39 protein-coding genes and 7 pseudogenes (2 of these 46 cut by a window edge) are annotated in these 57,671 nt (G+C 54.3%); 24 read left to right on the forward strand and 22 right to left on the reverse strand.

Translation table 11 applies throughout. The features are described 5' to 3' along the window. Positions 1-4,366: the 5' portion of a GH36-type glycosyl hydrolase domain-containing protein gene (locus tag ACA079_RS15470; RefSeq protein ID WP_497704208.1), read on the reverse strand. It extends 4,283 nt beyond the left edge of the window; 4,366 of the gene's 8,649 nt are visible here — the first part of the coding sequence; the start codon lies at positions 4,364-4,366; its stop codon lies off the left edge, out of view. Between the two features lie 1,125 nt (positions 4,367-5,491). Here ACA079_RS15470 and ACA079_RS15475 point away from each other — a divergent pair. Further along, a complete protein-coding gene (locus tag ACA079_RS15475; protein WP_497704209.1) occupies positions 5,492-7,393 on the forward strand; it encodes a potassium transporter Kup in 1,902 nt (633 codons plus the stop codon). 34 nt (positions 7,394-7,427) lie between these two features. Here the strand turns inward: ACA079_RS15475 and ACA079_RS15480 are convergent, their stop codons facing one another. The 8 genes and pseudogenes from ACA079_RS15480 to ACA079_RS15515 form a co-directional block, all read right to left on the reverse strand. Then, complete coding sequence (locus ACA079_RS15480) at positions 7,428-8,117, reverse strand: response regulator (protein WP_497704210.1); 690 nt, start codon at positions 8,115-8,117, stop codon at positions 7,428-7,430. Next, positions 8,114-10,813 carry a two-component system sensor histidine kinase KdpD gene (gene kdpD, locus ACA079_RS15485; protein ID WP_497704211.1) on the reverse strand — a complete coding sequence of 900 codons (2,700 nt, stop codon included), beginning with the start codon at positions 10,811-10,813 and terminating at the stop codon, positions 8,114-8,116. Before kdpD ends, ACA079_RS15480 begins: the two co-directional genes overlap by 4 nt. Positions 10,814-10,839: 26 nt before the next feature. Continuing rightward, positions 10,840-11,412 (reverse strand): potassium-transporting ATPase subunit KdpC, encoded by a 573-nt coding sequence (kdpC, locus tag ACA079_RS15490; RefSeq protein WP_497704212.1) that lies wholly within the window; start codon positions 11,410-11,412, stop codon positions 10,840-10,842. A gap of 12 nt (positions 11,413-11,424) precedes the next feature. Continuing rightward, positions 11,425-13,503, reverse strand: coding sequence for a potassium-transporting ATPase subunit KdpB (gene kdpB / locus ACA079_RS15495; RefSeq protein ID WP_497704213.1), 2,079 nt, complete (start codon positions 13,501-13,503; stop codon positions 11,425-11,427). Positions 13,504-13,513: 10 nt separating this feature from the next. After that, a complete protein-coding gene (kdpA, locus tag ACA079_RS15500; protein WP_497704214.1) occupies positions 13,514-15,286 on the reverse strand; it encodes a potassium-transporting ATPase subunit KdpA in 1,773 nt (590 codons plus the stop codon). Further along, the gene (gene kdpF, locus ACA079_RS15505; protein ID WP_349294113.1) at positions 15,283-15,375 is read right to left on the reverse strand and encodes a K(+)-transporting ATPase subunit F; all 93 of its coding nucleotides are present in this window, start codon (positions 15,373-15,375) and stop codon (positions 15,283-15,285) included. Before kdpF ends, kdpA begins: the two co-directional genes overlap by 4 nt. A 649-nt stretch (positions 15,376-16,024) precedes the next feature. Further along, positions 16,025-16,410 (reverse strand): annotated as a pseudogene (locus ACA079_RS15510) (transposase); the annotation flags it as partial. Positions 16,411-16,808: 398 nt separating this feature from the next. Next, on the reverse strand, positions 16,809-17,075 hold the full coding sequence (locus tag ACA079_RS15515) for a hypothetical protein (RefSeq protein ID WP_497704215.1): 267 nt from the start codon (positions 17,073-17,075) through the stop codon (positions 16,809-16,811). Positions 17,076-17,595: 520 nt separating this feature from the next. Here ACA079_RS15515 and ACA079_RS15520 point away from each other — a divergent pair. Together ACA079_RS15520 and map are read left to right on the forward strand one after the other, a co-directional pair. Continuing rightward, complete coding sequence (locus tag ACA079_RS15520) at positions 17,596-17,826, forward strand: hypothetical protein (RefSeq protein WP_045060682.1); 231 nt, start codon at positions 17,596-17,598, stop codon at positions 17,824-17,826. A gap of 385 nt (positions 17,827-18,211) precedes the next feature. Next, a pseudogene (gene map, locus ACA079_RS15525) lies at positions 18,212-18,983 on the forward strand (type I methionyl aminopeptidase). Positions 18,984-19,134: 151 nt separating this feature from the next. Here map and ACA079_RS15530 read toward each other — a convergent pair. The 5 genes and pseudogenes from ACA079_RS15530 to ACA079_RS15550 form a co-directional block, all read right to left on the reverse strand. Beyond that, a complete protein-coding gene (locus ACA079_RS15530; RefSeq protein ID WP_497704216.1) occupies positions 19,135-20,148 on the reverse strand; it encodes an isocitrate dehydrogenase in 1,014 nt (337 codons plus the stop codon). Then, positions 20,145-20,372, reverse strand: a pseudogene (locus ACA079_RS15535) (ribbon-helix-helix protein); the annotation flags it as partial. The pseudogene ACA079_RS15535 and the gene ACA079_RS15530, both read right to left, overlap by 4 nt. A 294-nt stretch (positions 20,373-20,666) precedes the next feature. Further along, positions 20,667-21,401, reverse strand: a pseudogene (locus ACA079_RS15540) (YoaK family protein); the annotation flags it as partial. Between the two features lie 306 nt (positions 21,402-21,707). Next, complete coding sequence (locus ACA079_RS15545; protein WP_497704217.1) at positions 21,708-22,952, reverse strand: malic enzyme-like NAD(P)-binding protein; 1,245 nt, start codon at positions 22,950-22,952, stop codon at positions 21,708-21,710. 837 nt (positions 22,953-23,789) lie between these two features. After that, on the reverse strand, positions 23,790-24,020 hold the full coding sequence (locus tag ACA079_RS15550) for a hypothetical protein (RefSeq protein WP_497704218.1): 231 nt from the start codon (positions 24,018-24,020) through the stop codon (positions 23,790-23,792). A 140-nt stretch (positions 24,021-24,160) separates the two neighbouring features. Between ACA079_RS15550 and ACA079_RS15555 the strand changes: the two genes are divergently transcribed. Further along, on the forward strand, positions 24,161-25,816 hold the full coding sequence (locus ACA079_RS15555; protein ID WP_497704219.1) for a SulP family inorganic anion transporter: 1,656 nt from the start codon (positions 24,161-24,163) through the stop codon (positions 25,814-25,816). 69 nt (positions 25,817-25,885) lie between these two features. On the opposite strand, the gene ACA079_RS15560 is transcribed toward ACA079_RS15555, so the two are convergent. Together ACA079_RS15560 and ACA079_RS15565 are read right to left on the reverse strand one after the other, a co-directional pair. After that, positions 25,886-26,071, reverse strand: a complete 186-nt coding sequence (locus tag ACA079_RS15560; RefSeq protein ID WP_201188883.1) for a ribbon-helix-helix protein — start codon at positions 26,069-26,071, stop codon at positions 25,886-25,888. Between the two features lie 85 nt (positions 26,072-26,156). After that, a complete protein-coding gene (locus ACA079_RS15565) occupies positions 26,157-27,449 on the reverse strand; it encodes an NAD(P)-dependent malic enzyme (RefSeq protein ID WP_497704220.1) in 1,293 nt (430 codons plus the stop codon). 122 nt (positions 27,450-27,571) lie between these two features. Here ACA079_RS15565 and ACA079_RS15570 point away from each other — a divergent pair, with 122 nt between their 5' ends. The 9 genes and pseudogenes from ACA079_RS15570 to ACA079_RS15610 all read left to right on the forward strand — a co-directional run bounded on the left by ACA079_RS15570 (position 27,572) and on the right by ACA079_RS15610 (position 39,946). Next, positions 27,572-28,204: a trimeric intracellular cation channel family protein gene (locus ACA079_RS15570; RefSeq protein WP_497704221.1), complete on the forward strand. Its 633-nt coding sequence runs from the start codon at positions 27,572-27,574 to the stop codon at positions 28,202-28,204. Positions 28,205-29,100: 896 nt separating this feature from the next. Further along, positions 29,101-29,175: pseudogene (locus ACA079_RS15575) on the forward strand (KUP/HAK/KT family potassium transporter); the annotation flags it as partial. Between the two features lie 330 nt (positions 29,176-29,505). Then, a complete protein-coding gene (locus tag ACA079_RS15580; RefSeq protein ID WP_497704222.1) occupies positions 29,506-30,633 on the forward strand; it encodes an HDOD domain-containing protein in 1,128 nt (375 codons plus the stop codon). 95 nt (positions 30,634-30,728) lie between these two features. Continuing rightward, positions 30,729-32,438 (forward strand): putative bifunctional diguanylate cyclase/phosphodiesterase, encoded by a 1,710-nt coding sequence (locus ACA079_RS15585; protein WP_497704223.1) that lies wholly within the window; start codon positions 30,729-30,731, stop codon positions 32,436-32,438. Positions 32,439-32,512: 74 nt separating this feature from the next. After that, positions 32,513-37,057, forward strand: a complete 4,545-nt coding sequence (locus ACA079_RS15590; RefSeq protein ID WP_497704224.1) for a PAS domain-containing hybrid sensor histidine kinase/response regulator — start codon at positions 32,513-32,515, stop codon at positions 37,055-37,057. Then, positions 37,057-38,001: a diguanylate cyclase gene (locus ACA079_RS15595; protein WP_497704225.1), complete on the forward strand. Its 945-nt coding sequence runs from the start codon at positions 37,057-37,059 to the stop codon at positions 37,999-38,001. Before ACA079_RS15590 ends, ACA079_RS15595 begins: the two co-directional genes overlap by 1 nt. Positions 38,002-38,183: 182 nt before the next feature. Next, positions 38,184-39,311: a GGDEF domain-containing protein gene (locus ACA079_RS15600; protein WP_497704226.1), complete on the forward strand. Its 1,128-nt coding sequence runs from the start codon at positions 38,184-38,186 to the stop codon at positions 39,309-39,311. A 262-nt stretch (positions 39,312-39,573) separates the two neighbouring features. Beyond that, positions 39,574-39,827 (forward strand): annotated as a pseudogene (locus tag ACA079_RS15605) (DUF4113 domain-containing protein); the annotation flags it as partial. Next, positions 39,824-39,946, forward strand: coding sequence for a hypothetical protein (locus ACA079_RS15610; protein ID WP_497704227.1), 123 nt, complete (start codon positions 39,824-39,826; stop codon positions 39,944-39,946). The pseudogene ACA079_RS15605 and the gene ACA079_RS15610, both read left to right, overlap by 4 nt. A 93-nt stretch (positions 39,947-40,039) precedes the next feature. Here ACA079_RS15610 and ACA079_RS15615 read toward each other — a convergent pair whose 3' ends face one another. Both ACA079_RS15615 and ACA079_RS15620 read right to left on the reverse strand, forming a co-directional pair. Further along, on the reverse strand, positions 40,040-41,596 hold the full coding sequence (locus ACA079_RS15615; protein ID WP_497704332.1) for a sensor domain-containing diguanylate cyclase: 1,557 nt from the start codon (positions 41,594-41,596) through the stop codon (positions 40,040-40,042). Between the two features lie 63 nt (positions 41,597-41,659). Beyond that, a pseudogene (locus tag ACA079_RS15620) lies at positions 41,660-41,973 on the reverse strand (hypothetical protein). 237 nt (positions 41,974-42,210) lie between these two features. Here ACA079_RS15620 and ACA079_RS15625 point away from each other — a divergent pair. From ACA079_RS15625 to ACA079_RS15670, 10 genes are all read left to right on the forward strand, one after another. Further along, positions 42,211-43,479 (forward strand): cystathionine gamma-synthase family protein, encoded by a 1,269-nt coding sequence (locus tag ACA079_RS15625; protein WP_497266538.1) that lies wholly within the window; start codon positions 42,211-42,213, stop codon positions 43,477-43,479. Positions 43,480-43,615: 136 nt separating this feature from the next. After that, positions 43,616-45,052 (forward strand): amino acid permease, encoded by a 1,437-nt coding sequence (locus ACA079_RS15630; RefSeq protein ID WP_497704228.1) that lies wholly within the window; start codon positions 43,616-43,618, stop codon positions 45,050-45,052. Between the two features lie 51 nt (positions 45,053-45,103). Beyond that, complete coding sequence (locus ACA079_RS15635; RefSeq protein ID WP_497266534.1) at positions 45,104-45,994, forward strand: LysR substrate-binding domain-containing protein; 891 nt, start codon at positions 45,104-45,106, stop codon at positions 45,992-45,994. A gap of 18 nt (positions 45,995-46,012) precedes the next feature. Beyond that, on the forward strand, positions 46,013-47,401 hold the full coding sequence (gene thrC, locus ACA079_RS15640; protein ID WP_497266532.1) for a threonine synthase: 1,389 nt from the start codon (positions 46,013-46,015) through the stop codon (positions 47,399-47,401). After that, positions 47,398-47,835 carry an Lrp/AsnC family transcriptional regulator gene (locus ACA079_RS15645; RefSeq protein ID WP_030130664.1) on the forward strand — a complete coding sequence of 146 codons (438 nt, stop codon included), beginning with the start codon at positions 47,398-47,400 and terminating at the stop codon, positions 47,833-47,835. Before thrC ends, ACA079_RS15645 begins: the two co-directional genes overlap by 4 nt. A gap of 113 nt (positions 47,836-47,948) precedes the next feature. Next, positions 47,949-48,989, forward strand: a complete 1,041-nt coding sequence (locus ACA079_RS15650) for a homoserine dehydrogenase (protein WP_497266530.1) — start codon at positions 47,949-47,951, stop codon at positions 48,987-48,989. Positions 48,990-49,001: 12 nt separating this feature from the next. Then, positions 49,002-50,420 (forward strand): aldehyde dehydrogenase family protein, encoded by a 1,419-nt coding sequence (locus ACA079_RS15655; RefSeq protein WP_497266528.1) that lies wholly within the window; start codon positions 49,002-49,004, stop codon positions 50,418-50,420. Between the two features lie 222 nt (positions 50,421-50,642). After that, positions 50,643-51,008, forward strand: coding sequence for a histone-like nucleoid-structuring protein, MvaT/MvaU family (locus tag ACA079_RS15660; RefSeq protein WP_497704229.1), 366 nt, complete (start codon positions 50,643-50,645; stop codon positions 51,006-51,008). 199 nt (positions 51,009-51,207) lie between these two features. Beyond that, positions 51,208-52,203, forward strand: coding sequence for a hypothetical protein (locus tag ACA079_RS15665; protein WP_497704230.1), 996 nt, complete (start codon positions 51,208-51,210; stop codon positions 52,201-52,203). 5 nt (positions 52,204-52,208) lie between these two features. Continuing rightward, positions 52,209-53,249, forward strand: coding sequence for a hypothetical protein (locus tag ACA079_RS15670; protein ID WP_497704231.1), 1,041 nt, complete (start codon positions 52,209-52,211; stop codon positions 53,247-53,249). Positions 53,250-53,571: 322 nt separating this feature from the next. Here ACA079_RS15670 and ACA079_RS15675 read toward each other — a convergent pair whose 3' ends face one another. Together ACA079_RS15675 and ACA079_RS15680 are read right to left on the reverse strand one after the other, a co-directional pair. Then, positions 53,572-54,462 carry a DMT family transporter gene (locus ACA079_RS15675; RefSeq protein WP_497704232.1) on the reverse strand — a complete coding sequence of 297 codons (891 nt, stop codon included), beginning with the start codon at positions 54,460-54,462 and terminating at the stop codon, positions 53,572-53,574. A 14-nt stretch (positions 54,463-54,476) separates the two neighbouring features. After that, positions 54,477-55,349 (reverse strand): aspartyl/asparaginyl beta-hydroxylase domain-containing protein, encoded by an 873-nt coding sequence (locus ACA079_RS15680; RefSeq protein WP_497704233.1) that lies wholly within the window; start codon positions 55,347-55,349, stop codon positions 54,477-54,479. Between the two features lie 121 nt (positions 55,350-55,470). Here ACA079_RS15680 and ACA079_RS15685 point away from each other — a divergent pair, with 121 nt between their 5' ends. Further along, positions 55,471-56,355, forward strand: coding sequence for a LysR substrate-binding domain-containing protein (locus ACA079_RS15685; protein ID WP_247286856.1), 885 nt, complete (start codon positions 55,471-55,473; stop codon positions 56,353-56,355). A gap of 199 nt (positions 56,356-56,554) precedes the next feature. On the opposite strand, the gene ACA079_RS15690 is transcribed toward ACA079_RS15685, so the two are convergent. Beyond that, positions 56,555-56,782, reverse strand: coding sequence for a hypothetical protein (locus ACA079_RS15690; RefSeq protein WP_497704234.1), 228 nt, complete (start codon positions 56,780-56,782; stop codon positions 56,555-56,557). Positions 56,783-57,037: 255 nt separating this feature from the next. Next, positions 57,038-57,671 carry the 3' portion of a glycogen debranching protein GlgX gene (gene glgX / locus ACA079_RS15695; RefSeq protein ID WP_497704235.1) on the reverse strand. The gene runs 1,568 nt beyond the window's last position, so 634 of the gene's 2,202 nt are visible here — the last part of the coding sequence; the start codon falls outside the window, past its right edge; it ends in the stop codon at positions 57,038-57,040.

Below are 57,671 nucleotides of genomic sequence, written 5' to 3' on the forward strand. Positions count from 1 at the left end.
CGACGTCATTGCTCAGCCCGCGCTGGAGCCCCAGGGCCTGAACGCCGAAGGCGCGGTATTGATAATTGAAGTGCGCGTCGACGGTGGAGTAACCCGACTCCGAAACGCCCCACGGAATGCCCAGCCTGTTGCCCTGTTCGATCTGCACTGACACGGCGGCGCGGCAAGTCTGATCCAGCAGGCTGCCCTCGAAGTTGGGCATCACCAGCATGGGCATCAGGTATTCGAACATCGAGCCCGACCAGGACAGCAACGTCGGTACGCCCGCGTTTTCACTCAGCAGCCTTCCCAGGGTGAACCAGGCGCGTTGGGGGATTTGTCCCTGAGCGATGGCCACGTAATTGGTCAGCCGCACCTCGGACGCCAGCAGGTCGTAGTAACCCGTGTCGAGCCTGCGCTCCTCGGCGTTGTAACCGATGACAAACAGGTCACGCTGGTGGTCGTAAAGTAACGAGAAATCCATCTGCGCCAGCGACGTGGCCAATAACGCCAGACGCTTCAGGGTTTCCAGACGCTGCGCGGCGTCACTGCGGACCCGCTCGATTTCAGGGTGATGCTCGGCGGCCCAGTCGGCGGGGTTCAGGCTGGCCAGTTGACGCAAGGTGCGAGGCGATTCAATCGTGACCGAGGGGGCAGGGAGGTGATAACGCTGGAGTTCTTCTGTCCAGTCGATGCATTGACGGGTAAACGCTTCTCGCCAGTAGAGGCTTTCCTCGTCGGTGTCCGCTGGTTGGCTGGTGACCATGATGTGAGCCGTGTGCAGCAGGTCTGCCAGCCCCTCAGGGGTCGCAATTTGCGAGATCGGTTCAAGGCCTTTTCTCAGTGGCAGGGCGTATTCATCCGCCCCCGAGGCGCGTTGGGAATCTGCAAGGATGTCCAGGGTATCGCGCAGGCCCTTGATCACGGCAGGGCCGAACATCGGGGCGTCTGCCAGCTGCGTAATGCCGGTGCTCAAGGTCAACAGCAGACCCGCCAGGTTGCCACTGTCGACGGTGGAGACGTAATGCGGACGCAGCGGCTCGAGGGTCTGCGTGTCGTACCAGTTATAGAAATGCTGCCGATAACGCTCCAGACCGTCCATGCTGTCCAGCGACGCCGTAAGCCGGGACAGCAGTCGTTCCGTGCTCAAGTAAGCGAAATCGTGAGCGGCCAGGTGGGCGAGCAGCGACATGCCCATATTGGTCGGCGAGGTGCGATGGGCAATGGCAGGCCTGGGGTCTTCCTGCACGTTGTCCGGTGGCAGCCAGTGATCCTCGGGCCCGACGTATTGATCGAAGAACGCCCAGGTCTTGCGCGCCAGCAACCGCAGGAAGCGCAAATCATCCGTCGACGGTGCGAACACCGACTGCTTGGGTGCCGAACTGAGCCACCAAGCGATCCAGGGGCCTACTAACCACGACAACAGCAGCGGACTGGCGATGGCCAGCGTCTGCGGATCCTTCACCAGCAGGGCCAGTGAGATCAGGGCCGACACCGGCTCGATCCACATCTGGCGATAGAGGCCGGGCAGCCGGTTTTCGGTGGTTCGCTCCACCTCGCGCGAGGGCTGCCATTGCAACAGCCGGCGTCTGCTGAAGCCGATTCGCCAGAGCGAGCGCAGGATGGCGTCAGCGCTGTAGAACATCTCGAAGGGCAGCCAGGCGAGCGTCAGACCAGCCCGGGCGAGGTCTTGTGCCAGATCACCCAGCAGCGCCCTGAGGTACTGCCCATAGGGCACATTAGCGGGGGGCTGCATCAGATCGGTCACCGCTCGCAGCAACGGTTGAATCACCATCAACCCGATGACAGTCAGGGTCCAGTTCATTGGCTGACTGCTGGCAAACCAGCCCCATGCGAACATTAGCAACAGCGCCAGCGGTTCCAGGCTGCGTCGCAGATTGTCCAGAATCTTCCAGCGTGCCATGACGCTCAGCCTGTTGCGCACCCACTTGCCATCGGCATTGCGCGCCCATGGCAATGTCCACGGCAGCAGTTGCCAGTCGCCGCGAACCCAGCGATGCCGTCGTTTGACATCGGCACCGTAGTGCGAAGGGTATTGCTCGTAGACTTGCACGTCGCTGAGCAGGCCGGATCGTGCATAACACCCTTCGATCAGGTCGTGGCTGAGAATCTGGTTATCCGGCAAGCAGCCTTCCAGGGCGCAGGTGAACGCGTCCACGTCGTAGATGCCCTTGCCGATGAAGGAACCTTGCTGGAACAGGTCCTGGTAAACGTCCGATACCGTGCGAGTGTAGGGATCGACGCCGGCATCACTGCCAAACAGCCGGGCGTAGATCGAGCGCGTGGCGCTGGTCAAGCTGATGCCCACTCGCGGTTGCAACACCGCGTAGCCGGAAATGATCTGCTCACCATCACTGTCGAACAACGGACGATTCAACGGGTGCATCATGGCCGCCACGCATTGGCGAGCGACATCCCGCGGCAGCAGGGTGTCGGTGTCCAGCGTGATCACGTATCGCACCCCGCGCAATGGCGTGATGTCGCCGACGATGGCGTTGAAGCGCTCCTCTCCATGGCCACGCAACAGGGCGTTGAGTTCAATCAGCTTGCCGCGTTTGCGCTCGTGGCCCATCCACACACGTTCGCTCGCATTCCAGCGACGCGGCCGATGCAGCAGAAAGAATCGGTCGCTGAGTCCGTCCGCGTATTTTCGGTTGAGCAGGGTGATTGCACGGGAGGCTTGTGTGAGCAGCTCGGCATCTTGTGGCTGAGACTCTTCAGGCGCATCCAGAAAATCACTGAGCAATGCGAAATACAGGTTGCTGTCGCGGTTGGCGAGAAACCGCACTTCAAGACCTTCCACCAGTTCGTCCACGTCTGCCAGGCTGGCGATCAGCGTCGGGATCACCACCAGGCTTCGCGCGCCATCGGGAATACCGCTGGCAAAATCCATTTTCGGCAGCGTCGTCGGCAACAGACTGAACGTCACCAACCAGTTGATCAGGCTGATCGCCAGTCGGCTGGTCATGATCAGGCAGGGAATCGCCATCATTAGAAGCGCCGCATCGGGCATCCCGTCGCGCTGCGCGGAGGCCAGTAAAGGCCAGGCGAAGATGAGCGTCAGAACAGCCACCGGCGCCAGATAAAACATCAGCGGCGACTGCTGCAACAACCGTTTCCAGCGCTCATGAAGCGGCACCCTGGCATTGAGTCGTCGCTCCAGCGTCGGCAGCCCTGCGCTGATCAGGTAATACCCGACATGGCGCGCCAGCAGTTCGCAGGGGACTGAGGCGGTTCCGGCCGCGGCGAGATTGATCGCGGCGCGGGCGACCTGGATTTCCGAGTGCTGGGGGCTTCTTCGGGCAAGGCGTTCTATGACATGCCGGTAGCTGTCGCGGGTACTGAAATCCATCGCCCGGTAAATTTCTGCCGGGTCTTCATTGAGAATCTGCTCAACATGACTCATCGACTCGACAAACTCGCGCCAGTCCGTGGCGGACAGGAGGCGCAAACTGCCGATGCTGTTGCCAATAGACACCTGATCCGCTGCCTGTTGTTGCGCATCGAGCTGCACCTGGCGTTCGATGCTGGAGCCTGTCTCACTCAGCGTCTGCTCCATCCAGTTCAGCGCCAGGGCCAGTGCCGCGCTCTGGCCCTGCAGGCGGCGGGTGAATTCGGCGACAAAGGCGGCGGTCATCGGCGGTGCGGAGCGGGCCATGTCGGCAACGGCCAGCACCACGCTTTTGATGTCTCGTTCCGAGGTTTCGATCAGGTGTTCGGCCCAGTCATCGGCCAGATTGCGCTCGTCGGCGTTGGCCATGACCCTGGAGGCCACTCGCCGCAGGTTTTCGATCAACGCCAGACGCAGCATGATCGGTATCGCCCACAGTTCACCCAGCGCAAGCGGCATCACTGTCTGATAGGAAAAAATGAAGCGGCTCAGGCTTTCCTCATCGACTCGACCGTCGCCATGGGAGATGGTCTCCAGCGCGATGTCATAGACGCGAGGCAGCCCCGCCGACGGGCCGTTGATCAGGCGTGGCAACTCACGGCTATAGCCTTTGGGCAGGTGCGTTCTGGCGGTGCGAATGTTTTCATCGATCAGATAGTAATTGTCCAGCAGCCATTCCGCTGCCGGCGTCACTCGTCGGCTGGACACTTGCGCGTTGGCCAGCGCCGTGCTGCTGCGTTTGAGCAACTCTTCGTTGTCATCGAGCCTGTGCAGCATCGAGTCCCGTGCGGACAGCGTGGTCAGGCGATGCTGCCCGGCCAGGGCGATGCCGTGACAGGCCATCTGATCGGCGCTGAAAAGCTCCGAGCGCAATATGGGCTCGTATTTGAATCGGGGTGGAGGAAACAGACGGGTTCGCCAAAAACCGGACGAGCGAGAAAATACCTTCTGTAGGCGTGTCCATATGCTGTTCATAAGGTCCTGAGCCTGAAACGCATCATACAATTGCGTGCATTTTTATAGGTGCGCCAACGCATTGCGCCAGCACCGAGCAGCGCTTGGTGGACGTAGCTTTTCAACTTGAGTGTGGAGACTTGGAGGGCTGTTCGTCTGTTCGCTGGCGAACATAACCAGCGCTCCTTGGATGCGGTCCACATCGCAGGCGGCATTGCTCGGACGCGGGGCGGGATTTATCCAGTCTCTCCGCGTTTTGTCGACCCCGCATTGGCGGCTAGTGAACCGCAGGGCTCATTTTTGGCTTTGCCGGCCTGATACGGCTATCAGCGCAGGCGGAGTAATTCATCCGTAACGGTGTTCGTGGCGGCGAACTGCTTGGTCTTTCGTTCGAGCAAAGCCGTTCGTTTTCAGCCGTGACTGTAATCCGAAGGACTGCACAGCCGATTGCTGCCGCTCACGAACGGTCGCTTTCGGTCCAGGCTGTGTAAAAACGCATGCATCGTTTTAAAGTCTGCGTTGCTACGTAAAATCTGCCAGCGCTCGGTTAATCAGCAGGCCAGAAAATTGCGTAGGAGCGCGATTTTCGTTCCGATTCCGACTGTCAGTCTTGTCTTAAAACGTTTTTACACAGCCTGGGCCGATAGCTGCCTGTCGCGAAGGGCTGGAGTCGACCCTATATAGGTGGTCCATCGAGATAGGGAGTAGCGAGGCGAAAGTGCTCCCACCTACGAAGCTACTAAGTAGAGAAAATTCCTGGCATTTACAGGTGCTTAAAATGGCGGGGAATCTCAGACTACAGAGAGGACAAGTCTTGCTCCGGCGCTAATCCAGATCGAAGAATGGCGTCACGTATCAGTACGTAAAGAATACAGCTGAGCAAAATGGGTGTGACGTTGATTTTCCTCGAGATGAGCAACGAGATCCTCTGCGCCAGACCCAGTCTTGTGCCTAACTGTTCGAATGGGTAAGGGGCGTATCTGCCGTAAAATTTTTACGCTTTCTTTACGGTAGGTGCTTCTACTCGCAACGATACTGGCCGCGATTTTAGATCGTCCATGTGCCTGGCATGATCAATGGCCCTGGAAAACGTATTGCCCAAGGATGGTATGCATATCCTCCCCCGCAATTTGAGAGAAGCGACCCTTGAGTGAAACAGCGACCGGTGCACACGAAGACTCCCACTCCAAATCGTCAGGAGTGGGCTTGCTCGTCGCCGCTGTCGGCGTGGTATACGGGGACATCGGCACCAGCCCCCTCTATACGCTAAAAGAAGTTTTTTCCGGCCACTACGGCGTGCAGGTAAATCACGACGGCGTGCTCGGCATTCTGTCGTTGATTTTTTGGTCACTGATCTGGGTGGTCTCGATCAAATACGTATTGTTCATCCTGCGCGCCAACAACCAGGGCGAAGGCGGCATCATGGCGCTGACGGCATTGGCCCGCCGGGCGGCCGCGCCTTATCCGTACATGAGTAAAGTACTGGTACTGCTTGGTTTGTTCGGTGCGGCACTTTTTTACGGGGACAGCATGATCACCCCGGCTATTTCGGTACTCTCTGCGGTTGAAGGACTACAGCTGGCGTTTGACGGAATAGAGCACTGGGTTGTGCCCTTGTCAGTGATCGTGCTGGTGGCGCTGTTCTTGATCCAAAAGCACGGCACGGCTCGCATCGGCATCCTGTTCGGCCCAGTGATGGTGCTGTGGTTTGTGGTGTTAGGTGCGCTGGGAATCTATGGCATTTTGCAGCGCCCGGAAGTACTGCAAGCGCTCAACCCATACTGGGGAGCGCATTTTTTTATAGCTCATCCAGGAATCGGTGTGGCCATCCTGGGTGCTGTCGTATTGGCTTTGACCGGTGCCGAAGCACTGTATGCCGACATGGGCCACTTCGGCCGCAAGCCCATTGCCCGCGCCTGGTTCATTTTGGTGTTGCCGGGGCTGGTACTCAATTATTTTGGCCAAGGCGCCTTGATCCTGGGAAACCCGGAGACCGTGCGCAACCCGTTCTATCTGCTCGCGCCTGAATGGGCACTGTTACCGATGGTTGCGCTCTCCACGCTGGCCACCATTATCGCTTCTCAAGCCGTGATCTCTGGTGCTTTCTCCCTGACGCACCAGGCCATTCAGCTGGGTTACGTCCCTCGCATGTTTATCCAGCACACCTCCAGTCAGGAGCAGGGACAGATCTATATCGGTACGGTTAACTGGGCGTTGATGGTTGGCGTCGTGTTGCTGGTGATTGGTTTCGAATCGTCCAGTGCGTTGGCCGCCGCCTATGGAGTCGCCGTGACGGGGACCATGTTGATCACCACAATCCTGTCCTCGGCTGTCGTCCTGCTGCTATGGAAAACGCCGCGCTGGTTGGCCATCCCGATGCTGCTCGGATTTTTGCTGGTAGACGGTCTGTATTTCGCCGCTAATGCGCCGAAGATTTTTCAGGGCGGTGCGTTCCCGGTGATTGCCGGCATCGGCCTGTTCATTTTGATGACGACCTGGAAGCGGGGCAGGAAGATTGTTGTTGAGCGGCTGGATGAAACCGCGCTTCCTCTACCGCTATTCATCGGCAGCATCCGTACTCAACCTCCCCATCGCGTACAAGGCACGGCGGTGTTTCTTACGGCCAGGGCCGATGCTGTTCCTCATGCGCTGCTGCACAACCTGCTGCATAACCAGGTCTTGCATGAGCAAGTGGTATTGCTCACAGTGGTGTCTGAAGACAGCCCTCGTGTGAGTGCTGAACGGCGGTTCGAGGTTGAAGCCTATGGTGAAGGCTTCTTCCGGGTCAGTCTGCATTTTGGTTTTATCGAAGAACCCGATGTCCCCCTGGCGTTGAGTCTCTGTCACTTGTCTGAGCTGGATTTCAGTCCGATGCGCACGACCTATTTCCTCAGCCGAGAGACGGTGATCCCGACGAAACGCATAGGTATGGCTCGTTGGCGAGAAAGCCTGTTCGCGTTTTTGCTCAAGAACGCCAATAGCAACTTGAAATACTTCAAGTTGCCGCTGAATCGGGTGATTGAGCTGGGCACACAGGTCGAGATGTAGCGGTAACAGGCCGCTTACTCCGGTAACCCTACGCTCAAGGAATAAAACGATACCCAACACCCGTTTCGGTGATGAGGTGTCGCGGCTGGGAAGGGTCTGCTTCGACTTTTTTACGCAGGCCTCCCATGAATACTCGAAGGTAAGGCGTATCGGTGGTGTGCGATGGGCCCCACACAGCCTTGAGCAGTTGCTGATGCGTCAGGACGCGGTTCGGGTGTGAGCAAAGATGGACCAGCAGGCGGTACTCCAGCGGTGTCAAATGCAGAGGGGCGCCGGAGCGTTCCACGACACGCCGCTCCATATCAATCCGGACCTCGCCAAAGGCCAGGACCGCATGGTTCTCGGTATCTTTTACGTGTCTACGTAACATTGCGCGGACGCGAGCCAGCAGTTCTCCGGTGCCAAAAGGTTTCACCAAGTAGTCGTCAGCGCCAGTGTCCAGGGCCAGGATCTTGTCCGACTCAGCGCCACGGGCAGACAACACAATGATTGGCACCTCTGACCAACTCCGTACGTCCCGGATAAGGTCAACACCGTCACCGTCGGGCAGTCCGAGGTCGAGCACGATCAGGTCCGGATGGCGTGTCCCTGCATCGATAAGGCCTCGATGAAAGGTATCGGCTTCGTGAACTTCCAAGCCTTCAGCTTGCAAGGCCATTCGCACGAAACGTCGTATTTCCTTCTCATCTTCAATGATCAGGACGTGCAGCGCCGATTCGGTCATGGTTGCTCCTCGCCTGTTTGATCAGCAAAGGGTTCAATGACTGGCGGCTCCTCACGGGGTAGACGCAACGTGAAGCGCGCACCGCCCTCTGGGCGTGTAACACCCAAAATGGTTCCTCCATGAGCCTGTGCGATGGCTCGACAGATGGCCAGGCCCAGCCCAACGCCGGGTATCGAGCTTTCCTTCTTGCCGCGCATGAATTTGCTGAAGATTGCCTCTTCGTGACCGTGCGGTAACCCTGGTCCTTCGTCGGCGACCCACAATTCTATGTTGTCAGGCGTGGCCCTGGCGCCCAGGCCGATGGTGGTGCCTTGCGGTGTGTACTTGACGGCGTTCTCGATCAGGTTGATGAGGACGCGTTCGATCAGTACCGCGTCGATTTGTACGGGAGGTAAATCATCGTCCAAAGCGACCTGCACCGAACGCCCGCCCAGAATCGGTTGGATGGCTCGCAGGGCGCTGCCCACCACGTCTTCGATGGGTTGCCACTGCCGATTCAACACCACTTTGCCGGATTCGAGGCGCGCCATGTCCAGCAGGTTGTTGACCAGCGTATTCATGCGCAGCGCGGACTCACCCACCGCTGTGGCGATCTCGACGGCTTCGCCGGTCAGGGGGGGCTTGGCCAGTTTAAGCGCTTCGGCAAGCCCTACCAAAACGGACAATGGCGTTCGCAAGTCGTGGGAAATGGCCGAGAGTAGCGAGTTACGTAAGCGCTCGGACTCCATCTGCACTGTCGTGTCTTGGGCAATGTGGATGTAGTGAATCCGTTCGAGCGAGATGGCCAGCAATGACGCACAAGTGTCGAGCAGGCGTCGCTGTTCCGGCACCACCAGCCGGCTCGTGTCTCGCGGTTGCACGGCCAGTACACCGCGCACCCGCATGGGGGCTGACAACGGCAGATAAAGCGTTGAACTTGAGGGCAGGGTATCGGTGCCATAGCCGGCCGGCTCGGTTTTATCGAAGGACCACTGGGCAATGGCAACATCCACTTGCGGTGCATCCCCAGTGATCAGCGGAGCTTGCAGTTTATTGTTGTCGTCAGCGACCAGCAGCGCTGACCTTGCACCAAACTCGGCGGAGAGAAAGTGTGCACTGATGTCGGCGACTTGCTCGGTCATCAGTGCGGCGGACAACAGGCGCGACATGTCGTACAGCGCCCGCATGCGGTCTTCGCGCCGTTGCGCCACACGTGCCTGGTAGGTCAGGCCGGCGGTCATTTGTCCTATCACCAATGCGACAACAAGCATGACGCTGAAGGTCACCAGGTACTGGATGTCGGCGAAGGCGAACGAAAAACGCGGTGCCACAAAAAAGAAGTCGAATGCGCCCACTGAAACGAACGCAGCCAGAACGGCTGGGCCACGACCGAAGCGAACGGCGACGGCAACGACTACTAGCAGGAAGATCATGACGATGTTCGCCTGCTCCAGCAGTCCCACAAGCGGCAGGGCGATAAGAGTTGTTACCGTACAGAGTGCCACGCTCCAGATATAAGGTTGCCACACCAGCGGCCTCTCGGACTTCGTGGTACTCGGCTCGGTTTGTGTACGCTGGTCGGTTGGAAGAGAGACTTGAATGACGTCCAGGTCAGCGCCCTGAGCACCAATTTGATCCGCGAGTACCCGCCGCCAGAAACGACGACGAGGGTGTTCGTCGCGCCCCAGCACGACTTTGGAGAGATTGTGCTGCCGTGCGTACTTGACCAGCGTTTCGGCGATATTCTGACCGGCCAGGGCCGAGATCTGCGCCCCCATGTCCTGGGCCAGCTTCAGGGTCGCCAGAACGTGACGGCGCTTCGTCTCGGGCAGACGCTGCAAGGCGGGGGTCTCGACATACACGGCATGCCAGGGCACGTTGAGCTGAGCGGCCAGGCGAGCTGTCGAGCGTACGGTTTTTTCCCCTTTTTCATGCGGGCCGATGCAGGCGAGCAGCGAGTCGCGGGTGCCCCAGACTGGTTTGACTGCACTGCTGATGCGGTATTGCAGCATCTCGCTGTCGACACGGTCGGCGGTACGACGCAGTGCCAGTTCGCGCAAGGCGATCAGGTTGCCCTTGCGGAAGAAGTTCTGCACCGCACGTTCGGCCTGATGGGCCAGATAGACTTTGCCTTCTTTGAGTCGTTGCAGCAGGTCGTCAGGCGGCAAGTCAACAATCACCACTTCATTGGCCGTGTCGAACACATGATCGGGCACGGTCTCCCAGACCCGGATGCCGGTAATGCCGCCGACGATGTCATTCAGGCTCTCGAGATGCTGAACGTTCATGGTGGACCAGACGTCGATACCGGCGCTGAGCAGCTCTTCTACGTCCTGCCAGCGTTTTGGATGGCGGGAACCGATGATGTTGGAGTGGGCCAGCTCGTCGATCAGGATCAGCTCGGGTTTGCGCAACAGCGCGGCGTCCAGATCGAGTTCGGTCAGCGTACGGTTCTTGTCGATGACCTGTTTGAGCGGCAATTGTTCGAGCCCCGAGGTCAGCGCCTGGGTCTCGGCGCGACCATGGGTTTCGATCACCCCGATCAGTACATTGATGTTCTGTTGTTTCGCCGTTTGCGCGGCGACCAGCATCGCGTAAGTCTTGCCGACACCGGCGCTGGCCCCGAAAAAAATCTTTAACCGACCGCGATTGGCTTGCGCTTCTTCTTCACGAATCTGCGCCAGTAGCTGGTCCGGATCAGGACGTTGTTCGGCCATCAAGCCCACCGTGTGTGAGTTGGCGCTCAATGCGTGGCGTCGAGTGCCAGGTTCAGTTCCAGGACGTTGACCCGAGGCTCGCCAAGGAACCCAAACAGCATGCCTTCAGAGTGTTCGGCGATCAGTTGATGAACGCGCTCGATGGGCAGGCTGCGCACCCGCGAAATTCGACCCGCCTGATACAGGGCTGCGGCGATGCTGATATGTGGATCAAGACCGCTAGCCGAACTGTAGACCAGGTCGGCGGGCACCGTGGCGGTGTTCCCGGGATCGGCCACACGCAAGGCATCGATGCGGCCCTTGATGGCGTCCGCCAGTGCAGGGTTCAAAGGCCCCAGGTTTGACCCCGATGATGCTGCCGCGTTGTAGGGCATAGGGCTGGTTGCACACGGGCGACTCCAGAAATGCCTGGGATCGCTGAAGCCCTGACCGATCAACGACGAACCCACAGTTTTACCATCCTTTTCGATCAGACTGCCCGCGGCCTGAGAGGGGAACACCAGCCTGGCGATCCCGGTCGTGACCAGTGGATAGGCCAGGCCCGTGATCAACGACAGTGCAATCAGCAGGGTCAACGCCGGACGCAGCAGAGAAGCCATGACAGTGCTCCTTTAAGTCAGACCGACAGCAAACAGCGCCATGTCGATCACTTTGATGCCAATGAATGGAACGATCACGCCACCCAGCCCATAGATCAGCAGGTTGCGGCGCAAGAGCAGGGCCGCGCCGACCGGGCGATACTTGACGCCTTTGAGCGCCAGGGGGATCAGGAAGATGATGATCAACGCGTTGAAGATCACCGCTGACAGCACCGCCGAGTTCGGGCTGGTGAGGCCCATGATGTTGAGTGCCGCGAGCTGCGGGTAAGTGGTGACAAAGGCAGCCGGCACGATGGCGAAATATTTGGCGATGTCGTTGGCAATCGAGAAGGTGGTCAGCGAGCCTCGGGTCATCAGCATCTGTTTGCCGGTTTCCACCACCTCGATCAACTTCGTCGGGTTGCTGTCCAGGTCCACCATGTTGCCGGCTTCCTTGGCGGCCTGAGTCCCCGAGTTCATGGCCACGGCGACATCCGCTTGGGCCAATGCTGGGGCATCGTTGGTGCCGTCGCCAGTCATGGCCACCAGCCGACCTTCGGCCTGATAGCTGCGAATCAATTCGAGCTTTTGTTCGGGAGTCGCCTCGGCCAGAAAATCATCGACACCCGCTTCGGCGGCGATGGCCGCAGCGGTGACCCGGTTATCGCCGGTCACCATCACCGTCTTGATCCCCATGCGGCGCAGTTCGACGAAGCGCTCCTTGATTCCGCCCTTGACGATGTCCTTGAGTTCGATGACGCCCAGTACATTGGCCCCGTCGGCAACCACCAGTGGGGTGCTGCCCCGGCGCGCTACCTCTTCAATGCTGGTTTGCACCGTCTCGGGAAAGCTGCCGCCCAGACCTTGAACGTGCTTGAGGATCGCCTCGCCAGCGCCCTTGCGTATTTGCCGGTCGCCCAGGTTGACACCGCTCATGCGCGTTTGCGCCGAAAAGTGCACGAAGTGGGCGTCGAGTGCGCCAATGTCGCGTTCCCGCAGATTGAAACGCTGCTTGGCCAATACGACGATACTGCGTCCCTCGGGGGTTTCGTCGGCCAGGGAGGCCAGTTGCGCCACATCCGCCAGTTCGGCCTCCTTGTGCCCCGGCGCCGGTATAAATGCCGAGGCGTGACGGTTGCCCAGCGTGATCGTCCCGGTTTTGTCGAGCAACAGAACATCGACATCTCCGGCAGCTTCCACGGCTCGGCCGGAAGTGGCGATGACGTTGGCCTCCATCATGCGGCTCATGCCCGCCACACCGACTGCCGACAGCAATCCGGCGATGGTGGTGGGAATCAGGCACACCAGCAGTGAGATCAGGACGGTGATCGAAACCGGCATGCCGGCCTTCGTCACGGCAACACCAAACAACGAGAAGGGCAGCAGGGTCACTGTCACGCCGAGGAACACGATTGTCAGTGCGACCAATAAAATCGACAGGGCGATTTCATTCGGGGTCTTTTGCCGCTTGGCGTTCTCGACCATGGCAATCATGCGGTCGACAAAGGTTTCGCCGGGATTGGTGGTTACGCGGATGACGATCCAGTCCGACAGGACCCGAGTCCCGCCCGTCACCGCCGAGAAATCGCCACCACATTCTCGTATCACCGGGGCAGACTCGCCGGTAATGGCTGACTCATCCACCGAGGCGGCACCCTCAATCACCTCGCCGTCGGCGGGGATCACCGAGTCCGCCAAGTCGCCGGCTTCAACCACCACGACGTCGCCCTTGCACAGGTCGCTCGACTGAGCCAATTGCCACTCGGCGCCGTAGTGCGGCTCGCGCAGTTTCTTGGCCCAGGTTTCCTTTTTCAGGTCGCGCAGAGACGCCGCCTGTGCCTTGCTGCGGCCTTCGGCCAGGGCCTCGGCAAAATTGGCGAACAGCACGGTGAACCAGAGCCACAGGGCAATCGCGAGAATGAACCCGGTGCTGGCCTCGCCCTTGCCGCTGAGGGCCTGAACCCACAGCGCGGTTGTGATGATTGCGCCGATATAGACGACGAACATCACCGGGTTACGCCACTGGGTCCTGGGACTGAGTTTGCACATGGATTCAACCATGGCGGGTCGAATGAGCTTGGGGTCGAACAAGGAGAACGCTTTGCGTGTCATGTTCGTGATCTCACTTGATCATCATGAAGTGTTCAACGATGGGACCCAGCGCGAGCGCCGGTACGTAATTCAACAAGCCGACCAGCAACACGGTGCCGATCAGTAGCACCACGAACAGCATGCCGTGGGTGGGCATCGTGCCTGCGGTGACCGCCAGGCGTTTCTTCGCGGCCAGGCTGCCGGCGACTGCAAGCACTGGCACGATGACGCCGAACCGGCCAAACCAGGTCATGATGGCCAGCATCGTGTTGTAGAACGGGGTGTTGGCCGACAGGCCGGCGAACGCACTGCCGTTGTTGTTGGCCGCCGAGGTGAAGGCATAGAGAATTTCCGAAAAGCCATGGACACCGGGATTGGCGATCCCTAGCCTGCCGGCCTCGGCCATGACGGCGATGGCTGTCCCAAACAGCACCAGCAATGGCGTTACCAGAATCGCGATGGCGACCATCTTCATCTCGTAGGCTTCGATTTTCTTGCCCAGATACTCAGGAGTACGGCCGATCATCAGGCCGGCGATAAAAACCGCGAGGATGGCGAACACCAACATGCCGTAAAGGCCTGAGCCGGTGCCGCCGAACACCACCTCGCCCAGTTGCATCAGCACCAACGGCACTGCGCCGCCCAGTGGCGTGAACGAGTCATGCATCCCATTGACTGCACCGCAGGAAGCCGCCGTCGTCACGGCCGCGAACAGGCTGGATGCACTGATGCCGAAGCGCACCTCCTTACCTTCCATGTTGCCCGCCGCCGTATCGATTCCCAGCGCTGAAAATTGCGGGTTACCGATTTGTTCGTAATGGGTGACGGCCACCACCGCGATCAAGAAGATGATCGTCATCGTCGCCAGCAGCGCCCAGCCTTGGCGTATGTCGCCGACGACATGGCCAAACACGAAACACAGCGCCGTTGGAATCAGGAAAATCGCGATCAACTGCAAGAAGTTGGTAATGGCGGTGGGGTTCTCGTAGGGGTGGGCCGAGTTGGCGTTGAAGAAACCGCCACCGTTAGTACCCAGCATCTTGATGGCCTCTTGTGACGCCACCGGCCCCATGGCAATGGTCTGCTTGTCACTGCTGATGCTTTTCAATACGGGATTGCCTTGCGCATCAAGGGTCGGCTGGCCGGCGTCATTGAGCGCCGGAACCTGGTACTGCATGACCTCCATCGTCGTGACTTCCTTATAGGGGTCAAGATTCTGGATCACGCCTTGGCTGACGAAGAACAACGCGAAAATCAGCGACAGCGGTAACAGCACCCACAAGGTGATGCGCGTGAGATCGGTCCAGGCATTGCCGATGCTGTCCGCGCTGTGGCGCGCGAACCCTCGAATCAGGGCAATTGCCACCACGATACCGGTGGCGGCGGACAGGAAGTTCTGCACTGTCAGCGCGAGCATCTGGGTCAGGTAGCTCATCGTTGCTTCGCCGCTGTAGGCTTGCCAGTTGGTATTGGTGACGAAACTGGCAGCAGTATTGAACGATGAATCCGGACTCACGGCGCCCATGCCTTGCGGGTTAAATGGCAGAACGCCTTGCAACCGTTGTAGTGCATAAACGACCAACAAACCCAGCGCATTAAATACGATCAAGGCGAGTGCGTATTGAAGCCAACTCATCTGCATTTCAGGTTTGATCCCGGCAAGGCGATACAGCGGCGACTCAATGCGCGACCCGAAGGTAAACCGGCCTTCCATCACGGTGGTCAGCCAAAGGCCAAGAGGCCAGGCCAGAATGCCGAGCGTCAGAAGAAAAGCCCCAAGCAGGACCCAGGCTTGAATAGTCACAGGAAGTCCTCCGGAAACAGCAACGCGCAGACGAGATAAACCAGCAACCCGGCCGCTATCAGGCTGCCGAATAGATAGAAGCCCGTCATGACCGCCTCCTGTTAAGCGCCGCACAGCCGCGCGCCAGTCCCACCAGGCTGAAAAAAAGCAGCGCTCCGAGTACTAAAAAGATGAAGTCCATGGCATTTCCTCCAGCAATGAAGGAAGCCTAGTTTGACGGCTAATAAATTGTTAAAAGGATTAGGGGCGAAAGAATAAAGATCTTATAAAGATCTAAGATAGTACGGTTAGATTAGGGTGGTTGTTTAATGAAGGGCGTTTTTCTTTGGCAGGTCTTCTCGTTGTCGCTTTTCTATGGGACGTCTCTGCTTATTGATTTTGGTTGAGTGGTTGCTGCTCAAATACTCAAAAACAAAAGATGCAAATCCGAACAGTCCAATTATTGAAATGATCATAATGCCCAAGTCCGAGCTGCTCATAATATTCTCCCGTCGAAATTTGTTCCGGAGGATAAAATATCTTTTGCAGAACTCAAGACGATCTACGATTTCTTTACGATTCTTTTGGTTAATTATACGAAGCTATACGGCTGTGGAAGCGCGACGCTAGACTTGGGAACAGCGGTTGCATAGGCAGACCACCATTTTGATGCCCGACGGGAGCGCTATGGATAGGGATGCACTTGAGCAAAAACAGATACCGGTCTACTCCGTTGCGGTGATAGCCGGCGCAATAGGTACACAGCACAACGAACTGGCGGCAGATGCCTCGGATGGCCTTGCTGTTGTCTTTTCGGAAGTTGGCGATGGTCTTGAAATCGGCATCAAACGCCCGGTCAACCACATCAGATCAACGTTGCGTTGAGCTTCTCGTTCCAGCCGCCGGCTCGACTGAATGCGGTTGAGATAGCCGTAGATGTAGATCTTCAGCAGGATCGCAGGGTGGTAAGCAGGCCGGCCTGTGTCAGCAGAAATAGCACCGTCAAAACCCAGATTGACCAGGTCGAGTTCATCGACGAAGACGTCGACTATGCGCACCGGATTGGTATCGCTGACGTAGTCGTCGAGGCTTTCAGGCAGTAAGGTGCTTTGGCCTCGATGTTCACCTTGGATAAAGCGCTTCATGGGCGGACCTTGCGATGAAATCCTCAGAAATCATAACAAGGGTTCGAGAAAGCGTTTTTTCACACTCTGTCCCGCTTGCGGACTGACTGGCCTCCATCGATACCAAGTCATGGGGATTCACAACCAGCGCGGGCGGGCGGGCTCTAAGTGGCCGCGATAAAAACCCGGAGTCTCTTGCAAGAGGCGCGGGGCGGTAATGAAAGTCGAAAAGTAGAGTTCGTATTGTTCGCGCAAATTATGGGTGCTCCATGGGAGTTCCACTGTTGGTGATCAATGGCCTTGGGCTTGATTGGAGAGAGTATTTAAAATACGACCCGTGCAAGTAGTCGGCGTTAAGCAGCTTGAAGCAGTTAATGCCCTACGCTAAAAGTTTTTTTTAGAATTATGTAAGAAGCCCTCTATTGAGTTTTAAGTGTCGATACAAATGTAGCCAGCGAAGGATCTTTTTCAGCATTTTGCTTGTGCCTACCGATGAAAATCCACTCGTCTTCCGTCCAAAGAATTCGTGTTGTTTTAGGTGCTTTGCAGTCAAACACAACCTGATAGATTTTCGTTTCCCGCTGCTGGACGACGACGCATTGCTCAAGGCAAACCAACAATCGCTGCCCCGGCTCCAGGGTCGGAGCATTGCGTGGCGCACACATCTTAATTCCTGTTTTTCGCATGATGACTTTCGTCCTTAAAATTCAGAAACCGTAGGCGTTAAATCAAAAGCAAAGGTGATCCACTGCTGCGAGGGACTCATTTCATGACCTTGAGCATGACGCCAATGTGCTCTTCAAAGTGCAATCATTAGGTCAAGTAAGTCGTTTGGACCCGTACAGACAATCACCTTCAAGGAGTGGAATTGATAGCTCATTGCTGATCGTGAGCGCTTTTTTGGTTTGGTTTTATTCTCAACCTGGCCGTCAGAGTCTTCTATCACTTGAAACTCATTCGCAAGGCCATGTGCCTTCAAAGACAAAACATTGGGCGGGTCCGCTCAGACCAGCGTACCTCAGGAGGTTTGGTGGTTCTGCTGATGACTAGCCTCCGAGAGTCCATATGTGCATACTATTATCATGCGGTGATAATATAAAGGCAATCTACTCAACCTTGCCTCAGGCAGGGCGAGGTTTTTTGCTCAATTGCCGGGAGGCAAAATCACGCATGAGAACAGAAATATGTGAGCGCTCGGAGAGCTGTATGAAACGTGAGGACGTAAAAATCAAACACGCTGAAGGCATTCAGTTTGATACCCATTTGATTGCCAATCCGGCCAACACCCAGGAGTGGATCGCCTTCTTTAAAAAGGAAGCAGGAAGAAGCTTTTTCCTGGTCAATGACAACGAAGAAATTGAACCCTTCCGACACCTTGATGATTTGATTCATGAACTGCGTGAAATCGGTATCAAGGTTGCTGAAATTCATTTTTGAATTCTTTTTCCTTGGAGTGTCGTCATGTCTGTCAGGGTCGAAAATCTATCTAGTCAGAGTGAAGATCTATGGTCCGTGTGTGTAGGTACCCGGCAAATTCAGTTCCGCAATGAGCAGGGTGCAAAGGACTACGCGGCAAAGCTGAAAGAGCGTATTGAAGCTCCGCATATATACCCGTATGCAGTGCCGGCAAGCGGTGACAGAAAATGTAATGAGTAATTAAGCGTGTTGCCCTTGTTTTATTATAAAGATTGGAACATGACAAGAATAATAAGGTTCCAGCTTGAGGGTGATGCATCTGCGAATTATAAGTAAAAATCTTTGAGCTTATATCGAATATATTCGACAAGTGAATGCCCGTTCATTCAGTATCTGGAGTCGCATAATGAGGGTGAAAGTGCCAACTAAAAAGCCAGCGGAAATTGCCCTGTCACGGGCTGCTGGTAAACTGGCTGCGGAGGTTTTGAGCATGATCGCGCCTCATGTCAAACCAGGCGTTTCTACCGACGAGCTTGATGCGCTGTGCCATGACTACGTAGTCAACGTGCAGAAGGCCATTCCAGCCAATGTCGGTTATCACGGCTTCCCTAAAACTTTGTGTACCTCTGTGTGCCACGGAATTCCGTCGGAAAAAAAGCTTCGAGATGGCGATATCGATCAATATCGACATCGCAGTTCTCAAGGATGGTTGGTTCGGTGACACAAGTCGCGTGTACTTTGTGGGTGAGCCAAACGCTGAGGCTCGCCGGATAGTGGACACCACTTACGAGGCAATGTGTGCCGGCATTTATGCAGTAGGTCCTGGTGCCACGCTCGGCGATGTCGGGCATGCCATTCAAACTGTGGCGCACCGTGAGGGCTACAGTGTTGTGCGCGAATACTGCGGACATGGCATCGGTATGGTTTACCACGATGAGCCGCAGGTCCTTCATTATGGGAACCCTGGTGAAGGTCTGAATCTGAAACCGGGAATGATTTTCACCATTGAGCCAATGCTCAATGCTGGAAAGCACGATGTAAGAACGCTTGGTGATGGCTGGACGGTGATCACCAAGGATCTTTCGCTCTCGGCCCAGTGGGAACATATGGTCCTGGTCACTAATGATGGCTCCGAGGTCTTGACTCCTTGGCCAGACCAATCAGAGGAGTACCAGTAATTCTTGGGCGTTTTTGTCTAGAGTCGGTGCTGATGGGTAGAGATCTACCCCTCCTGCGCATTTTTAGTTCTCTTCAGTCAAATAAGGTCAGTATGCGTGGCGGGGGGGATATAAAAACGCCAGCTCTGACTGAGCTGGCGTTTACGTCTATCTAGTTACGCAAGTAGGCCACCAAGGCGTCAGCGAAGGACTCAGTTGTACCGGTTCCCCCCATATCCGGTGTCACTTGATCGCAGGAGGTTTTCAAAACAACACGGATAGCGGTACGAATGCGGGTCCCCTTGTCCACCATGCCCAGATAATCAAGCATGTCTGCGGCAGCCAACAACAATGCACATGGGTTCGCGATGTTCTTGCCGGCGATGTCTGGTGCCGAGCCGTGGACCGCTTCGAAGATGGCCGCATCGGCGCCGATGTTCGACCCGGGCGCTAAGCCCAATCCACCTACCAGGCCTGCGCACAAGTCTGAAAGGATGTCACCAAACAGGTTGGTGGTGACAATGACATCGAATTGATGGGGATTCATCACCAGCTGCATACAGACGTTATCGACGATCATCTCGTGGAATTCGATTTCCGGATAATCCGCAGCGACCTCACGCGCAACCTCAAGAAACAAACCGGAGCAAGACTTGATGATATTGGCCTTGTGCACCGCGGTTACTTTCTTACGGCCTTTGCTACGAGCCAGTTCGAAGGCGTATCGCACGATGCGTTCGGAGGCTGTGCGTGTAACGCGAATGCTCGCCAAAGCGACTTCGCCGTCCTCTGAAATACTTTGTCCTTCGGGTAAGTACGCCCCCTCGGTATTTTCGCGCACCGTGATGATGTCGATATCTTCGAAGCGCGAACGGGTACCAGGGAAACTGATCGCTGGTCGGACATTGGCGTAGAGATCGAAATGGCGGCGAAGGTGAACGTTGATTGATGAGAACCCACGGCCAATCGGTGTCGTCAGAGGGCCTTTTAGTGCGATGCCGTGTTTGGCGATCGTGTCGATGGAGGCGGGTGGCATCAGCTGCCCATGTTGCTGCAACGCCTCCAAGCCAGCCTCAACGAAGTCGTAGCGAAGATTGCAGTCAAGGGCGTCGAGTACGCGTAGCGTCGCTTGCATGATCTCAGGGCCGATGCCGTCGCCCTTGATGATTGCGATTGTTCTGCTCATGGTCTCTTCCTTAACAGTGCTTTGTCAGCCTGCTGTATTGATTGGGTCATTGAGACTGGTGTCACGAGTCTGCTGATAGGCGTTGACTGTCTGACGGCTTTCACCGCGCCAGTGTGCTGTGTTTCATCCTCCGCGCCGTGACTGCGCAGGTCATCGCGGATCAAATGACGGGCGTCCTGAGAGGGTGTCAGATCTCGCGCCGCACAGAACTCCTCGAGGATGCTGCTGCTACGGGGCGAGCTACCGGGTCAAGCGTGCTGTCATTGCTCCAACGAATACGCGCATAACATTAACATATAATGTTAATGTTATGCGGTGACAAAGAGCGTTTCATCGTGATGAATGTAAGGCGTTTGAACGTCTGTGCATGACAGGTTGAGGTGGCTTTCAGGCAGGAACAAAAGAGCACGAGTTGTGGCTCGAATCGTTCTGGAAGTTGTACCGCCAAGCCAAAAAAACCAGCGGACTCGCGCTCATCAAAAGGCATTGGCTCACTTTCGCATGACGCGGCGGACAAAAAGCCTGACGTCATCAAAGGCAGGCACGATTGCCAGCGTCACCAGAACCATCGCGAGCGGTACCGTTGAGATGTAACCGATATGCTTGAACCCAAATGCACCCACCACGCCGCCGAAGAAGAAATTCAGCGCGAGCAATATCAGTATTTTGAGCCGGGTCCGATTGGCGAGAACTTTTGGAAGGGTCGATGTGCTAACGGCATTCCAATAAAACAGTTTTCCAAACTCGATACCGATATCCGTGATGATCCCGGTGATGTGAGTCGTTCGGATTTCGGCTTTGGAAATTTTGGTGATCACCGCATTTTGTAAGCCCATGATGAAACACAGCAGCATCACGGTGACGGACACGAACAAACCATCCACGGTGGAAAGCTGAGCGCCCATAAATCCAAAGCAGATGAGCAGAAAGGCTTCGAACAAGAGGGGCACTGCAAACTCACTGTGCATCCGTCTGCGTCGGGAGTAATTGACCATGACCGCAGAGCACGCAGCCCCAACTAGAAAGGACAACAATGCGCCGGTGCCACTAAGTACCAGGTCTTAGTCTCCCAGCACACTGTTGTCTGCCATCGAAGAAACGATGCCTGTCATGTGTGAGGTGTACTGATGCACCGCCAGGAAACCGCCAGCGTTGATTGCTCCCGCGACGAAGGCCAAGGCAAACCCAAGATGTCGGTTTGCGGCTGTGGTACGCCTTCGCCCGGTGAGGCTCCTGACATATTTGATCGGCATTTATTCACCCTTGTCTCAAGGGTATGAGGAGCAAAAAAGCCAGCCGATTATGCATATCTGATATCACCAGGTACTCGCGATTTAGACGGGGCTGCTCGTTGGGTGTTGAAGCCGTTGGTTGTTGTTTCTTCCGATCGCTGAACAGAGGGTCACCTGCTGGCGCAGCAGATGAGGCTTCAGTGATCAGCCAAAAGCGGATGACTTTGAAAATGGCGGATTGCCAATATTCAGAAGGTGCCGCGACTGGATAATCCCCAGTGTGCCAGCTGCCAACCGTAAAAGGTCGCGCAGCTGCGGCACGTCAGCTTAGAGCGGGTAGTGCGTCGGGTAATGCAGCTTCGCAACGCCGGTGTCGATAGCGGCCTTGGCCACTGCGCCGGCTATGGCTCCGAGCAGGCGAGCATCGAGCGCTTTGGGGAGGATGTAATCGCGCCCAAACTCAAGTTTATCGACGTCGAACGCTTGCAGCACTTCTACAGGCGTCGGCTCTTTGGCCAATTGGCGTAGTGCTTCCACCGCCGCAATTTTCATCGCTTCGTTGATCCGGGTTGCCCGAACATCCAGCGTCCCGCGGAAGATGAACGGAAAGCCCAGAACGTTATTGACCTGGTTCGGATAATCAGAGCGACCGGTCGCCATGATCAGGTCATCACGTGTGGCCATGGCCAGCTCGTAGCTGATTTCAGGGTCCGGGTTCGAGCAGGCAAACACGATCGGATTAGGTGCCATCGCTGCCAGTGCTTCTGCCGGAAGGAGATTGGCTCCAGACAGACCGACAAACACGTCAGCACCGGTCATGGCTTCCATCAGCGTACGCGGACCACCGTCGTTAACGAACTGTGCTTTGTATTGATTGAGGCCTTCCCGAGCGGAGTGGATAACACCGATGCGGTCGACCATGTACAGATTGCTTTTTTGAGCGCCGAGACTAAGCAGTAGGCGCATACAGGCAGTGGCGGCGGCACCCGCACCCAAGCAAACAATTCTCGCATTCCCCAGGGTTTTGCCCTGAATCTCAAGTGCATTGAGCATGCCGGCTGCAGTGACGATGGCAGTGCCGTGTTGATCGTCATGGAAGACTGGGATGCTGCATTGTTCGATCAGTGCCTCTTCGATTTCAAAGCACTCAGGAGCTTTGATGTCTTCCAGGTTGATGCCGCCAAAGGTGTCAGCAATGCGTACGACTGTATCGATAAAGGCCTGGGAGCTTTCAGCATTGACTTCGATATCGATCGAATCGATTCCGGCAAAACGCTTGAACAGCAGCGCTTTGCCTTCCATGACCGGCTTGCTGGCCAAGGGGCCTAGATTGCCCAAACCCAGAATGGCAGTGCCGTTGGTGATCACGGCCACCAGATTTCCTTTGCCGGTGAAGCGGTAAGCGTTCTCAGGATTCTTCGCAATTTCGCGTACGGGCTCGGCTACGCCTGGGCTGTAGGCCAGTGCGAGTTGGGCGGCTGTGTCGGCAGGCTTGGTCAGCGCGATGCTGATTTTCCCTGAGGTTGGGAATTCGTGGTAATCCAGTGCAGCCTTCTTGAAGTCGGTAGTCATGCGATCCCCTAATTAGACATTGATTACAATCGCATGTTAACACTATTATAATGCAAGGTGACGAGGTCCTGACCCACAGACCAGGATCAAATTGCCGGCTGAGCGCTGCTGATGAAGGGGTTTATCAGCCAGCGGACCAACTCTATTAGCCCTAAGACATCAGGGTGGGCCTGTATCGGGTGGTCAATAGAGATCCTCCTATGCTTGAACCCGTCTTAGGCCACCTCGTGTGGCCATTTTTTTTGCGTGCTCGAATGTCCCAAGCGTCAAGACGCTGAAGTTATGGGCGTGAACGGCAGGCTCAGATGAACGAGGTGTAGCGGATCAACATAGCTGGGAGCGAAAGGGGAGGTGGCCATGACAAAGGTGCTAAGAGAGGTACCCGGCAATGCTGTTCGAGAGCCCTGGGTGAGACGTCTTTTGGCTTTGCCATGGACACCTTGGGGCTCCAGTACCGAGGGAAAAAAAACCTGGCCAGCCCACCACCAACCTTAAGGCAATAGTTCACGTGTTGTTCTGAGCTGTCTTTCGATGCCGTCCATCTTCAAGGGGCTTGGTGTTCTGTTCCTATTAACCAAACGTCGAGCCTGTCCAGTGGAGGGAAATGACCAGGATCAGCATTAATCAGCGGTCTTGGCTGTGAGAGGCGTGGTGAGTTCGTGGGAAGGCATGGGGTGCGTCGATTCTTTCTTTGAGTGTGGCGGCATAGTCTTTTGCTCCCTGCTCAGTCCGAAATTGGATGCAGCGGCTACCGAAACAAACAGACCAAAGCGCTTCGCTTTGACCGGACAGATACTCAACCTTTACTGACATGATCAAACACCTTGAGTGGAACAATCAGAAATGAACTTCGGCAGACTTGATACCAAGCTCTCGAAGCTCATGGATCAGTTCATCGAGGCGTCCAAATGTCTCAATTTCCTCGTTGTCATTGACCAGAAAATAGCTTCTCCCGGCTTCCTTCTTGAAAAGAATAATCCACTCGTGCGTATTGGCCGGGTTGGCTATCACATGCGTGTCGAAGTGCATGCCTTCACCGTGTTTGGTTTTGACGTCTTCGCGTTTCATGCGGGGTCTCCGGGCATATGTTTATGCGCTCTCGGCACCGAATCTATAGTGTTACTGGTGTCGTACGAGGCTAGGCCAATTGCTTTACTATTATCACCACGTGTGAATAGTATGCACATGCCACCAAAGCGAGGCTAGTCATGATTGCGATACGAGAAGCTTGGAAAGCAGGCTTGTTAGGGCGCGAGCATTGGCTTCGAAATATCGTCTCGGGGGGCATCGTCGGCGTTGTGGCGCTGCCCTTGGCCATGGCATTTGCCATCGCCTCGGGCGTCAAGCCGGAGCAAGGGATCTACACGGCGATTGTTGGTGGTCTATTGGTTTCGCTGTTCGGCGGAAGTCGACTACAGATCGCCGGCCCTACCGGGGCGTTCATCGTCATTCTGGCCAGCGTAACGGCCAAGTACGGCGTTGATGGCTTGCAGATCGCGACGATGATGGCCGGTGCAATATTATTGCTGCTCGGCATCACCAAGCTTGGAGCACTCATTAAGTTCATTCCCGACCCCGTGATCGTTGGGTTCACCGCCGGCATCGGTGTGATCATTTGGGTCGGGCAGTGGAAAGACTTTTTGGGCTTGCCGAAAGTCAGTGGCGAGCATTTTCATGAGCGGCTTTGGCACCTCATTCAAGCGCTGCCTGGCCTCCATGTGCCCACGACCCTGTTAGCCATCTTGAGCCTGCTGTTGGTGCTACTCGCGCCTAAAATACCAGGCTTAAGGCGTGTTCCTGGTCCTCTGATTGCCATGGTCGTTGTGACGGCGTTGCATTCCTATTTTCAATTCGATGGAGTGGCAACGATCGGGAGTGCATTCGGGGGGATTCCTCAAGGACTGCCCAAAATTGGCCTTCCTGAAATAACGCTGCCGCAGATCATTGAATTGATTGGTCCTGCGTTCGCGATCGCGATGCTGGGGGCGATCGAGTCGTTGTTGTCTGCTGTTGTCGCCGACGGGATGGCCGGTACCAAACATGACTCCAATCAGGAGTTAATCGGACAAGGCATTGCTAACCTGGTAACTCCTCTGTTTGGTGGCTTTGCTGCGACAGGCGCGATCGCTCGAACCGCGACCAACATCCGCAATGGCGGCAACAGCCCCATCGCGGGTTTTGCGCACGCCGTCACGTTGATTTTATTGATTTTCTTCTTGGCGCCTCTGGCTTCGGATATCCCGCTGTGCGCGTTGGCTGCGATCTTATTCGTGGTCGCTTACAACATGAGCGAACTGAAGCATTTCAAACGCATGGTCAAACGAGCCCCAAAAGCGGACGTCGCGATCCTTTTAGTCACCTTCAGCCTGACCGTTTTCAGCGATCTAGCGATTGCCGTGAATATCGGGGTCATTCTCTCCATGCTGCAATTTATGCGTCGGATGGCTTCATCTGTAGAGGTGCAGCTAATGGTCGAAAAAGAGCTGGAGGCAGAGTTGCACATGAATGGACATGTACATCTTCCACCTGGTGTTTTGGTTTACACCATTGAGGGGCCTCTCTTCTTTGGCGCAGCAGAAACTTTTGAGCGCGTTTTGGCTCAGACGCACAGCGACCCTGGCACTTTGATTATTCGCCTGAAGCGGGTGCCGTTCATGGATATCACGGGCTTACAAACGCTGCTCGAAGTTATTGAGCAGCTGCGCAAACGCAGCATCGTCGTGAAGTTGTGTGAAGCCAACGAAAAAGTCCTTGGCAAGCTCGACAAGGCAGGGATTCTTCAGGCACTCGGCTCACAGCATTATCATGCTGACCTCAGTGGCGCATTGGGCAGTTACGTCGAGATCGACAAGACCCAGGGCTAGAGATGAGGCGCAAGAGAGTAGAAGGAACGATGAGCAGGCATTCGTCGTACCCGCTCATGCGCAGATGAATCACTTACCATTGGCCGCAGTTCTGCTTTTGGTGGCGTAGGACACGCCGTGCGTCTCCAGATAGTCCCGAATGAGCTGACGAACTACCTGAGAAGGCGTCAGATCCTGAGATGCGCAAAGCTCCTCAAGCGCTTTTTTCTTGACGGGATCAATGAGCACAGTTAGTCGTGCAGTCTTATTTTCCATGGAATTGTCTGTACCCTAAAACGGTCGATGTTAATCAAATTGTAATGGTCGGAGATTTATTTGTCACCGGTTAGGTTCGTTACAGTTAACTAGATTGACCGTGATCAGAAAATGGTGACGGTACGTCTACCAGAAACGGGTAAAAGAAGGGATAGATTGACGGGTAGTGGGCAGGGAAACTGATTCTGGCCTCGCCCGAATCAATTGCCGCCCTAGCCACAGCACCAGCTACCACCGAATGCAGGCGCCCATCCAGCGGCTTGGGAATAATGTAATCCCTCCCCAACACCAATCTGTCGACGTTGTAGGTTCGCAGTACGTCTAATGGCACCGGTTGTAACGCGAGCAGGTGCAACGCACGGATCGCAGCAATCTTCATGGCTTCATTTATCCGTCGGGCTCTGACGTCCAAGGCCCCTCGGAAGACGAAGGGCGAGGCCAGGCAACTGGCTAATTCATTTGAATGTTCGAAACTGTCAGTGGCGAGAATCAAGTCCACCCGAATTTCACGAGCCTGCCAAGGCAAAATCGCTTGATAGGGGCCGGCGTAGGCAAACACGATGGGGTTGCTTGCCATCGACAGAATCGCTTCCGGGGTTAACCAGTTCGGGTCTGCAACACCAATAAAAACGTCAGCCCCCTTCATGGCTGCAGGCGAGTGCTGCGTGGGTCCATATTGAACTGACTGCCCCAGTTGCGCGATCGTGTGAGCACAACCAGTGGTTGCGACGATACGAGAGGAGTGTGCACCCAAGTTCAGCAGCAGCCTCACACACTCGGCCGCCGCACGCCCGTGCAGTCCACAGACGATTCTAATGTCTTTAAGTTTTTTCCCCTGAACTCTTAGTGCCGTCAACAGACTGGCCACCACCACAATTGCCATCCCGTGTGGTTCGTCTGAGAACACCGGGATGTCGCATTTAGCGATCAGTGCTTGTTCGATCTCCAGGCTCTTGGACTCAGCCATACCCTCCAGATGGATGCCGCCGAAGGTGTCGGCAATGCGAGCGACCGTATCGATGAATGCGGTCGATTCGCAGGTGTTGACCTGAATATCTACCGCGTTGATCTTGGCCAGTCGTCTGAACAAAAGCGCTTTTCCCTCCATCACCGGCTTGCTGGCAAGAGATCCTTGGTTGCCCAGATGCAGAATCGACGAACCGTCGGAAATGATTGCGATGAGGTTGCCCTTACCTGTAAAGCGGTAAACGTCGTCCGGATTTTTGGCTATCGCCAAGCAGGGCTGCGCGACCCCTGGGCTATACGCCATTGCCAGGTCGTCTACCGTTTTGACCCGCACGCTTGATTCGACAGTGGTTTTTCCAAGCGGATAACCCTCATGACGATACGCCGCTGTATTTTTTTGCCCTGTATTCATCGCACGCCTCAGTTGTGCTTTTATTATCATACTATGATAATGTAATTAGACCCTGATATGTGTCTTTGAGGGTGTTTCATTTCAAGAACTTCTCCCATTTGCGGTACAGGCTGGTTCCTTAGATGAAGACTTACCACGCTGGTTGGGTGATCTATTACTGTGAGTTGTCAGGCGTTGCAGCCTTCGCAGTGACAGGCACCCTGATGGCAGGGCGAAAATCGTTGGACTGGTTCGGCGTTATCACCATCAGTTTAGTCACCGCTTTAGGCGGCGGTGCCTTGCGTGACGTACTGATGGCACATTATCCGATCGAGTGGGTTTCCAATGAGAATGGCTTCTGGGTAGGGGTTAGTGCTTCGCTAGGAACCATGATTTGGGCGAAAACCTTGAAAACCTTCAACGAGAGGGTGTTGTTGGTGGCCGATGCATTTGGATTGGCTGTATTTACGGTCAGAGGAACAGATATGGCTCTTCAGCAAAACCTCCCTCCCAGCATCGCAGTGATCATGGGTGTAGCTACCGCAGTCGCAGGGGGTGTGATGCATGATGTGTTGTGTAACGAAATACCGTTGGTGTTTAAACGTGAGGTTTATGCATCCATCAGTATTTTGGGTGCCGTCGCCTACATCACGCTGTTGGATTTGCAGATGTCACTTGAAGTAGCGTCTGCAATCGCCATTGCGTTCGTTTTTGTCAGCCGTATTGCCGCCATTCGTTGGAAATGGATGCTACCCAGGTTCCATGTAGTCGATTGATCTTGTTGCTTAGCCGACAAAGCTGCGTCCTATAAGAGAACATGAGTGATGCTAAGTCATCTCTGCCCCTCCATCCTTGAGGCTGCTCCTGCAGCCTTTTTTTCCTTCGTCATTAGATGATTACGTGTAGTGGAGACCTTTTCGGCAAGCGGCAAATGTTGATGGATCACTGGTCACGATACGTGTGTGGCATACAGCAAGTAGAAGACAGTGGAACGGCTACCAATAGAGGTACAGCTTCTAACTAATCCCTACTGATGTCGGTCGGTTGTGACTAGCATGGGGTGCTAGGGGTCGAGTGTTCGAATCACTCCGTCCCGACCATATAATTCAAGGGGTTACGAGATTTTATCTCGCGACCCCTTTTTATTTTAAGTAGCTTTTACCCCTACAAAACGACTGGCTTTCAGTGGAATCCTCACTGCGTCCGTGGGTGTTGATGCCTCCCTTTTGGCAAGCACCCTTATGCTAAAGGCCGTAAAAATTTTATGTTTTTTACGGTGGTTTAATTACTCGCAACGATACTAGTCGTCCAAATTGACAGTGTTTTTGTGCCTCGCAACGCTCTTCCTTTTCGGTTTTATTCTTGAAATTTCCAAGGGTTGCGAAGTGCTGCTCGTGGCAGAGCAGAGGGTGTTTCTTACGGCCAGGGCAGATGCTGTTCCCCACGCGCCGCGATGTTCCGCTCGCGTTGAGACACCGTCACTTGACTAGTAGTGGTGATAAAAGTGCGTGCGACGGCATCGACAGGGATCCTGAGAAGACACGCTTTGCCCCTGCTGCATCTGTAAATCTTCCCGTCGTAAGCTTAATGATTGTAGGGCGGGGAGTGGCTGCTTTTGGCGATTGCTGCCTGTCGCGAAGTGCTGGGGTCGACCCAATATAGATGCTCCATCGCGGACAGCATGATCACCCCGGCTATTTCGGTGCTTTCTGCGGTTGAGGGACTTCAGCTAGCGTTTGACGGAATCACTTTTTGAATCTAGCGAAATTTGGGGGCCGGGATCAGCGAGCGCAGGATGGAACCGCCCGAGCAATTTCGCTATCGCAGCATTTATGCATTCCCCCCACCTGCCTATTTACCTGCGAGCTGTTTGCTTGCTTGTATAGTTCGCCGGCGAGGAATAGATTCGGTTGTGAACCTTTATACCCCCAAAATTGAAATGGATATCGCCGTGACTCAATCCCGATTGCTCGCTCACAACCGCATTTCCTGACGTCAGCGACCTCTACTTCGTCGTCCAACAAACCCGGGCCGCAAAGCCTTTCGAAATGGTGCATCAATCCAGTGCGGTGACCGAATGCGCGTGATGATTCTGGATGATGATCCCTGGATAGCAGACCTTCTGAAACAGCTGGTTTTGAGCATCCGCCCGCTGGCGCAAGTCGATTGCTTTGGCGATGTTGCCAGTGCCTTGTATGCCTGGCAGCAGAGTGCCTACCAGATGGTCATGGCCGACTGGAATCTACCGGATGCCAGCGGTGTAAGCCTGTTGCAAACGATTCGTGCACAGGATCTGAAAATACCGCTGATTATGATCACGGGGCGTTCCGATCGAGAAAGTGTCTTGGCGGTCAAGTCTCTGGGGATCAGCGCTTTTTTTACCAAGCCGTTTCAAGTGTCGCGTGTCGTTGAATGCCTCAAAGCGCTCCTTCCTGCCGATACGTCTGTGCAAGTGCCCGCTGTTATTGATGGTGAAAACCTGATCGACTATCTCAGTGGATTCTCCACTCATGAGCTGGACCTGCCGTTACTCGCTCTGGTGAAGGAAAAACTCCAGCGTGGATATGGGGGAGAGCAGCTGGATATTCGCGAATTGGTCCAGGATTGGCAGCATGATCCGGCGCTGTGCGCTCATCTGATTGCGGCAGCCAACAGCGCTGCTTATCACGGGGTAGGCCAACCCTGCACCAGTTTGATCGATGCCATTAAACGATTGGGAGGGCTTACCAGTGTGAATCTGGCGTTGAGCCAGGCCCTGCGACAGGCCAATACCCAAACCAATGGGGTGCTGATGACCTGCATGCAGTCTTATCTGGATGATGCCGAGGGCCTGGCTGAACAGGTTGTTTTCCTGGCTCGACGATGCAAGCTGGATCCGACGCCACTACAGAGTGCTGCATTGCTGCACCGGATAGGTGAGCTTTGTGTGCTGTACCAAATCCAGAAGTGGGAGGGCCAGGGGCATAGGGTGGATGAAGAAGTGCTCACCCATGCCCTGCGTGATTTCGCCGGCCCCTTTGCCATCAAGTTGAAAGCCTCCTGGGGACTCCCTCAGGCACTGCGTGAGTTGATAGGCGCGATCTATGCGTTGCCGCCCATGCAGGTACGCCGCGAACAAGTGGTCATGCGCCTTGGGGCCGCCATGAAAAATGGTGAGCCTCAAGCGGACCTCGAAAGACTTCAACGATTGGCGGGCCTGACCTGATCGCATTCGGGAACGCAGACTGGGCATCCCACCGCAGAAACGCTGGTCTAGGATTGCTTGTTATTGAATGCAAGGGATTTGCGAGGAGCAATGGAATGCACGACAAGACGTTTAGCCTCAAACCAGTCCTCCTGATAGTCGATGACCAAGTCACTGACCTAAGAATTCTGGGCACCGCAGTGCGAGACTTAGCCGAAGTCTATGTTGCCAAAAGTGGTCCGGAGGCGCTTGAGATCGCTCGTCAATGCAGGCCCGATGTGGTTTTGCTCGACATAGAAATGCCAGGAATGAGCGGCTTCGAGGTCTGCCGTGCGCTGAAATCCGATCCAGAGCTTTTGGACGCAGCGGTCATTTTTGTAAGCTCCCATACGCATACAGACAATGAGCTTCGCGCTCTTGAGTGCGGCGGAGTGGACTTCATTCAAAAGCCGCTGAATATTCCAGTTGCCAGAGCCCATATCAAGGCTCATATCGCCTTGCGAAATGAGGCCAAGAGGCTCGCCAATCACGATGCATTAACTGGACTACCCAACCGAATACTGTTGCAGGATCGTACCGAGCAGGCTTTACAAAAGGCCCGTCGCAACCATAGCCGTGTGGCGATGCTACTGCTTGATCTGGACAACTTCAAAGTGATCAACGATTCGATGGGCCACTCTGTCGGCGACTTGGTGTTGCAAGAGGTTGCATTGCGATTATCGCGATCTTTGCGCGTAGTGGATACCGTCAGCAGGCAAGGAGGAGACGAGTTCATCCTCCTCCTGCCAGAGGTGATAGGTTTCGACGCAGTGGGCGACTTCGCTGAAAGGGTACTCGCAACAATCTCCAGTCCATTTTCAATCCAAGCAAACCGATACGACCTTTCCGCAAGCATCGGCATTAGTGTGTTCCCTGAGGATAGCGATGATCTGGAGTCACTTTACCGGCATGCCGACTCGGCTATGTACCAGGCGAAGCTTTCAGGTCGCAATCGCTATAGTTTTTTTTCTCCGCATATCGAGAGCAGCATGCGTGCCCGGCACCTGCTTGAGCGCCATATGCGCTCCGCTTTGGAAGATGGCGTTTTTGAGGTCTTTTACCAGGCGAAGGTCGATGCCCAGCATAACCAGATCATTGGGGTGGAGGCGCTGATTCGATGGCGCAATCATGACGGTGTTTTGGTCTCGCCTGCCGATTTCATTCCTCTGGCAGAAGAAACCGGGTTGATCATTCCTATTGGCAAATACGTTCTGCTCCAGGCTTGCAAGGACGCCAGAGTGTTTCGTGAACTGGGCCATGACATTTCCATTAGTGTGAACATCTCCGCCGTGCAATTTCGCGAGGAGTCCTTCCTGGACATGGTGAAAGGCGTCCTGGTCGAATCTGGACTGGAAGCAAAATCTCTGGAGTTGGAGATTACCGAAGGGGTGCTGGCAAGAGATATTGATAACGCCTGCGAAACCCTTTTTCATCTCAAGGCGTTAGGGGTTCGTATTTCTATCGACGATTTCGGCACAGGTTATTCGAGCCTGGCTTATCTCAAACGGTTTCCAATTGATGTTCTGAAAATAGATCAGAGCTTTGTGCGAGATATGCTCACCGACAAAAGCGATTCGGCGATCATTGAGGCGATCATAAAGTTAGGCCAGGCGCTAGGCCTTGAGTTGGTGGCCGAAGGCGTAGAAACCCAGGAACAGGCCAATGTACTTCTGGGGCAAGGCTGCCAGATCATGCAAGGTTTTCTTTATTGTCGTCCTATTCCCTTCGCTCAAATATGCTCATTTTTATCCTCGGGGCTCAAGGTTAATGTGATACATGCGAACTAAGTTGCAGGTGCCCCCAACAGGGTTCGAACTTTAATATTGAAGGCTTAAAGACCTTCTGTAATGGGGCAACGCGGGTGAGAAAGCATAAGTTTTTTGCATTGAGCTGGGGAGTAGCTATCACTCTGGCGGCAGGGTTAGGGGCAAGCATTCTGGGCGCCTGGATCCTTGAACGCGTCAACGAGCAGCAGGCTCAAGAAGCGATCGCCGCGGCCACCGAGGAAGCCGCAGAGTTGGTTTTAACTCGTCTCGATCTATACCAATACGGATTGCGTGGCGCTCGTGGAGCGGTGCTGATAGCGGGTGAGCATGGCATCAGCCGGGAAGTTTTTGGCCAATATCACCAAGCGCGCGACCTGGCTGCCGAGTTCCCCGGCGCAAGTGCTTTGGGCTTTATCAGACGAGTACCGGAGCGCGATGAACGCGAGTTTCTCAAGTCCGCTCGGTCCGATGGCATGGCTGGTTTCTCCATTCGTCAACTCTCACCCCATTCAGGTGAGCGTTACGTTGTCCAGTATGTCGAACCGGTTGAGGGTAACCAGGCTGCAATTGGCTTGGACATAGCTTCGGAAACAGCGCGGCGAGAGGCTGCCCAATCCTCGATACAGAGCGGTGTGGCACGGATAACCGGGCCCATCACTTTGATACAGAACACAGCGAAACCGCAGCAGTCTTTCCTGGTGTTGATGCCCATCTTTCGCGGCGGAGAGACTCCGGCGACCGCTGTTGAACGAGAGACAGCAGCGTTTGGCTGGATCTATGTCGTGTTGCAGACAGAGAAGGTACTCAGAGGCCTGCGCATAGAAAACGAGACGGTGCATCTGCGATTGAGGGATATCACTGTCCCTGGGCAAGAGAAGCTGTTTTATGAAAGCACCAACGACTCGGTCAGCAGTGAAACGCTGATGACCCATCAGTTGGAGCGCGAGGTATACGGGAGGCGATGGCAAATCGAACTCGGCGCGCATCCGTTGTTCATCCAGCGCCTGCATCAGGTTTCACCAACAGTCGTCCTGCTGCTTGGTGGTCTGCTCACTCTTCTATTGGCTACTCTGGTGAGTGTTGTGAGTGTCAGCCGTCAACGCCGGCGGCAGATATTCGCCGAACAGGCAAGGCTGGTCGCCATTGTTGAAAGCTCGGCCGATGGCATTATTGGAAAAACACTCGATGGCATCGTCACCAACTGGAACAAGGGGGCCGAGCATCTTTTTGGCTATACCGCCAAGGAGGCAGTGGGCCAGACACTGGCCCACCTGATTGTTCCTGAGGCGCTTGTAGCTGAGGAGGCCGGGATCCTTGTGCGTATCAGGGCGGGGGAGCGGATCGCCAGCTTTGATACCCAACGCCGTTGCAAGGGCGGTCAGCTGATTTATGTCTCTGCCAGCGTCTCACCCATTTATGGCGAGGGTGGTCGCGTCGTTGGAGCTTCCAAGACGTTAAGGGATATCTCTGCAAAAAAAGCAGCGGAGGCCCGAATTCTCGAACTCAATTCAAACTTGGAGGAGCAGGTTGCACAGCGAACTTCCGAGCTGCGGCATCTCAATCTATTGTTAGGCAGTGTGCTGCGCTCGGCCACTGAGGTCTCGATCATTGCGACGGATCTCGATGGCGTTATCCGCGTGTTCAACAAAGGCGCCGAGCATTTGTTGGGCTATCACGCCGATGAGTTGCTGGGTCAGCACACCCCTGAATCGATACATGTGCCAGAGGAACTCGCTGCTCGTAGCGTTGAACTGGGCGAGGAGTACGCTCAGGCAATCGATGGTTTTCGTGTGTTTACCCATAAACCTGAGCTTGAAGGCGCAGAAACACGTGAGTGGACTTACATACGTAAGAACGGCTCGCGGTTTCCTGTCACGCTAGTGGTCACCTCCATGCGTGATGACAATGGGAAATTGAGCGGTTACCTAGGCATCGCGGTAGACATCACCGAACGGAAAGCGGCAGAAAAGGAGCTGGCTGCAAGCCTGGAGACGACGCAGAAACAACGTAGTGAACTGATGGCGGTGCACGACCAATTAGTGATGGCTGCTGAGGTAGCCGAACTGGGCATTTGGTCCTGGACGTTGGCGGACAATAACTTGCAGTGGAATGACCGTATGTTCGAGTTCTACGGTCAGCCACTGACGTTGCGCAATACAGGTCTGAGTTATAAACACTGGTACGCGCGTATTCACCCCGAGGATTCTGTTGCTACGGCTGCAAAGCTGAATGCCGCCGTCGAGGGGAATGGTGTGTACGACACAGTTTTCCGTGTCGTTCGCCCGGACGGCCAAATCCGCTTCATACAGGCAGGCGCGCAGGTCGAACGCAGTCCCAACGGTACGCCCCTGCGCGTGACGGGTATCAATCGGGACATCACCTCCCAGCGCGAGCTGGAATCACATCTACTGTACGCCAAGGAACAGGCCGATACTGCGAGTGCGGCCAAATCGTCGTTCCTGGCCAACATGAGCCACGAAATACGCACGCCGATGAACGCCGTGCTGGGCATGTTGCAGTTGGTGCAGAACACCGACCTGAATGGTCGTCAACTCGATTATGTGACCAAAGCGCAGACCGCTGCGAAATCACTGCTGGGTTTGCTCAATGACATCCTTGATTACTCCAAAATTGAGGCCGGCAAGCTACAGCTGGATGTGCACCCGTTCGAACTCGAACCGCTCATGCGTGATCTCGCCGTTGTGCTGGCAGGTAATCAGGGCCAGAAAGAAGTCGAGGTCATGTTCGACCTGGACTCCAATCTACCCAACGACCTGATAGGCGATAGCCTGCGGCTGCAACAGGTGCTGATCAACCTGGCGGGTAACGCCCTCAAGTTCACCATGGAAGGTCAGATCGTGGTCAGCGTCGAGCAACTGATGCGCACGGAAAACTCTGTGAGCTTGCGTATCGCGGTTGCTGATACCGGTATCGGTATCAGCCCGGAGCAACTTCAGCGCATTTTTGAAGGATTCACTCAGGCCGAGGCTTCAACCACCCGCCGCTTTGGCGGTACCGGTCTGGGCTTGGTGATCTGCAAGCGGTTGGTCAGCTTGATGGGCGGTGAACTACAGGTGGAGAGCCAGCAGGGTGTGGGAAGTCGCTTTTGGTTCGATATCACCCTGGATGTAGCGCCGAATGCGCTGCTGAGACCTGACAGTCCTGTAGTCGATGTGTCCATACGGATATTGGTAGCCGACGACAACGCCATGGCGGGTGAGTTGCTGATGCGAACGGTTCATGCATTGGGGTGGAGGGCCGACCACGTGAGTGGTGGCACGCAAGCAGTGGAATGGGTGAAGAACGCGCAGGCGAGAGGCGAAGCTTACGACGTGGTACTGATGGACTGGCGGATGTCCGATATGGATGGGCTGAGCGCTGCGCAATTGATCCGTCAGCAGGGCAACGGCGTACCGCCTCCAATGGTTATTATGATTACCGCTTACGGCCGTGAAGTGCTGGCCGACGCAAACGAGATGGGAGACGCTCCCTTCGTGGGGTTTCTCACCAAGCCTGTCACGCCCAAGCAGTTAGCCGACGCTGTTCAGCGAGCACTCAATGGCAAAGGCCTTCCGCAGTCACTCCCGTCCAAGTCAACTGTTGACAGACCGCAGCGCCTGGCCGGGCTGCGACTATTGGTGGTGGAAGACAACATGCTTAATCGGCAGGTTGCCGATGAGTTACTGACAGGAGAAGGTGCGCAAGTGACGTTGGCTGAAGGCGGTCTGGAAGGTGTGAGCAGGGTGATGGCTGAGATGGTGCCCTTCGACGCGGTGTTGATGGATATCCAGATGCCGGATATTGATGGCTTGGAGGCGACCCGTCGCATTAGATTGGATCCACGTTTTGCAGCGCTGCCAATAGTGGCGATGACCGCAAATGCCTCCAATACCGACCGTGAGGCCTGTCTTGCTGCGGGGATGAATGAACATGTCGGCAAGCCCATAGATCTTGAACAACTCGTCGCAACATTGCTTTTTCAAGCGGGCCGTGAGGATCGCCAGGCATCTCCAGCCCTGGGCCAAGCCAATACAGGAGAGGGCGTCATCGAGCCTCGTGAATCGATCATTAGCCGCTTTGGTGGTGACCTCGATTTGATCCGCAACGTGCTGCGTAACTTTGGTCCCGAGATAGAAAAACAGCTTGTCCGGTTACACGATCAGATCCAGCGGCAAGACGCATCGGGGGCAGCTTTCGTGCTTCATACAATTAAAGGCAGCAGCGGGACCATGGGTGCCAAGGCGATGTCTCTGCTGGCCGGCGACCTGGAGCAAAAGCTGAAATCCGCAGATGCAGAATCTGTAGCGAGCATCTTTGCTGACGCAACATGGTTTGACGAATTGAGCAGGTTACTGCAACAAAGCCTTGAGCAGATGCATGTCGACTTTGGTCAGAGCCCACGAGCAAAGATCAGTGCAGGTAAGGAAACAATGGAGCCGACGCAATGGAAAGAATCCCTTAAAGAGATTTTGCTAATGCTGGAGGCGGGTAACCTTCAAGCCATAGAGCTGGCAGACGCATTGGCGTCAAAAACGCCGCCATCCCTGCGCCCACAGTTCGACGAACTGGTTGTCCTGGTGCAGTCGCTCGACTTTTCCGCTGCGATGCCGATGGGTCGTGACCTTTTGAGATCTGCCTGATGGAACAAGCAATGGAAACCTGGTTGCCGCATTCCCATAACCGTCCAAGACTCCTCATCGTCGATGACCAACCGACTAATATCCGGGTACTCCATGAGCTGTTCCGCGAGGACTGTGATGTGTTCATGGCCACACGCGGTGAGCAGGCAATCACCCTATGTCGGACCCTGCTACCCGATCTGATTCTGCTGGACGTGGTCATGGAGGGCATGGACGGGCATGAAGTATGCCGTCGGCTCAAGGCTGATCCCGCGACTCAAGGCATCCCTATCATCTTCATTACCGCACAGCAGCAGGAATCAGATGAGGTGCTAGGTCTGGAGCTAGGCGCGGTGGACTTCATCAGTAAACCGATCAATCCCACCATTGTCAGAGCACGTGTGCGAACACATCTGACCCTGAAGCTACAGAACGATCTGCTGCGTTCTATGGCGTTGATGGATGGCCTTACTGGAGTGGCCAATCGACGCAAATTCGATGAGGACATTTTGGCGGATTGGCGCCAGTGCTTTCGAGAGCAAAAGCCGCTGTCGCTCATTTTAGTGGATGTCGACTATTTCAAGCGCTACAACGACCGATATGGGCATCTGGCTGGCGATGGATGTCTGAAATCCGTTGCCCAGGCGTTATCTGAAACGGTTAGACGCCCCTATGACCTGGTCGCTCGGTATGGAGGCGAAGAGTTTGCCTGCATTCTGCCCAATACAAGTCTTTGCGGAGCAGTCGAACTTGCAGAAAAAATGCAACGGAATATCCGGGCGCTGGGTATCGAGCATTCTGCTTCTGATGTAGATCGTGTGGTGACTATTTCTCTAGGTGTCGCAACATTGACGCCTACTGACGATCTTGAATTCCAGGCGTTGATAGAAGCTGCGGACAAGCAACTTTACGAAGCGAAGAAAGCTGGCAGGGCCAGGGTATGTTCATCCTTTAGCGATGAATAACGATCACTCCTCATGGGGCGACAGGAGCGCAGCTCATTGAACTGGTTGGCGTTCGGGCTTGGCTACGAGACCGGTCAATTCTCCAAGAGCTTTGCGGACGGCCACGAGCGTAATTTGATTGTTTGCTTTGGTGGCAGGGTGCCACAATAGTTTTTTAGTTGCGTCATGATCAGGTGGATCACATGGATGGCCCAGGATCTCGGAATGACCAAGAGTCTTTCATAGCCGAGCAGGTGCGAACTGACCGATTGCATCAACTATTTCGCCAATCAGTTTCTGCGGTTTTTGGTAGTTACCTCGCTGCCATCATGCTGTGTTGGCTGTGTTGGGATCGTTTTGAACACAGCGTCATTCTTTGGTGGCTGGCCATACTGACCGGATCGACGCTGTTGCGCATCTCGATGTTTGTTGCCTATTTTCGTAGCGACGAAAGTGAACGTACGCCTCAACGCTGGGAACGCAAATATTGGAGCACGCTCGTGTTATCCGCCAGTATCTGGGGGGGAGGCGCATTCGTTGTCATGCCAGCAGACGATCTTTTGTCGCAGGCGTTGGTCATGCTCTTTACTGTCGGGATGTCTGTCAGCGCGGTGTCCTGCTACTCGGCTTACCGCTATATGACACTAGTGTCTATTGGCCTGGTTCTGTTGCCGTGCACCGCCTGGCTGCTGTTTCAATCGTCCACGATTCAAGTCGGCATGGCACTCTCGGTTTTGGTGTTCGCGTCATTTGTTGCCCGCGCTACACGAAAAATGTCCGAGGCGCTGGAAACCGCCTTTCGACTAACCCGTGAAATGGAACAGGCGAACAGCATTTCAACCCGTGCAGCACAAACCGATGAACTGACCGGCTTGAAGAGTCGACGAGCTTTTTTCGAGCATGCCCAGCAGCTCTACAACGAATGTAAAACCAACCGGTTAGGGTTGTGCGCCGTAATGTTGGACATGGATCACTTCAAGCATATCAACGACATCTACGGCCATCAGGTTGGGGATCAGGTTTTGCGCCAAATGGGTGTGGTCATCAGTTCGTCCTTTCGTGCAACGGATATCCACGGCCGGCTAGGTGGAGAAGAATTCGCAGTTCTGCTCCCGGACACCTCCATTGAAGTCGCCGTTAAGATTGCAGAACAGCTCATCCAAACTATTGCTGGATTGATGATCGAGCCTGTTCACTGCATAACAGCCAGCCTCGGCGTAGCGTCAACGGATGCTGGTAATAAAGATCTGCACAGCTTGATGAACAATGCTGATAAAGCACTATATCGAGCCAAGGCGCGGGGACGTAATCAAGTCGCTGTTGCTCAGTAGGTTTGGCTTCTGGCCGAAAACCATCATCCGTAGCAGGCCGCTTTTGGTCCAGAGTGTGTAAAAACGCTTCGCCAAAATTGAGGTGTGCGCATCTACGTTAAATCTGAAATTTATCGGCACGTCAGCAGATGTGGATTTTGCGTAGAAGCGCGATGTCCAGTCCGGTTTTGAGTGCCGGTCGCGCTGAAAAACGTTTTTACACAGCCTCGGCCGATAGCAGCCTGTGCCACCGGACATATTAGGACTTCTTTTTTCGAAGAGGGCGAAAGCCAAAGAACTTGCCGTTGATAACCTTTGCCAAAAGGGCGAGTACACCGAAGATCTCTTTTCGATCTCCCAGCCTGAAGCGACCGAGAAAGTAATGGGTGTTTTGGATGCCATCAATGGCAGGTGGGGCAGGGGGGCGATGCGTCTCGCGAGTGTGCCGACCGATCCGGATTGGGGATGCGCAGGGAGATGATGAGTCAGAGTTTCACAACACGGGTTGATCAGCTTTGGACGGTGTACTGCAAATGACGCGTGAGCGTCTCGGCGGCGATGAACATCTCGCTCCATTGGGCGTTCATGAAAAGCTGGCGGAAAATGGCGGTAAGGTTCCTGCGGATTTGTTCAATGAGGATTGCCTTGCTTGGTAACGAATCATGCGCTAGGTGCGATCGTGTTCCCGGGCCGATATGCCTGAGGACGACGGTACGCCCACCGTCAGTAATGGAAAAAAGCACTGCGAGTCATAGCGCAGGCTCATCAGCGAAGCACCAACGATTTCGTCCTCGTTGTTTCGCTGAATAGAGTTGCGCGTCAGCCGACTTCAGCAAAGTGGCCGGCGTCACCTCTTCAGTGCTCGGCTGGCTTGTAGTAATGCCTGCACTGGCCGTGACCTTCCCTAAGGGATGCTCGGCGTGCTCAATGTTCAGTGATCGAATTGCTTCCAAGATATCGTGGGCGACTTGTTTTGCGCCCGCGCTATCCGTGTTGGGAAGTAGGGCTGTGAATTCTTCTCCACCGTACCGGACGGCAAGATCCCCAGGCCTTTTAACCGCTTTTTGGATTGCTCCCCCAACCGCGCTCAGGCAGTCATCGCCGGCCGCATGTCCATACCTGTCGTTGTAGCGTTTGAAGTAATCGACATCAAGCATGATCAATGAGAGCGATGATCTTTGGCGCTTCGCCAAGCGAATCTCATCCAGCAGCGCGCTATCCAGCCGTCGACGATTGCCCAGTCCGGTCAGACTGTCAGTGAGCGCCATGTCTCGCATAGCTTGGTGTGCGTGACGTAACTCTCTTTCCGCCACCATTCTTTGACGGAGCTGACTCAAAACGATGAATCCAAAAACGGCGAGTACGGCGATCAAGAACACCAGCACAAACCCTGTTTTTAATAGATCTCGGCGCCAAGGTGCAGTGATGGATTCACGAGACAGTCCGGCTTCAACGACCAGGGGGTAGGTGGTCAATGCCCTATAACCGTACAGGCGCTCGGTGTCGTCTATGACGGCCTTAACCTCAGCGATGCCTTCGTTGGACGCTGGCAAGTAGCGCTTAAAAATCTCACTGTTCGCCAAGCTTTTACCGACGACGGATGCGATGAAGGGACGGCGCACCAGAATTGTTCCGCTGCGCATGGCCAGAACCAAAGCGCCCTTGTCATCGATTTTGAAATCGCCGTAGTAGTCCACGAAGTAACTGACCTTGATCGTCCCCAGTAATACGCCCGCGAAGGATCCATCTGGGTTGTTCAATCGGCGAGAGATGGGAATGATGAGATCGTCGGTTGATCTACTTCTGACTACTTCGCCGATACGCACGTTTCGATCATCATGAGTGCGGTGATACTGGAAATAGTCCCGGTCTGCGTTGTTCGCCGGCTCTGGAATGGCTTCCTTGTCGGTCACGATCCATTGGCCGTCAGAGCCGTAAATAAACAGTCCGTGCAGCTGTGGCATTATTTTGGATTGCTGAACCAATAGCTTGTGGATGCGAAGGACGTTGATGTTCTGTAAGCCGTCGCCTTCCACCCGCTCACCGAGCGCGGCGGTCAGTACATCTACTTGCCTAATGGCATCTTCCGCGTGCTGAGCCGTCGCACGAGCCAGATTCGTTACGGAGTCGCGGGCAGATGCAAAGGCAGCACGATAATCGCGCCATGTCCGCCAGCCCTCAACTGCCACGAATGCGACGATTACTACCAGCATGAAGCTGGTTATGAGTCGGAATGTAGCTCCAGCCCGCACAGCCTTCGCAGTGATGGTTTCAGTGGAGCTGTCTGTCTTATCCTCTGACGGCATGCATCCAAGCATCTAGTTGTCCTTTTACGACTGTTCTACACACGCCCCTCTGGATGCATGCGGTTAGTGCCTTATGGAAAGGTACCACTCAGCATAGGGGGTATTGCCGACTTGGTAACTATTGAAATCAGGACTACCATCGTCCCACCAGGCATGCCCGCGCTCCCCGAGCGCCACCTTCGCTGTTTGGACGCTCGCCCTAGCCAACTTAAGCTGCCCAGGATCGCCCGAGGCTTTCGCTGCCTTTACCTCACGCCGCGCTGCCATCAGCTCGTCAACAAGGCGCTGCGGGTCATCTCATTCAGCGAAGGGTTGCTGCAACGCCACAGCTGCCCTTTGACTACAAAGTATCGACCGTCAGGAGTCATTGGGTTCATCTCTGCAAATCCATGGTGCTTTAGTGCTGCATACCCAGCACGTGATGTCTCGCAGCTGAATGTTGGTGAGGTGCTCTCAGCTAGTAACGGTTTGACAATCTGCAACTCGCATCCAGCCATTAAAAAAAGCACCCCTTACTCCCAGATATCATGATTTTTCACAAGCATGAGCCTTCCTTATAGTCCTCCCAAGCCCACATGGAACACGGTTGTGTTTCCCTTGATGCGAGACATTTTATGGAAAATAAGAAACGCGCCGTCCAAGCTTCAGAGGTTGGTATGGGGACTCGAGTCGTATGGGGAGGAGAGCAAGTTCAGCATCCCTACAATGCGACCCAGACACCCATCGTGGTCAGTGCCGCCTATGGCTATGACGATATCGATAAGTGGTATGACGTGGCATTGGGAAAGGAGCCCGGCTTCATTTACAGCCGGATGAGCAACCCCACTGTCTCTGTCTTAGAAGATAAACTCTGTGAGCTCGAAAACGCAGAGTCGGCTGTAGCTTTCAGCACCGGAATGGCCGCAATCAGCGGTGTACTACACACCTTCCTATCCTATGGGCAGCGTGTGATATCTACACGTGACAGCTACGGTGGTACGAACAAAATTTTTGAGGAGTTTCTTCCACGCATGGGTGTGGAGGTAACCCTTTGCGATACGCTCGACACTGTGGCACTTGAGCAGGAGATCGCTAAAGGCTGCAGCGTCCTGTACCTGGAAACACCCACGAACCCAACGCTGAAAATCGTTGATATTCGTCGCCTTGCGGCAGCGGCGAAGCGAGTGGGTGCTTTGGTTGTCGCGGACAATACATTCGCGACGCCTCTGAATCAGAATCCGCTCGCTTTAGGCGTTGATGTGGTTGTGCACAGCGCGACTAAATTCCTGTCCGGTCATGGTGATGTACTCGGTGGTGTGGTTTGCGGCGCCGAGCATTTGATGTCTCAAGTTCGCCATTACCGTGAAATCAATGGTGCCTCGCTGGATCCTTTTTCGGCGTATCTAATCATCCGAGGCATCAAGACTCTGGCTCTGCGTCTTCGCCAGCAACAGGCGAGCGCGCAACTTTTGGCCGAGTACCTCTGTACCGAACCGCTGGTCGAGTCTGTGAACTATCCGGGGTTGCCTCAACATCCAGGTCATGACATCGCTCGTTCGCAAATGAACGGATTCGGAGCCATCGTGAGCTTCGTGCTGAAAGGAGGCATGGACACAGTTACTCGTTTGCTACCGCTGCTCAGATATGCGCATCGGGCGGGTAATTTGGGCGCTGTCGAGACCATCTATGGGCCGGCTCGGACGACCAGTCACGTGGAAAATACCTTGGAAGAACGTCAGGCACTTGGAATTTCCGAAGGTTTGGTTCGAGTGTCCGTAGGTATTGAAGATTCAGCCGATTTATTGGCTGATCTAAAACAAGCCTTCGCTTTAGTGCGAAGTAAGCAAGGTGATGCAAGCCCTCACGCTGACAGTGCTCAACGTTTCATTGAGGTAGGAGCCTGAATACGGGCAGGACTTTCGATATTCATCTTAAGCCCTTCATGAAGAATGAAAATAATAAAATCCAGTGACAACAAAATTGTACTGCCCAAAAGCCAGTTACAAGACGCTTGTCCGAACATTTCATGAGAATACAACTATGACCACACAGATAGAAGATAATCAGCCCGATCCAAATTCGCATTTCAAAAAGGAAATGCAAACCCGCCACATCGTTATGTTGGCGTTGGGCGGTGTAATCGGTACGGGGTTATTCCTTACTTCCGGTTACACGGTTAATCAGGCAGGGCCACTCGGTGCAGTGATCGCTTACATGATCGGTGCAGTGATGGTGTATTTAGTCATGGTCTGTCTCGGTGAGTTGGCTGTACAGATGCCAGAAACCGGATCGTTCAGTAGCTACGCCACGCGATACCTGGGCCCAGGCACAGGCTATACAGTGGCCTGGCTTTACTGGCTCACTTGGGCAGTAGCTATCGGTTCAGAATTTACAGCTGCGGGCATACTGATGGTTCGGTGGTTTCCTGACACACCGGTCTGGATTTGGAGTGCGCTGTTTGCCATTGCAGTCTTCTTAAGCAATGTTGTCTCTGTTCGTTTGTTTGCGGAAACTGAATTTTGGCTTTCGCTGATTAAGGTTCTGACCGTTATCACGTTCATTGTGATCGGCGGAGCGGCAATTTTCGGTCTTTTTCAAGTACAGAATTTGCAGGGTGCGGGACTTTCCAACTTCACACGTGAGGGGCTTTTCCCCACCGGGTTCTTACCCATTGCAATGACCCTCCTAGCTGTTTCCTTCGCATTTTCCGGAACTGAGCTGATCGGAATTGCGGCAGGTGAAGCGCAAGATCCACAAACTAGCGTGCCCAAGGCAATCCGCACGACAGTGGTACGTTTGGCTCTGTTCTTCGTGGGGACAATTTTCGTCCTTGCGACGTTACTGCCACGAGAACAAGCGGGGCTCGTAGAAAGTCCGTTCGTCATGGTGTTTGAGTTGATTGGCATCCCATACTCTGCCGACATTATGAATTTCGTCATTCTCACGGCACTGATTTCCGCCGCTAACTCGGGACTGTATGCAGCATCGCGCATGCTGTGGACATTGAGCGATCAAGGACATATGCCTAAGCGCTACGCCAGGCTCTCCAGTCGGGGCACACCGGTGAACGCCATCGTTCTTAGTATGGCGGGTGCAGTGGCTTCTCTGCTCAGCAGTGTGTTTGCCCCTGATACGGTTTACTTGGCCTTGGTGTCCATTTCCGGTCTGGCGGTCGTAGTCGTGTGGATGAGCATTGCTGCAAGCCAGATCGCGTTCCGTCGTCAATACGTCTCTAATGGCGGACGAGTTGAAGACCTACATTTCCGTGTACGTGGCTATCCATGGGTGCCTATCGGTGCAATGTTGTGTTGTCTGCTGGCCTGTGTGGGTATCGCTTTTGATCCTGAGCAGCGAGTGGCGCTTTACTTCGGCCTCCCCTTTATCGCGTGGTGTTATTTTGTTTACTGGATCACTCGAAACAAGAGAGCAGAGCGGTTGGCTTTAGCCGCAGCTGTTCATTCCTCTAGCACCGCGTGAATTTCTCAGGCAATGATTGAGCATAGATAAAGCCCTGATGAGGTTGCGCCGATGAGCCAAAAGTCACTACCACCCTTGAATTGGTTGAGGGCATTCGAAGTATCGGCGCGTTATTTGAATTTCACCCACGCGGCGGAGGAACTCCATTTGACTCAAGGGGCTGTGAGTCAGCAGATCCGTCAGTTAGAAAGTCACCTCGGTGTGGCGCTGTTCAAGCGCTTACCCCGAGGGCTTGGCTTGACCGAGGAAGGGCAGTCGTACCTGCCTGTCGTACAAGACGCGATCAGTCGCCTTGCAGTTGGCACAAACGAGATTTTCGGCCAGCACAATCGAAGACATTTGAAGGTGCGCGGCAGCCTTTCCTTTCTTCACTATTGGTTGGCCCCCCGACTCGCAGATTTTTGTCGGGAGTATCCCCAGATTGATATTCGATATATCAGCAACATTTGGGTGAAAGAACCGGACGGCGAGGATGACCTGGAGATTCGCTGGGGATGCGGTGAGTGGTCGGGCTTGCACGCTCAGCGTTTGACTTGGGACATCCTTCAGCCTGTTTGCTCCCCAAAGCTAATGGCCAGCTCTCCAATACATGAGCCTTGTGACTTGATGAACCATTCTCTGCTTCATGTGTTGGGGTACGAAGAAGGTTGGGGTTACTGGCTGAAGCGAGTTGGAGCAGACGACGTCGACTATTCCCGTGGCCTTCAGTTTGACACGCTGATTTCCACGATCCGCATGGCCGAACTAGGGCAGGGCGTTGCGCTAGCACGGTCTTCGGTGGTCGAGGATTTGCTCAAGAGTGGGCAGTTGGTTGCGCCATTCAGCCACCGAATCGAGGCCAGCGAATCATTTTATTTGGTGCACGAGCAGACCGAAGTGCTATCGCCTGATGCCGCAAATTTTTCTACTTGGCTGGTGGCTCAAGCTCACCGCCTTTTGTAATACCGATTGGGAGTGGTCATGGATTACGTAAGCACACGCGGCGGTGACATGCGGGCGGACTTTCGCAGTGTGGTTTTGTCGGGGCTCGCCGAAAATGGTGGCCTGTATGTCCCAACCAGTTTGCCGGTATTCACTGAGCAACAAATCACCAGCTGGTCATGGCTGCCGTTTGATGAGCTGGTATGGCGGGTAATCTCGCCCTTTGTTGGCTCGTCCATCGACGAAAGCACCCTCCGTGCCTTGCTCAGCGACAGTTATCAACAATTCAAGCACCGCGCTATTACGCCGCTTGAGCAGATCGGGCATAACGAGTGGATACTCCAGCTGTTTCATGGCCCGACCCGTTCTTCCAAGGATTTCGCCGCGCAATTGCAGTCGCGCCTGGTCGAGCATTTTCTGGAGGAGGTCGGTAAAGAAGCGTTGGTGGTCGGTGCAACTAACGGTGATACCGGCCTCGCAGCGCTTGAAGCCTTTACTAACTGCCCGGCCGCCCGCATGGCGATACTGTATCCGCGCGACGGTCTTGCGCCTGAGCAACTCGGTGCATTGCAGGCAGCCGACCCGCAGCGGGTTCAGCTGTTTCCGGTTGACGGTAATTTCGATGATTGCCAGACGCTGGTCTCCCGACTCTTGCGTGAGTGGCCGTTGGACGGAGTGATGCCGGTCTGTTTCAACTCGACCAATTGGATCGGCGTCCTGGCCCAGATAGTTTTTTACTTCCACGCGGCGTTGCAACTGGGCGGTGGCTCGCGTCCCGTTGGCTTTAGCGTTCCAGCTGCCAGCTCGGCCGAGATCTATGCCGGCTACATCGCGCAGAGAATGGGATTACCCATCAATCAGGTGATCATTTCCACCAACAGCAATGATGCCCTGCACCAGTTTTTTCATTGCAATCGCTACTCCACCCGGATGACTAATCGAACAGTATCGCCGGCGATGGACTTCTCGTTGTTTTCCAACCTGGAGCGGTTTATTTGGGAAATTTACGAGCACGATGGCTGCTCAACAAAAGCGCTGATGGAGCATTTTGAAAGTTGCGGAGAAATGAGCATCGGCAATCAGCAATGGCTGCGTGCCCGAGTACTCTTCGATTCCTATGCGGTAGACGAATCCCAGGTGCGCGATGAGGTGGTCGAACTGTTCCGAGAGACAGGCTCGGCCATCGATCCTCACACCGCTGTCGGTGTACTGGCCGGCCGGCTTCATCGACGCAGCCTGGGGGCGCCAATGGTCACCTTCGGGCAAATTGCGCCGGCCAAGTCGGCGGCGCTGTTGGCCGAGTTGGGTGTCTGGCAAGCAAGCGTTCCGAGCACTGTCGAGGTGCGCGCACAACCACCTTACCTGGCCAAGGACGATCTGGAGGGGCTGTGCCAGGCTCTTCGTGTGGCGCAGCAGAGGCTTTCATGAAGCGCATTCTGGATCCGCTGGACGAGCGCATACTGGCCGAACTTACCGCTAATGCGCGAATAGCCCATATCGAACTGGGTGCCAAGATCAACTTGTCGCGCAATGCTGTGCGCCAGCGCATCGAGCGTCTTGAGCGCGACGGTGCGATCCAGGGCTATACGGTACTTCTTGGTGAGTCGCGGCGGCCTACGTCGCTTATCAGCGCGGTGATCTTTGTCTACCGCTACGACCGCATGCGTGGCGAAGAAGTACTGGCTGCACTGCGCTCCATTCCCGAAGTCGTGCAGTGTGAAGTACTCAGTGGGGAGTTCGATTTAATGCTGCGCGTGAATGCAGCCACACCTGAACGTGTCCATCTCGTGTGGAAGGAAATCGCGGCCATGCCGGGGGTGGAAAACACCGTGACATCGTTCGTCCTTTCAGCAGTGTTTTAAAAATCGTGCTTGGGCAAAATGCCCAACTAATACAGCAGACTGCCATATTCAACTGCCAAAGCCCGACTCTTAGCATGTTCCTATCGAACAACATCAATAAAGGAACAGCTTTTATGACTGAGTACAAAATTGCCTTGGTAGGGTTTGGTGGCGTGAACCGTGGCTTCGCCCAATTGGTCGCCGATCGTAATTCCGAGTGGAAAGAGTCACTGGGCTTCACTATTAAAATTGTCGGTGTCACCGATCTGTTCCTTGGCTCCATCGTTGCTAAAGACGGTCTGGATGCAAAACAGTTAGTCGCGCTGCCGATTGAGAAAGGCGCACTCGCTCAACTGCCCGGCGGCAATGCTGAGGCATTCAACGAAAACGTGATCAAGCATTCCGGTGCAGACATCATCGCTGAGGCCACTTTCACCAATCCGGTGGATGGCGAGCCCGCAACTACCTTTTGCCGCTGGGCCTTGGAAAGTGGCATTCATGTAGTGACCACCAATAAGGGGCCTATTGCGCTGCACGGTGCCGAGCTCAAGGCGTTGGCCCGTCGCAGCCGGGTCGCTTTCGAATACGAGGGGGCGGTGATGAGTGGCACCCCCGTGATTCGTCTGGCCAAACAGGCCTTGGCGGGTGCCAACGTACAAGGTTTCGAAGGCATCCTGAACGGCACCTCCAACTACGTGCTCACCCAAATGAAAGACGGCCTAGCGTTCAACGATGCCGTCGTACAAGCGCAACAACTCGGCTACGCGGAGGCAGATCCAACCGCCGACGTGGAAGGGTTTGACGTACGCCTCAAGGTGGTGATCCTGGCCAACGAACTGCTCAATGCACGATTGAATGTCAGTGATGTAGCGTGTTCGGGTATCAGCAATATCAGCGCGGAAGATATTGCTCAGGCAAGTGCAAATGGCGCGAGCTGGAAACTGATTGGCTCAGCCGATCGTGAAGCAGATGGCTCGGTTCGAGCGAGTGTGGAGGCTCGGTTACTGTCGAACTCACATCCTCTTGCCGGAATTTGCGGTGCTACGAATGCAGTGTCATTCAATACCGAACTGCTGGGGGCTGTCACGGTGTCCGGGCCTGGGGCAGGGCGTATGGAGACAGCCTTCGCATTGCTGTCGGACATCGTCGCTATCCACACCACCTACGGCAAATAACAGGAGATAGTCATGAGCGTATCCAGCATGGCCAGTATCCAGCTTGTTGAAGCCAAACAGATTGATGTGTTCAGTCCATTCGATGGTCGCTTGGTAGGGAGCGTCCCTTGCCTCGATGCAGCCGCAGTTCCTGGCTTGCTGGAACGCGCGCGAATCGGCGTGCGCGAGAGTGCGGCAATGCCTCGTCACCTGCGTGCGCGCATTCTTGAGGACGCCGCCCGGTGTGTGGATCTTGAGTCTGATGCATTTGCCAAGCTGATCGTTGCAGAGGCGGGAAAAACGCTACGACAAGCAGAGAAGGAAGTGAAGCGTTGCGTGAACACGTTGAAGCTATCGGCGGAAGAGGCGCGTCGTAACGCCGGGGAAGTGATTCCATTTGGGGCATATGAAGGATCGGAGTCGCGTCAGGGTTGGTTCACGCGGGAACCGTTGGGGCTTATCGTCGCGATCACTCCCTACAACGATCCGCTGAATTTGGTCGCCCATAAACTCGGCCCGGCAATCGCCGGTGGCAATGCCGTGATTTTGAAACCCTCGGAACTCGCGCCGTTGTCTGCTCTCAAGCTTGTTGAGTGCCTGGTGAAAGCGGGACTTCCACCCTCTGTGATTACCCCGGCTACAGGTGGCGTCGACTTGGGTAAAGCATTGGTAGAGGTACGCGAAGTTCGGATGATTTCCTTTACGGGGGGCTTTGCCACGGGAGAGGCTATTGCACGTAGCGCTGGGTTGAAAAAGTTGGCAATGGATCTCGGAGGGAATGCCCCGGTTCTCGTGCTTGAAGATTGTGATATTGAACCGACCGTGGAGTCCTGTGTGTCTGGTGCCTTTTGGGCCGCAGGGCAGAATTGCATCGGCACACAGCGCATCCTTGTTCATCGTTCAATTTATGAGGACTTCCGTGAGCGTTTTGTCAGCCAAACGCGTGCATTGGTGGTGGGCGATCCTGACCAGCGAGCAACAGATGTAGGCCCGATGATCACGGAACAGGCGGCGCGTCGTACCGAACAATTGGTAAATGATGCGCTGGCCGAGGGTGCCGTTCTTCTGTGTGGGCACCATCGCCAAGGGGGAAGTTATGCGCCGACTGTGCTTGAACACGTGAGGCATAGCAGTACGATTTGGCAGCAGGAGGTCTTCGCGCCGGTGGTTATCCTGGAGCCTTTTGACCATCTGGATGATGCTGTTGCTCTGGCTAACGCAACAGAGTACAGCTTGCATGCAGGTCTTTTTACACGTGACATTTCCAAAGCTTTGAAACTAGCGCGTCAGATTGAGGCGGGTGGTGTGATGATCAATGATTCTTCCGATTATCGTTTTGATGCCATGCCTTTCGGTGGTTTTAAGTACGGAAGTCTGGGGCGCGAAGGTGTTCGATTTGCGTATGAGGACATGACGCAGCCTAAAGTGGTTTGCATCAGCGAGTTGGATTAAACCTACGAAGTAAATTGCCGTCGACGTACATCGGATGGAGGTTTTTTCCCAACGCCCGATGTCCGCTGTGATAAAAATTAGAAGTGGGTCGCGCGACCTTACACAGAAGTGCACGGCCGATGCGTTGTGAGATATCCTGACCTCAACTCTTCAGCGGTGAACGGACAACTTGTTTGGTTCGCCCTATCTCACATATCCACGCAATCATTTACGAGGTTAACTATGTCCAAGCTCGCAGAATTCCGCCAGCTCGAAAAACACCTAGCAGAGCAGCTCGAAGCTCTCGAAACGCTGAAAGGCGATGCTGGCCTGAAGAAAGAAATTGAATTTGAAACAAAGCTGCGCGCTTTGCTCGCCGAGTACGGTTATAGCCTGCTGAACGTGATCAACTTGCTTGACCCTAAGGCTGGTCGTCGCGCGCCAGCTTCTGAGCAAAAAGCCGGCAGCCGCAAGCCACGCCAAGTGAAGGTTTACAAAAATCCAGAATCTGGCGAAGTCGTGGAAACCAAAGGCGGCAACCACAAAACGCTGAAAGAATGGAAAGCGAAATACGGTTCCGACACTGTCGAGTCCTGGCTGACCAAGTGAATTTGGTTTGAGTAAAAAAAGGCCCGCAAGGGCCTTTTTATTAGATGCGTTATGGACTCTGCGAGTTGCATTACAAAAGAACATCTGCAAGGTAAAAAGTCGCTTTAAACATCTCGCTTGATTTTGCAGGTCTCGGCCCTCATCGTTGCCATTTTTTGGCCAGTAGGCCTAGTTTGGGGATCAGGAGCAAGGTGTCTGTATGAAAACAACCATGGTCGGTGTCTGTCTGGTGTGGGCAGTGTTTACGTTCTTTTTCTATCGTGGCTACTACCTGCGGTGGGTACGTCACAGCGATTACGCAGAGTTCGCCAAAGCAACTTTTGCAGCAGTCCAGCAGCACTTCGAGGAACTGAAAGCTAAGCGGCAAAGCGGGACCATCGACAAAGGGTTCAAGATGATCGACGAATCTGCCTGGCGCGAAACCGTCTCTGCGTTCGTCACCAATGTTGTACTCGGCGCACTGAAACCCAACACCCGAAGCCGAATCAAAGCCTCTCAGGCTGTGAGCACGTCTTTCACGACGTTTACCGACAACTTCGTCAGAGAGCTGACCGCACAGGAAACCTATCCGAAAAGCTTCGACTTGAACGCGTTTACACGCTCGATAGAGAGCTACAGCGATGCAGTCGCATTCTTCAGTGGCGAGGCCAAATATCTCCCAGGCAAAGCGTTCGTAAGTCGCTTGGCTGCACTTATACTCGCTGTTGGTCTATTCATCCCTGGTCAACCTACTTACGCCGCAGCGAGCGTGCCGTTCACCCCTCTGGACGCCTGTAACGCATTGACGGAGGTTCCGGGCTTCCAGGTTAACGCCAGCGGCTACAGCGAACTGAGCGACGGCGTCTACTCCTGCGCGACCCCTTACAAGGAACTTGGCACTGCCGGTCTCCCGAATAATTTGGCGCTGTATGGTCGCGGCACCAGCACCCAAGTAACTCGCGTAAAAGTCATGCTCAACGTCAATCAAGCCGTCCACGCGGCGAAGGACACAAAAGTCCTGGCGGATATCTGCTCCAAGATGGTCACCAACCTGGTGGGGGAGGCGCCCGCTGACATGGCCAAGCGAGTAGGTCAGGGCAAGCCCTTCGAAGATGCGTTCAACGGTTATCGCGTATTTCTCAGTAAAAGCGTTTGGTCGACTGGCAGGGGTTACGAGCTGAACTGCGGCATCGCCACCATGGATCACAAGGAGTAAACGACATGGCTAATTCGACTACTGTAACCTCACCACAACCATTCAAGGAACTGAACAACCTGTGGTGGATAGTAACCGTGGCCTTGGTGCTGCTCGGCGCAATGGTCACGCGGGAGAGTTGGATCGCCGGCCTGATGCTGATCGCGTTTGGCGCTGTTGTGAGTCCCTATGGTTTCTCCCGCATCTTGTCCTGGCTCAATGCCGATGACCCGCTGCACTGTAGAGTGATAATCGTCCTTGTCGCGCTAGCGAGCTCGACTTACGTGCTCTCTGAGCACACCGCGAGGGTAGCCGCTGAAGCTGCAGAGGAAAGCCGCATTCAGGCCATCGCCGATGATCGCGCAGCAGAAGCCAAGCAGGCCGCTGACGCGGCGGCTCAGTTGAGCGGTACCCAAGCGTACTTTGCGGCGAACCGGGCGTCAGTGCTGTCGGAGTTTGCGGCTGCTGTAGATGGTAAGAATCTGGCGACGGCGAAGGCGATCCGAGATCGCTTCATCCTCGCGGTGCAAGACCCTGAGTTTGATCTGATCCTCAATCGTTACGTTAGCCTCAGGGAGGACGTTGAACGCACTGAGGCCGAAAAAACACGTCTCGCTAAAATTGCTGAGCTAACCAAGCAACTGTCCACTGTCGGCGCCACAGATTACGACCAAGCGTTCACGGTCTACGCCCAGCTGGTCTCATTGGAGCCGACGAACAAGTTGTATAAGCAAAAGCTTGATCGATTCGTTAAGGCTCGTGATGAGAAAGCCGCCAAGGAGGCTGCAGCGTTGGCTGCTTCAGTGGCTAAGGCAGAGCGCCAAAAGAAAATTGAAGCGCAATTCAGCGGTTACTCCGGTGTGCACTACCAATTCGAGCGGATGATCAAGGAGGCCATGAATGACCCGGACAGTTATGACCACGTCGAGACCAAGTACATCGACAAGGGAAGCTATATCCGCGTCTTCCTTGCATTCAGAGGCAAGAATGGCTTTGGCGGCTTGGTGAAGAACACAAAGGTCGCAGATTTCAGTATCGGGGGTGATTTTCTTCGAGAAGTCGAATAAGTCGGAATGCGCGCAAAGGGCTGTTTGAGGGGCATCTTTGTCGGGTGCGATAAGGTGACACGGTGTACGTTTTGCCTAGAATATTCGGCAGTAAGCTATCTCAGAGCAGCTGTCGGGCTGGATGGTTCGGCGACTGTCGAGTCCTGGCTGACCAAGTGATTTTGGTTTGAGTACAAAAGGGCCTTTTGGGCCCTTTTTTTTGGAGATCATTGAGAGTCGATCTTTTAAGTTCTCCGGCAAAACGAAGGGCGGGCCGAGATGAATAAAGGAGAGGTCGCCCGCATCAAGCTGTTTTTCGCATCAGTTGTACTATGTGGTTGCTCTAAGCCTTAGATGTGAGAACGACCGGGGTAAGCTGGACTTTTCCGAAGCCTTTTACTGCTACGATCACTAATAAAGCTCCCATGATAGTAATCCAAGTGACTTTATTTCCGAATGTGAGGTAGTCCAAAAGCATTGTGATTACTGGAACCATGTAGAAAAGTACGCCGACCTTGCTTGCTGAGTTTTTCGCTAACATACGGAATAAAAGTAATACGGCCAATGTTGATACTACAATCGTCATCCATGTGGCTGAAACTATAAATGTGGGAGTTAAGTTAAGTTTTATCTCGGTGAAAGGGAGTAGTAATAGAAAAATGCAAGATGCGGTCAGAGCTTGGTAGAAAGCTGCGATAACAGGATCAATTACGGACTTCTTCTGCATAACTGAACCGGCGCTTATAGCTATGACAGATATCAAGCCGAAGAACAGTCCAAGCATGGTTACGGCACCAAGGTCGCGCGCCCCAAAAATAGCGATTGTCAAACCTGTCAATCCAAGAAGTAAATAAAAATATCCTATTTTGCCAATTTTTTCATTCGCGAATATCGGGGTTAAAATTGGTTGAAGGCCTAAAATTATTGCAAGAACCCCTGGAGTTAATTTGTAGTTGAGGGCTAAAAAGTAAGCCGTCTGATAGCCTACTTGCAACAAGACACCAATCAGTATTGCTCGTAGCAGCAAGCGTTTTGGCAGTAGCAATGTCTCTTTTAATCCGCGCTCGCCTGCAATTAAGGCGCATACGATAAGCAGCGCCAAACTAGCACCTACGGAGCGTATAGTGAGGAATACGGAAACAGACGCATCCTCAAGCCCTAGCTTGACGAATATGGCTCCGCTACTCCACATTAAGAGAAATAGTAATGGTGAATATTTTTCTAAAGTGTTCATAGCGAAGCTCCAGATTACACGTTCCAGTCGTTTATTGTGTAGCGCTCACCCATGTCTCTTTTCTCAATAAGATATCGACGCAAAGACTTAGCCTTTTTAACGATTTCGCCATTGTTTGCCTGCTCTGCGGCACTAATTATCCAGTCGTAGCAAGATGATACTGGCAAATCATAAATGAAATGATATTTGGAAAGAGCGAATATTATATCTTTGAAAGTAAAGCGATTGATAATTTTTGAGGTCGCGGCAATTACCTCTTTTTTATTGATGTCTGAGAAGGGTTCGCGTTTTATATGGAAGGAGTTGCGATAGGGGGCAAGCGAGGAAGGGGCAGCAAAAATATCGGTATATTCAAACTCGCCCTCATACATGAAGTCCAAGCAGAGAAACATACGGCTTTTCAGTCCGAAATTCACAGCTGCATGGCTGATCCCCGCGTCCAAAAACCAGACTTCACCTGCCATCATTTGGAAAACGCCACGCTCGTCAGAGTGGAAGGCTTCGTCGTTATTCTCAAGGGCTACGAAAACCCGGAAGTAGGTTGTCGCTTTATCAAGCTCAACAAAGTCGCGGTGCGGTATAACCAAACCGTCGACGAGGCTTCTAGCGCGGATCATTTTGAGGTTATCGAGTTTAAAATGCTGCGATACCAGATTTTGGATGCCCGGACAAAGTTTCGCATGTTCAGTACGAAAGCATTTATCGGTATTCCTGTATTGAGTGTCCGATGCGTCGCCGCTTGCGTTATAAACAGAAAGATTTTTCCAATACCCTTGGCCAAACTCATCATATTCTTCAGGCTGCTTAGTGACCGAGTTAAGATATTTAACGTCAGTTTCTAAGTCGTAAGCGCTGATGTTGATTTTTCCGATAATCTTCGACGCCATCATTTGACTCCCTGTTAATTTAGGCTTCAATAGTAAGTCATAGATTGACTATCTACGCGTTAATAATTATGATACGCCCTATCTCGGAATGTGATGATGGATTATCAAAATGAATTTGGACATGAATCAGCTACGTGCATTTGTCACCGTTGCCGAGCTTAAAAGTTTTTCCAAGGCATCCCAGAAGTTATGCCGCGTCCAATCTGCTATCAGTCAGCAGATACAAAAACTTGAAGGCCATCTAGGTTCAGATCTTTTTGTTAGAGGTAAGCGAATGCTGGAGCTGACTGCTCATGGCGATAGCATGCTTGCTTATGCAATAAAAATTTTGGAAGTTAATGATCAAGCAGTAGCAAAATTAACTGATAAATCTTACAAGGGTGTAGTTAGAGTTGGGACGTCTGATACTTATGCATCTAACTACTTCTCGGAAATTATAAAGTGTTGTGCAGACCGCTTTCCTGATATTGAAATCGAGGTGCATTGCGGATACAGCAGTCAAATTTGGCAGAGCTATGAAGCTGGCGAGCTTGATGTTGTGCTGACGCAGGGATGCCCGTCGAGCGTGCCGTCGGAACTCCTTCACTCAGAACCCCTGAAATGGGTTTGCACTTACGAGAGCAAAATTGTTGAAAAAAATCCTGTCCCTCTAGCGCTTTTTACTAAGGGCTGCGGAGATAGAGACTTAATATTAAACGCTTTAAATCGAGTCAAAAAGGCGTACCGGATAAGTTATCATAGTACAAGCCATGCGGGGATTCTCGCGGCCTTGTCGTCTGGCTGTTATGTATCTGCTGTGTTGTTGAGCACTGTTCATGACGAGCTTCGTGTGTTGGGAGAGTCTGAAGGCTTTCCACTAATAGGTAATTTAGATATTTCGCTTGCCTATCATGATAAATCGAAAGGCTCACTCTCAAGTTTATTTGCGGATATATCGAGGAGCTATTTTCAATCACTGAGTGTGGGCCATGTTATCTGTTCAACCAAGCGTGCGTGCGCGACTTGATGTAAAAAAAATTCGCCGCTTTTTGGATTTACCTGTGAGCGGAGCAATAATTCAGCTGTCCGCCTTCGTGCTTGGGGAAGGCAAAGCGAACGGACTCCATATTTAGGTATAGGGTGTACTGTGAGGCTAGCTCGGAAAGTGAGCAGAAGCAGTTGAACACCTGGGTCAGTTTTCAGTCGGCAGAACAGCCTTTACTGGGTCAGTTTTCGGTCAGCGGCAACACAGGCTGCCTTTGAAGATCTGTTGCGCCGCACTTGAACTCCTCATTCTTGCTAATCGTTTCCAGCGCACTACGCACGTTGCCTCCAACCTCGCCCGATCCGCGCTGTTCGACCCACAACGTCAGTTCCATGATAGCGGCCTCAAGGGCAAGCTGGTTTTGATTGATCTTGAAGAGTAGGGAAGGGAGCAGGTCTGAATTTGGCATCGCGATTCCTCCATGAAAGAGCTCAGCTTAGCAAAAGGTCTGGGAAGCCGGGCGCGGCTCCGGCACTGTCGAATCCTGGTTGACCAAGTGAGTTTGGTTTGAGTACCAAAGGGCCCGAGTAAAAAAATTTCCACCGACTCTCTGGGATTTTGCCTGGTGCCCTTTGACAGGGAAGGGCGGCGCTGGATTTCGACGCTGGTTACCCATCCCTGGATAACTCAGGTATTTCCAACCGGCTGGATCGCTCAGGGCAGGCTATCGGCGTTTCTTTTTCTGGCTGACGGCCAGTTCAAATAGCAATGTCGAACGCCCAGCCACTTGGTAGCTGTCGCCAAACTTGAATACTTCCGCTACTTCCAGCTCCGGCTGGTTGGTATCTAACTGCAATTTCCAATTTTGCCCTTGCGGCACTTCGGGCAAGACGAAGGCGACTACGTCGAAATGTGAGTTGACGATAATCAGCAGCGAGTTCTCTCCACCGGCTTTACGAATGCCGGTGGGTTGCGCACGGCCATCAAGCAGAATGCCCATGCAGCGGTTGCTACCATCACTCCATTGCTCGTGGCCCATCTCCTGGCCATTGGGCTGTAACCAGCTGACGTCCTTGATATCCAGATACTCGTTGTAGACGCCCGTGAAGAACCGGTTGCGACGCAGCAATGGGTAGCGCTTGCGTAGGTCGATCAGGTACCGCGTGAAGTCCTGCAGCTCGGCGCTTTTTTCGCTGATTTCCCAGTTGATCCAGCCGATCTCGCTGTCCTGGCAATAAGCGTTGTTACTGCCGCCTTGAGTTCTTGCAAACTCGTCGCCGGCCAGCAGCATGGGCGTGCCTTGAGCCAGGAACAGCGTGGAGAGTAAATTGCGCATCTGGCGGTAGCGCAACTCGATG

The sequence above is a fragment of the Pseudomonas sp. LBUM1645 genome (genome assembly GCF_059716185.1).

Excerpts from the sequence above, each read along its gene's own strand:
- ACA079_RS15550 (WP_497704218.1), bottom strand. The coding sequence starts at position 24,020 with ATGAAACGCGAAGACGTCAAAACCAAACACGGTGAAGGCATGCACTTC.
- ACA079_RS15610 (WP_497704227.1), top strand. The coding sequence starts at position 39,824 with ATGACGCGTGAGCGTCTCGGCGGCGATGAACATCTCGCTCCATTGGGC.
- ACA079_RS15645 (WP_030130664.1), top strand. The coding sequence starts at position 47,398 with ATGAAGCGCATTCTGGATCCGCTGGACGAGCGCATACTGGCCGAACTT.
- ACA079_RS15660 (WP_497704229.1), top strand. The coding sequence starts at position 50,643 with ATGTCCAAGCTCGCAGAATTCCGCCAGCTCGAAAAACACCTAGCAGAG.
- ACA079_RS15515 (WP_497704215.1), bottom strand. The coding sequence starts at position 17,075 with ATGCGAAAAACAGGAATTAAGATGTGTGCGCCACGCAATGCTCCGACC.
- ACA079_RS15545 (WP_497704217.1), bottom strand. The coding sequence starts at position 22,952 with ATGACTACCGACTTCAAGAAGGCTGCACTGGATTACCACGAATTCCCA.
- ACA079_RS15560 (WP_201188883.1), bottom strand. The coding sequence starts at position 26,071 with ATGGAAAATAAGACTGCACGACTAACTGTGCTCATTGATCCCGTCAAG.
- ACA079_RS15690 (WP_497704234.1), bottom strand. The coding sequence starts at position 56,782 with ATGCCAAATTCAGACCTGCTCCCTTCCCTACTCTTCAAGATCAATCAA.
- ACA079_RS15650 (WP_497266530.1), top strand. The coding sequence starts at position 47,949 with ATGACTGAGTACAAAATTGCCTTGGTAGGGTTTGGTGGCGTGAACCGT.
- kdpB (WP_497704213.1), bottom strand. The coding sequence starts at position 13,503 with ATGACACGCAAAGCGTTCTCCTTGTTCGACCCCAAGCTCATTCGACCC.
- ACA079_RS15520 (WP_045060682.1), top strand. The coding sequence starts at position 17,596 with ATGAAACGTGAGGACGTAAAAATCAAACACGCTGAAGGCATTCAGTTT.
- ACA079_RS15530 (WP_497704216.1), bottom strand. The coding sequence starts at position 20,148 with ATGAGCAGAACAATCGCAATCATCAAGGGCGACGGCATCGGCCCTGAG.
- ACA079_RS15480 (WP_497704210.1), bottom strand. The coding sequence starts at position 8,117 with ATGACCGAATCGGCGCTGCACGTCCTGATCATTGAAGATGAGAAGGAA.
- ACA079_RS15675 (WP_497704232.1), bottom strand. The coding sequence starts at position 54,462 with ATGAACACTTTAGAAAAATATTCACCATTACTATTTCTCTTAATGTGG.
- ACA079_RS15565 (WP_497704220.1), bottom strand. The coding sequence starts at position 27,449 with ATGAATACAGGGCAAAAAAATACAGCGGCGTATCGTCATGAGGGTTAT.
- ACA079_RS15665 (WP_497704230.1), top strand. The coding sequence starts at position 51,208 with ATGAAAACAACCATGGTCGGTGTCTGTCTGGTGTGGGCAGTGTTTACG.
- ACA079_RS15670 (WP_497704231.1), top strand. The coding sequence starts at position 52,209 with ATGGCTAATTCGACTACTGTAACCTCACCACAACCATTCAAGGAACTG.
- ACA079_RS15625 (WP_497266538.1), top strand. The coding sequence starts at position 42,211 with ATGGAAAATAAGAAACGCGCCGTCCAAGCTTCAGAGGTTGGTATGGGG.
- ACA079_RS15580 (WP_497704222.1), top strand. The coding sequence starts at position 29,506 with ATGCGCGTGATGATTCTGGATGATGATCCCTGGATAGCAGACCTTCTG.
- kdpF (WP_349294113.1), bottom strand. The coding sequence starts at position 15,375 with ATGACGGGCTTCTATCTATTCGGCAGCCTGATAGCGGCCGGGTTGCTG.
- ACA079_RS15655 (WP_497266528.1), top strand. The coding sequence starts at position 49,002 with ATGAGCGTATCCAGCATGGCCAGTATCCAGCTTGTTGAAGCCAAACAG.
- kdpC (WP_497704212.1), bottom strand. The coding sequence starts at position 11,412 with ATGGCTTCTCTGCTGCGTCCGGCGTTGACCCTGCTGATTGCACTGTCG.
- ACA079_RS15585 (WP_497704223.1), top strand. The coding sequence starts at position 30,729 with ATGCACGACAAGACGTTTAGCCTCAAACCAGTCCTCCTGATAGTCGAT.
- ACA079_RS15595 (WP_497704225.1), top strand. The coding sequence starts at position 37,057 with ATGGAACAAGCAATGGAAACCTGGTTGCCGCATTCCCATAACCGTCCA.
- thrC (WP_497266532.1), top strand. The coding sequence starts at position 46,013 with ATGGATTACGTAAGCACACGCGGCGGTGACATGCGGGCGGACTTTCGC.
- ACA079_RS15600 (WP_497704226.1), top strand. The coding sequence starts at position 38,184 with ATGGATGGCCCAGGATCTCGGAATGACCAAGAGTCTTTCATAGCCGAG.
- ACA079_RS15680 (WP_497704233.1), bottom strand. The coding sequence starts at position 55,349 with ATGGCGTCGAAGATTATCGGAAAAATCAACATCAGCGCTTACGACTTA.
- ACA079_RS15615 (WP_497704332.1), bottom strand. The coding sequence starts at position 41,596 with ATGCCGTCAGAGGATAAGACAGACAGCTCCACTGAAACCATCACTGCG.
- ACA079_RS15635 (WP_497266534.1), top strand. The coding sequence starts at position 45,104 with ATGAGCCAAAAGTCACTACCACCCTTGAATTGGTTGAGGGCATTCGAA.
- ACA079_RS15570 (WP_497704221.1), top strand. The coding sequence starts at position 27,572 with ATGAAGACTTACCACGCTGGTTGGGTGATCTATTACTGTGAGTTGTCA.
- ACA079_RS15555 (WP_497704219.1), top strand. The coding sequence starts at position 24,161 with ATGATTGCGATACGAGAAGCTTGGAAAGCAGGCTTGTTAGGGCGCGAG.
- kdpD (WP_497704211.1), bottom strand. The coding sequence starts at position 10,813 with ATGGCCGAACAACGTCCTGATCCGGACCAGCTACTGGCGCAGATTCGT.
- ACA079_RS15630 (WP_497704228.1), top strand. The coding sequence starts at position 43,616 with ATGACCACACAGATAGAAGATAATCAGCCCGATCCAAATTCGCATTTC.
- ACA079_RS15685 (WP_247286856.1), top strand. The coding sequence starts at position 55,471 with ATGAATCAGCTACGTGCATTTGTCACCGTTGCCGAGCTTAAAAGTTTT.